The sequence below is a fragment of the Bacillus sp. PS196 genome (assembly GCF_037963555.1).
Classification (GTDB): Bacteria; Bacillota; Bacilli; order Bacillales; family Bacillaceae; genus Bacillus; species Bacillus subtilis.
In genome coordinates this window covers 1437704-1495374 of record NZ_CP150159.1, presented here as the reverse complement: position 1 = coordinate 1495374, position 57671 = coordinate 1437704, and the positions used below count along the sequence as shown (strand labels likewise).

General features: G+C 42.4%; 59 protein-coding genes (1 of these 59 cut by a window edge). 11 read left to right on the top strand and 48 right to left on the bottom strand.

The window, feature by feature from the left end; all coding sequences use genetic code 11:
• The 15 genes from NST79_RS07960 to NST79_RS07890 form a co-directional block, all read right to left on the bottom strand.
• Positions 1–217: the 5' portion of a fructose-specific PTS transporter subunit EIIC gene (locus NST79_RS07960; RefSeq protein ID WP_212059062.1), read on the bottom strand. It extends 1688 nt beyond the left edge of the window; the window shows 217 of its 1905 coding nt (coding positions 1–217); it begins with the start codon at positions 215–217; its stop codon lies off the left edge, out of view.
• Between the two features lie 14 nt (positions 218–231).
• On the bottom strand, positions 232–1143 hold the full coding sequence (pfkB, locus tag NST79_RS07955) for a 1-phosphofructokinase (protein ID WP_033883800.1): 912 nt from the start codon (positions 1141–1143) through the stop codon (positions 232–234).
• Positions 1140–1895, bottom strand: coding sequence for a DeoR/GlpR family DNA-binding transcription regulator (locus tag NST79_RS07950; RefSeq protein ID WP_014476685.1), 756 nt, complete (start codon positions 1893–1895; stop codon positions 1140–1142). The genes pfkB and NST79_RS07950 overlap by 4 nt, the downstream gene beginning before the upstream one ends.
• 279 nt (positions 1896–2174) lie before the next feature.
• Complete coding sequence (gene skiZ / locus NST79_RS07945) at positions 2175–3368, bottom strand: sporulation-delaying-protein transporter subunit SkiZ (RefSeq protein WP_015252177.1); 1194 nt, start codon at positions 3366–3368, stop codon at positions 2175–2177.
• A complete protein-coding gene (gene yknY, locus NST79_RS07940; RefSeq protein WP_212059064.1) occupies positions 3365–4057 on the bottom strand; it encodes an ABC transporter ATP-binding protein in 693 nt (230 codons plus the stop codon). The genes skiZ and yknY overlap by 4 nt, the downstream gene beginning before the upstream one ends.
• Positions 4058–5191 carry an efflux RND transporter periplasmic adaptor subunit gene (locus NST79_RS07935; protein WP_015715815.1) on the bottom strand — a complete coding sequence of 378 codons (1134 nt, stop codon included), beginning with the start codon at positions 5189–5191 and terminating at the stop codon, positions 4058–4060.
• Positions 5192–5195: 4 nt separating this feature from the next.
• Positions 5196–5891, bottom strand: a complete 696-nt coding sequence (yknW, locus tag NST79_RS07930) for a Yip1 family protein (protein ID WP_212059067.1) — start codon at positions 5889–5891, stop codon at positions 5196–5198.
• Positions 5892–6000: 109 nt separating this feature from the next.
• Positions 6001–7815: an ABC transporter ATP-binding protein gene (locus tag NST79_RS07925; protein WP_212059069.1), complete on the bottom strand. Its 1815-nt coding sequence runs from the start codon at positions 7813–7815 to the stop codon at positions 6001–6003.
• Between the two features lie 11 nt (positions 7816–7826).
• Complete coding sequence (locus tag NST79_RS07920) at positions 7827–9584, bottom strand: ABC transporter ATP-binding protein (RefSeq protein ID WP_212059071.1); 1758 nt, start codon at positions 9582–9584, stop codon at positions 7827–7829.
• Between the two features lie 222 nt (positions 9585–9806).
• Complete coding sequence (gene moaD, locus NST79_RS07915) at positions 9807–10040, bottom strand: molybdopterin converting factor subunit 1 (RefSeq protein WP_003232366.1); 234 nt, start codon at positions 10038–10040, stop codon at positions 9807–9809.
• Positions 10033–10506, bottom strand: coding sequence for a molybdenum cofactor biosynthesis protein MoaE (locus tag NST79_RS07910; RefSeq protein ID WP_015715811.1), 474 nt, complete (start codon positions 10504–10506; stop codon positions 10033–10035). Before NST79_RS07910 ends, moaD begins: the two co-directional genes overlap by 8 nt.
• On the bottom strand, positions 10506–11027 hold the full coding sequence (gene mobB / locus NST79_RS07905; RefSeq protein ID WP_212059073.1) for a molybdopterin-guanine dinucleotide biosynthesis protein B: 522 nt from the start codon (positions 11025–11027) through the stop codon (positions 10506–10508). Before mobB ends, NST79_RS07910 begins: the two co-directional genes overlap by 1 nt.
• Positions 10988–12280, bottom strand: a complete 1293-nt coding sequence (glp, locus tag NST79_RS07900; protein WP_212059075.1) for a gephyrin-like molybdotransferase Glp — start codon at positions 12278–12280, stop codon at positions 10988–10990. Before glp ends, mobB begins: the two co-directional genes overlap by 40 nt.
• Before the next feature lie 17 nt (positions 12281–12297).
• Positions 12298–13317 (bottom strand): molybdopterin-synthase adenylyltransferase MoeB, encoded by a 1020-nt coding sequence (locus tag NST79_RS07895; protein WP_046160343.1) that lies wholly within the window; start codon positions 13315–13317, stop codon positions 12298–12300.
• Positions 13318–13367: 50 nt separating this feature from the next.
• Positions 13368–13967 carry a molybdenum cofactor guanylyltransferase gene (locus tag NST79_RS07890; protein ID WP_003232376.1) on the bottom strand — a complete coding sequence of 200 codons (600 nt, stop codon included), beginning with the start codon at positions 13965–13967 and terminating at the stop codon, positions 13368–13370.
• 136 nt (positions 13968–14103) lie between these two features.
• Between NST79_RS07890 and cse15 the strand changes: the two genes are divergently transcribed.
• Positions 14104–15069 carry a spore protein Cse15 gene (gene cse15 / locus NST79_RS07885; protein ID WP_160221549.1) on the top strand — a complete coding sequence of 322 codons (966 nt, stop codon included), beginning with the start codon at positions 14104–14106 and terminating at the stop codon, positions 15067–15069.
• A gap of 40 nt (positions 15070–15109) precedes the next feature.
• On the opposite strand, the gene rok is transcribed toward cse15, so the two are convergent.
• The 3 genes from rok to ahpA all read right to left on the bottom strand — a co-directional run bounded on the left by rok (position 15110) and on the right by ahpA (position 17210).
• Positions 15110–15685, bottom strand: coding sequence for a transcriptional regulator Rok (gene rok / locus NST79_RS07880; protein ID WP_003232378.1), 576 nt, complete (start codon positions 15683–15685; stop codon positions 15110–15112).
• Between the two features lie 465 nt (positions 15686–16150).
• Positions 16151–16597: a thiol-disulfide oxidoreductase YkuV gene (ykuV, locus tag NST79_RS07875; RefSeq protein WP_015252187.1), complete on the bottom strand. Its 447-nt coding sequence runs from the start codon at positions 16595–16597 to the stop codon at positions 16151–16153.
• Positions 16598–16667: 70 nt separating this feature from the next.
• Positions 16668–17210 carry a biofilm-specific peroxidase AhpA gene (gene ahpA, locus NST79_RS07870; protein WP_003245371.1) on the bottom strand — a complete coding sequence of 181 codons (543 nt, stop codon included), beginning with the start codon at positions 17208–17210 and terminating at the stop codon, positions 16668–16670.
• 236 nt (positions 17211–17446) lie between these two features.
• Here ahpA and mscT point away from each other — a divergent pair, with 236 nt between their 5' ends.
• A complete protein-coding gene (gene mscT / locus NST79_RS07865; protein WP_003244994.1) occupies positions 17447–18250 on the top strand; it encodes a small-conductance mechanosensitive channel protein MscT in 804 nt (267 codons plus the stop codon).
• A gap of 36 nt (positions 18251–18286) precedes the next feature.
• Here mscT and NST79_RS07860 read toward each other — a convergent pair whose 3' ends face one another.
• From NST79_RS07860 to fadH, 13 genes are all read right to left on the bottom strand, one after another.
• Entirely contained in the window at positions 18287–18532 is a 246-nt protein-coding gene (locus NST79_RS07860; RefSeq protein WP_003232382.1) for a YkuS family protein, read from the bottom strand.
• A gap of 61 nt (positions 18533–18593) precedes the next feature.
• Entirely contained in the window at positions 18594–19718 is a 1125-nt protein-coding gene (locus NST79_RS07855; RefSeq protein WP_038428899.1) for an N-acetyldiaminopimelate deacetylase, read from the bottom strand.
• 69 nt (positions 19719–19787) lie between these two features.
• Positions 19788–20498, bottom strand: coding sequence for a 2,3,4,5-tetrahydropyridine-2,6-dicarboxylate N-acetyltransferase (gene dapD, locus NST79_RS07850; protein ID WP_003218680.1), 711 nt, complete (start codon positions 20496–20498; stop codon positions 19788–19790).
• A 104-nt stretch (positions 20499–20602) separates the two neighbouring features.
• Positions 20603–21058, bottom strand: a complete 456-nt coding sequence (locus NST79_RS07845; RefSeq protein ID WP_032721472.1) for a flavodoxin — start codon at positions 21056–21058, stop codon at positions 20603–20605.
• Between the two features lie 15 nt (positions 21059–21073).
• Positions 21074–21967, bottom strand: a complete 894-nt coding sequence (locus NST79_RS07840) for a hypothetical protein (protein WP_106073885.1) — start codon at positions 21965–21967, stop codon at positions 21074–21076.
• Positions 21957–22433 (bottom strand): flavodoxin, encoded by a 477-nt coding sequence (locus NST79_RS07835; RefSeq protein WP_014476664.1) that lies wholly within the window; start codon positions 22431–22433, stop codon positions 21957–21959. The genes NST79_RS07840 and NST79_RS07835 overlap by 11 nt, the downstream gene beginning before the upstream one ends.
• A 111-nt stretch (positions 22434–22544) precedes the next feature.
• On the bottom strand, positions 22545–23426 hold the full coding sequence (ccpC, locus tag NST79_RS07830) for a transcriptional regulator CcpC (protein ID WP_003232387.1): 882 nt from the start codon (positions 23424–23426) through the stop codon (positions 22545–22547).
• A 146-nt stretch (positions 23427–23572) separates the two neighbouring features.
• Positions 23573–24016 (bottom strand): cyclic-di-AMP-binding protein CbpB, encoded by a 444-nt coding sequence (gene cbpB / locus NST79_RS07825; protein WP_003218674.1) that lies wholly within the window; start codon positions 24014–24016, stop codon positions 23573–23575.
• A 137-nt stretch (positions 24017–24153) separates the two neighbouring features.
• A complete protein-coding gene (gene abbA / locus NST79_RS07820; RefSeq protein ID WP_010886502.1) occupies positions 24154–24351 on the bottom strand; it encodes an AbrB antirepressor AbbA in 198 nt (65 codons plus the stop codon).
• Between the two features lie 133 nt (positions 24352–24484).
• Positions 24485–25003, bottom strand: coding sequence for a ribonuclease H-like YkuK family protein (locus NST79_RS07815; RefSeq protein WP_106073884.1), 519 nt, complete (start codon positions 25001–25003; stop codon positions 24485–24487).
• A 110-nt stretch (positions 25004–25113) separates the two neighbouring features.
• Positions 25114–25353, bottom strand: coding sequence for a DUF1797 family protein (locus tag NST79_RS07810; protein WP_003218671.1), 240 nt, complete (start codon positions 25351–25353; stop codon positions 25114–25116).
• A 645-nt stretch (positions 25354–25998) separates the two neighbouring features.
• A complete protein-coding gene (locus NST79_RS07805) occupies positions 25999–27222 on the bottom strand; it encodes an EAL-associated domain-containing protein (protein ID WP_212060948.1) in 1224 nt (407 codons plus the stop codon).
• 63 nt (positions 27223–27285) lie between these two features.
• Positions 27286–28050 (bottom strand): 2,4-dienoyl-CoA reductase, encoded by a 765-nt coding sequence (gene fadH, locus NST79_RS07800; protein ID WP_015383534.1) that lies wholly within the window; start codon positions 28048–28050, stop codon positions 27286–27288.
• Between the two features lie 142 nt (positions 28051–28192).
• Here fadH and NST79_RS07795 point away from each other — a divergent pair, with 142 nt between their 5' ends.
• The 4 genes from NST79_RS07795 (at position 28193) to NST79_RS07780 (ending at position 31562) form a co-directional block, all read left to right on the top strand.
• The gene (locus NST79_RS07795) at positions 28193–29053 is read left to right on the top strand and encodes a metallophosphoesterase (protein WP_003232400.1); all 861 of its coding nucleotides are present in this window, start codon (positions 28193–28195) and stop codon (positions 29051–29053) included.
• A gap of 56 nt (positions 29054–29109) precedes the next feature.
• Complete coding sequence (locus NST79_RS07790; RefSeq protein WP_010886500.1) at positions 29110–29604, top strand: L,D-transpeptidase family protein; 495 nt, start codon at positions 29110–29112, stop codon at positions 29602–29604.
• A 75-nt stretch (positions 29605–29679) separates the two neighbouring features.
• Entirely contained in the window at positions 29680–30972 is a 1293-nt protein-coding gene (locus NST79_RS07785; RefSeq protein ID WP_014479656.1) for an MFS transporter, read from the top strand.
• A 125-nt stretch (positions 30973–31097) separates the two neighbouring features.
• A complete protein-coding gene (locus NST79_RS07780) occupies positions 31098–31562 on the top strand; it encodes a YkyB family protein (RefSeq protein WP_003232406.1) in 465 nt (154 codons plus the stop codon).
• Positions 31563–31605: 43 nt separating this feature from the next.
• Here NST79_RS07780 and cheV read toward each other — a convergent pair whose 3' ends face one another.
• Complete coding sequence (cheV, locus tag NST79_RS07775) at positions 31606–32517, bottom strand: chemotaxis protein CheV (protein ID WP_014476655.1); 912 nt, start codon at positions 32515–32517, stop codon at positions 31606–31608.
• A gap of 203 nt (positions 32518–32720) precedes the next feature.
• On the opposite strand from cheV, the gene NST79_RS07770 reads away from it, so the two are divergent.
• On the top strand, positions 32721–32882 hold the full coding sequence (locus tag NST79_RS07770) for a hypothetical protein (protein WP_003245246.1): 162 nt from the start codon (positions 32721–32723) through the stop codon (positions 32880–32882).
• Positions 32883–33083: 201 nt separating this feature from the next.
• The gene (locus NST79_RS07765; RefSeq protein WP_101172463.1) at positions 33084–34265 is read left to right on the top strand and encodes an aminotransferase A; all 1182 of its coding nucleotides are present in this window, start codon (positions 33084–33086) and stop codon (positions 34263–34265) included.
• A 9-nt stretch (positions 34266–34274) separates the two neighbouring features.
• Here the strand turns inward: NST79_RS07765 and kinA are convergent, their stop codons facing one another.
• The gene (gene kinA, locus NST79_RS07760; RefSeq protein WP_015252197.1) at positions 34275–36095 is read right to left on the bottom strand and encodes a sporulation histidine kinase KinA; all 1821 of its coding nucleotides are present in this window, start codon (positions 36093–36095) and stop codon (positions 34275–34277) included.
• A gap of 163 nt (positions 36096–36258) precedes the next feature.
• Positions 36259–38379 carry a penicillin-binding transpeptidase domain-containing protein gene (locus NST79_RS07755; RefSeq protein WP_212060944.1) on the bottom strand — a complete coding sequence of 707 codons (2121 nt, stop codon included), beginning with the start codon at positions 38377–38379 and terminating at the stop codon, positions 36259–36261.
• 336 nt (positions 38380–38715) lie between these two features.
• On the opposite strand from NST79_RS07755, the gene NST79_RS07750 reads away from it, so the two are divergent.
• A complete protein-coding gene (locus tag NST79_RS07750; protein WP_003244693.1) occupies positions 38716–39489 on the top strand; it encodes a CAP domain-containing protein in 774 nt (257 codons plus the stop codon).
• Positions 39490–39527: 38 nt separating this feature from the next.
• On the opposite strand, the gene NST79_RS07745 is transcribed toward NST79_RS07750, so the two are convergent.
• Both NST79_RS07745 and mcpC read right to left on the bottom strand, forming a co-directional pair.
• On the bottom strand, positions 39528–40394 hold the full coding sequence (locus tag NST79_RS07745; protein WP_212060940.1) for an NAD(P)-dependent oxidoreductase: 867 nt from the start codon (positions 40392–40394) through the stop codon (positions 39528–39530).
• 137 nt (positions 40395–40531) lie between these two features.
• Positions 40532–42499 carry a methyl-accepting chemotaxis protein McpC gene (gene mcpC / locus NST79_RS07740; protein ID WP_114523666.1) on the bottom strand — a complete coding sequence of 656 codons (1968 nt, stop codon included), beginning with the start codon at positions 42497–42499 and terminating at the stop codon, positions 40532–40534.
• Positions 42500–42633: 134 nt separating this feature from the next.
• On the opposite strand from mcpC, the gene NST79_RS07735 reads away from it, so the two are divergent.
• Positions 42634–43335, top strand: coding sequence for a GNAT family N-acetyltransferase (locus NST79_RS07735; protein ID WP_212060937.1), 702 nt, complete (start codon positions 42634–42636; stop codon positions 43333–43335).
• Here NST79_RS07735 and splB read toward each other — a convergent pair.
• From splB to papB, 8 genes are all read right to left on the bottom strand, one after another.
• Positions 43328–44356 (bottom strand): spore photoproduct lyase, encoded by a 1029-nt coding sequence (gene splB, locus NST79_RS07730; RefSeq protein WP_003245173.1) that lies wholly within the window; start codon positions 44354–44356, stop codon positions 43328–43330. The genes NST79_RS07735 and splB overlap by 8 nt on opposite strands.
• Before the next feature lie 77 nt (positions 44357–44433).
• Positions 44434–44673, bottom strand: a complete 240-nt coding sequence (gene splA / locus NST79_RS07725; RefSeq protein ID WP_003218644.1) for a splAB operon transcriptional regulator SplA — start codon at positions 44671–44673, stop codon at positions 44434–44436.
• A 90-nt stretch (positions 44674–44763) separates the two neighbouring features.
• Positions 44764–46476, bottom strand: coding sequence for a phosphoenolpyruvate--protein phosphotransferase (gene ptsP, locus NST79_RS07720; RefSeq protein WP_003218638.1), 1713 nt, complete (start codon positions 46474–46476; stop codon positions 44764–44766).
• Positions 46476–46742, bottom strand: coding sequence for a phosphocarrier protein HPr (locus tag NST79_RS07715; protein ID WP_003154654.1), 267 nt, complete (start codon positions 46740–46742; stop codon positions 46476–46478). Before NST79_RS07715 ends, ptsP begins: the two co-directional genes overlap by 1 nt.
• Positions 46743–46839: 97 nt before the next feature.
• Positions 46840–48939, bottom strand: a complete 2100-nt coding sequence (gene ptsG, locus NST79_RS07710; protein WP_003244661.1) for a PTS glucose transporter subunit IIABC — start codon at positions 48937–48939, stop codon at positions 46840–46842.
• A gap of 228 nt (positions 48940–49167) precedes the next feature.
• Positions 49168–50034, bottom strand: coding sequence for a ptsGHI operon transcription antiterminator GlcT (gene glcT, locus NST79_RS07705; protein ID WP_003218635.1), 867 nt, complete (start codon positions 50032–50034; stop codon positions 49168–49170).
• A 62-nt stretch (positions 50035–50096) separates the two neighbouring features.
• Entirely contained in the window at positions 50097–51062 is a 966-nt protein-coding gene (locus NST79_RS07700; RefSeq protein ID WP_212060934.1) for a LacI family DNA-binding transcriptional regulator, read from the bottom strand.
• Between the two features lie 281 nt (positions 51063–51343).
• Positions 51344–52438 (bottom strand): di/tri-peptidase, encoded by a 1095-nt coding sequence (gene papB, locus NST79_RS07695; RefSeq protein ID WP_015715797.1) that lies wholly within the window; start codon positions 52436–52438, stop codon positions 51344–51346.
• 165 nt (positions 52439–52603) lie between these two features.
• Here papB and NST79_RS07690 point away from each other — a divergent pair, with 165 nt between their 5' ends.
• Positions 52604–52807, top strand: coding sequence for a hypothetical protein (locus NST79_RS07690; RefSeq protein ID WP_014476643.1), 204 nt, complete (start codon positions 52604–52606; stop codon positions 52805–52807).
• A gap of 37 nt (positions 52808–52844) precedes the next feature.
• Here the strand turns inward: NST79_RS07690 and pfeT are convergent, their stop codons facing one another.
• The 4 genes from pfeT to NST79_RS07670 form a co-directional block, all read right to left on the bottom strand.
• Positions 52845–54758 carry a heavy metal translocating P-type ATPase gene (pfeT, locus tag NST79_RS07685; protein ID WP_212060931.1) on the bottom strand — a complete coding sequence of 638 codons (1914 nt, stop codon included), beginning with the start codon at positions 54756–54758 and terminating at the stop codon, positions 52845–52847.
• 235 nt (positions 54759–54993) lie between these two features.
• The gene (gene stoA / locus NST79_RS07680; RefSeq protein WP_003245444.1) at positions 54994–55491 is read right to left on the bottom strand and encodes a sporulation thiol-disulfide oxidoreductase StoA; all 498 of its coding nucleotides are present in this window, start codon (positions 55489–55491) and stop codon (positions 54994–54996) included.
• Positions 55492–55541: 50 nt separating this feature from the next.
• Positions 55542–56879 carry a sporulation protein YkvU gene (gene ykvU / locus NST79_RS07675; RefSeq protein WP_041337667.1) on the bottom strand — a complete coding sequence of 446 codons (1338 nt, stop codon included), beginning with the start codon at positions 56877–56879 and terminating at the stop codon, positions 55542–55544.
• Between the two features lie 117 nt (positions 56880–56996).
• Positions 56997–57623 (bottom strand): cell wall hydrolase, encoded by a 627-nt coding sequence (locus NST79_RS07670; protein ID WP_003232442.1) that lies wholly within the window; start codon positions 57621–57623, stop codon positions 56997–56999.
• Positions 57624–57671: the final 48 nt, after the last annotated feature.

The following is a 57671-nucleotide window of genomic DNA, read 5'->3' as shown; positions in this document are numbered from 1 at the left end:
CGCTTGCCGTTTTCGCATGGGGGATAGCGATTCCTTCACCGATACCCGTGGAGCTTTGGCTTTCGCGATTTAAAATGGCTTCTTTATAGGCTTGTCGGTCATTTAACTTTCCAGCCTTATCAAGAACAGTGACCATTTCGTCAATAACATTTTCTTTTTCTTTGCTCTCAATATTAAGCTTTATCGTATGCTTCGTTAAAAGCTCAGTTATTTTCACTTGTGTTTCCTCCTCTATAGACGTGTGACCTTAACTTCAGGAAGAAGCTGCTGGACAAATTCTTCTGTTCCAAGTTCTTCAGAGAACGCGGTAGCACTGCCTGAAGTAACTCCTAAGCGGAATGCTTCTTCAAGCGGCAGCTGTTTGGAAATTCCGGCAAGGAAACCTGCAACAACGGAATCCCCTGCTCCGACTGAGTTTACCAATTTCCCCTTTGGCACGTTAGCAAAATAAACAGCTTCGTTCGTAAACAGAAGCGCTCCGTCTCCGGCCATTGATACGATTACATGTTCAGCGCCTTGTTCTACAAGCTTTTTCCCATAAGGAACGGCTTCCTCAACAGATGTAATGGCCGTGCCGAACATTTCTCCAAGCTCATGATGATTTGGCTTCATCAAAAATGGTTTCATTTCTGTTGCTTTCAAAAGAGCCTCGCCTGAGATATCCAGAACAACTCGTGCGTTCTGCTGTTTGCAGGCCTCTGCGATTTTTTCATAAGTATCGTGAGGGAGTGAAGATGGAATGCTTCCTGCAAGAACAACGATATCTCCCTCTTGCAAAGATTGGAACTGTTCTAAAAAGGCTTTGAAATCTTCATCCGAAATTGTCGGTCCCTGCCCGTTAATTTCAGTTTCATCACCAGTTTTCAGCTTTACATTGATACGGGTATCCCCTTTTACTTCAGAAAAAGCTGTTTCCAGGTTTTCTTCCCGTAAAAATGTTTTGATATATTCTCCGGTAAATCCGCCGACGAATCCGAGCGCTTTAGACGCCACATGGTGTCTTTTCAGCAGTCTCGATACGTTGATGCCTTTGCCCCCTGGATACTTGGTATCATACGAAGAACGGTTCAGGCCTCCTACAGAAAAATCTTCAACGTGAACTATATAATCGACAGATGGATTAAGTGTTACAGTGTAAATCATGGTTTCACTACCTTTACGACAGTTTTTTCTTGGTAATTATCGAATGTAAGCTCTTCAGCGTCAGTCGTAATGATTGTTGCGTCGCCTATTCCGGCGAATGCCGAAAATGAAATTTCTCCGAACTTCGAAGGGTCTGCTAAGACGTAAGCGTGTTTTGCCTGTTTGATCGCTTTCTGTTTTAAAAGGGCCTCATCAGGGTCCGGCGTTGTAAATCCAGCCTCTGTATGGACACCGTTTGTCCCCAGAAAACTCTTGTCAAATCTGTACTGGTCCATGGCAATCAATGAAGCGCCTCCAATAATCGCGCCCGTTCTGTGCTTTACGTATCCTCCAAGCAGATAAAAAGAAATTTCTTTCCTTATTAATGCATCGATATGCATTACCCCGTTTGTGACAACGACAATATCTTTGGTTTTATCCATAAAATCAATCATGTGCAATGTCGTCGTGCCTGCATCAAGGTAAATGCAATCCCCTTCTTCTAAAAGAGAAGCTGCTTTTTCAGCAATCTTCAGTTTATCGTGAAGGTTTTTGGATGATTTTTCAAGCATATCGGGTTCAAGTCTGATATCAGAAAGCTTGGCCGCTCCACCATGAACGCGCTTTAAAAAACCGCGTTCTTCAAGTGTCGATAAATCTCTTCTGATTGTTGATTCAGAAGCATTAGTCAGATTTATAAGCTCTTGAATCTTTACCACATCATGCTTTTCTATTTGATCAATAATCAATTGATGCCGTTCAGGAGTTAGCATGCTTCACCTCCTAATGAAAACGTATTCATTTTGAATACAATTTCATTGTAAACGCTATTTTCGGTTTAGGCAACTAAAATCATTCAAATTCATTCAATAACTATCAAAATCTTTCACGTTTCTCCATATTAACGTATGTCTATAGGGTTTGTAAACTGTAAATTCGACAAAAATAAGGACAATTGTACGACATTTTCTTCTTATTTTAATGAAAAAAGTCTTTTATATTCATAGTAGAAATCACTAAACATAAAAAAACCTCATGCATGTTGCATGAGGCTACTCATAACGCAGCGCTTCAATGGGATCAAGCTTTGCGGCTTTATTTGCAGGAAGCATGCCGAAAATAACACCAATGAGCATACTGAACAGCACGCCCCCGCATACAACCTGCCACGATATGAGTGACGGCCAGCCCGCAATGGCTGAAACAAGCGCGGCCCCTCCGTATCCAATACCAATCCCGACCAGACCGCCAATCAGCGTCAATACGACTGATTCAATTAAAAACTGAGTCAGAATCTGTCCCCTCGTCGCACCAAGTGATTTTCTGATTCCGATTTCCCGCGTCCGTTCTGTGACTGATACGAGCATAATATTCATGACACCGATTCCGCCGACCAAAAGGGAAATACCTGCAATTGAGCCGATAATCGTCGTCATAATTGCAGTTACTTTGCCAATTCCGGCCGCAATCTCTTCCATGTTCATCACTTGATACGAATCCTCTGTGCCATGATTGTCATTTACCAGCTGTGCCGCTTCTTTTCCAGCCGATTTTATGTCGTCTGCTGATTCGACCTGCAATGATACGTTACTGAAATCACTTGTGCCAAAAGAGGATTTCATCATATTAAATGGCACATACATTTCACTTAAACCGAAAGAAAGCAAGCCTGTTTCTTTTTTCAGCACGCCGATAATTTCAACGGGCTGTCCGTTTATCCAGACAACTTCACCTAAAGGAGAGGTTTTATCGAACAGTTCTTCAGCCATCTTTTGAGAGATGATTCCAGCTCTATTCCCCGCAAGAAAGTCATTGTCGGTAAATGTTCTGCCGCTTTCGATTTCTAAAGAATTGACATTCATGTATCCATCATTTATTCCGTTAACCGTAGCATCGGTTTCTTCTTCGTGATAACGCGCTTTCATACTTTCAGAAGTCGAAGCAACGACTTGTTTAATGCCTTCTATTCCTTTTAAACCTTTAATATCGTTTTCTGTAAACGTAGATTCAGCTGCGGCGTTCGGGTTGCTTGCAAGCTCCTCGTCGCTAGGCATATAGTACAGCTCCACAGTATTTCCCGGGCCGCTGATCGACTGCTTCAGCATTTGCTCGCCGCCCTGTCCTACCGCAACGACAACAATGACAGAGCCTACACCAATGATAATGCCGAGCATCGTTAAGATCGAACGCATTTTATGGGCAAGGACAGAGCTTAGAGCCATTCTGATGTTTTCCAACAGGCTCATTCTCCCACACTCCTTTGTCCGGAGCTGGCAGGAACAATGTTTCCGTCACGCACCATGACGATCCGATTCGTGCAATCTGCTACTTCAGACTCGTGAGTAACCAGAACGATTGTCGTTCCCTCGGCATTTAATGCTGTAAACTGATCCATAATCGCCTCGCTTGTTTTCGTATCCAGCGCGCCGGTCGGTTCATCAGCTAAAATCAATTTCGGCTCATTCACGATCGCCCTCGCAATCGCCACCCGCTGCTTCTGCCCGCCCGACAGCTCGTTGGGCATGTGGAGCATTCGATCGGCTAACCCGACCTTTTCCAATGCTCTCTCAGCCCGCTCTTGACGTTCCTTTTTGCCTATCCCGGAAGAAATCATCGGCAGCTCGACATTTTTTTTTGCGTTCAGCCGCGGAAGAAGCTGAAATTGCTGAAATACAAAACCGATGGACCGGTTACGGACTGCCGCCAGTTCTTTATCTTTATATGAAGAAATGTCTTCGCCGTCCAATTGATATGTACCTGAAGTCGGCCGATCAAGACAGCCGATAATATTCATGATCGTCGATTTTCCTGATCCTGACGGCCCCATAATCGAGACATATTCACCTTGATGAATGTCCAAATCAATAGAATGGAGAACATCAAACGTTTCCTTTCCGATCTGGTAGCTTTTTCGCACATTAGAAAGCTGAATCATTTAGGATTTCACTTCCATTCCGTCAGTCACCTGATCAGATGGATTCAAAATGACTTGATCATCTTGGGAAAGCCCCTCTTTAATTTCTGTCAGGTCATCTGTCACTTCGCCGATTTTGACATCAACTCGCTTTGCTTTTCCGTCTTTTACTGTATACACATAATATTGGTCATCTTCTTTTTTGACTGCCTTTGAAGGAAGCGTATTTGCTTTCCGTTTATCTGTTTCAATATTCATGATAAATTTAAAGCCTGGCTTTCCTTCTGGAAGATTTCCTTTTATTTTCACTTGAAGCGGGTATTGGACCGCCTGTTCTGTTCCTTGTGCCGCAGCGCTCTCCTGCTGATCCGGAACAAGCCCGACTGCGGAAACCGTGCCTTTCCATGTTTTACCCTGTATTACATCTGAAGTGAGTGTGACCTTCTGGCCTTTTTTGACTTTCAATGTATCGTATTCAGACAATTTCCCTGAGACGACAAGGTCTTTTGGGTTGCCGATATGTATGACAGGCTCTTGAATATCTGACTTTTTGGATGCCGCCTCTTGGTTGACAGAAATAACGGTGCCTTCAATTTCGCTTTTCACTTCAAGATCTGATACCCGGTTGGCAAGTGACTGCCGCTGAAGCTCGGTTTGTTTTAATTCGATCTCCGCTGTTTTTTTCTGCATTTGAAGCTCTGTCCGTTCAGATTCGATTTGTTTTTCTGCTTCTTTCTTTCCTACCTGTTTTTCCAGTTCTCTTTCTTTGCTGTCTAAGGCTTTTAACTTTTCTTGAATTTGGTCAATTTGAAGCCGGTTGGATTCAGACGTTAACTGGTTCTGTTCTTTTTCCAGGCTCAGCTGCTCATTTGTATAGGTGACTAAAGGCGTGCCCTTTTTAACTTTATCGCCTTCCTTAACTTTAATGTCTTCTAATGTCCCTTTATCTGCTTCATAAAAGACATACTGTTCATTTGAAAATTTTAGCGTGCCAGGAACCATAACCGTTGATGAGATTTCATTTTCTTCAACGCTCCCCGTCTGTATCTCCTTGCCGGCGCTGCCGCTTGTCGGAGCGGCAGACCGGTATATATTGATTCCAACAAAAAGAGCGACTATAACTGCGATTCCAATTCCGATCCAGACTTTTTTCATGAGCTTATGCACCCGCCACAGAATTGATTAAACCTGAAAAAAGCGAAAATACAACTAAAATTCCGAATAGAATGATTGCTGAAATCCACCCGGCTCTTTTGGAGATGCCTCCCGTTTTGTGAAGTCCGATTGCTAATAATACAAAGCTCCAGATGCTGAAAATTTCAAAGGTATTTAACACGCTGGCAAGAGCCCCGTCAGATGGGATAATTCCTGCCAGTGACGTCGTGCTGTAAAGAGGATTCACGTCAGTCGTAAAAGCAACGATTCCATTAACCAATAATCCGAGACTGCTAATCAAAGAGACAAACAGACCGAGAGAAAGCATTTTTTTATATGTCGTAACTCCGCCTGATATTTTTACACAGAGCCAATAAATAAGAGGGGCAATAAATAATGCTGCGATACCGCCGATAATAGCGCCTGCCATTCCGCCAAATTTGGTTATTGTTGCGACAGTTTCCATTTGTTCAGCAGATAGCCCTTGCGTATCCTGGCTTTTCAAAAGCTCACTATAATCCGTACCGAGTGATTGCAGCACGGCACCGACGATGATAATTGCTGCAACAATCAAAAGCGGTCCCCATACAGCCGGCCTTTCTCTTATTCTTTCAAATTGAACGGACGGACTTGTGATTACTCCGAAAAGTGAAGGCTTTTCAGTCGCCGTTCCGCTGTTTTTTTCTACATTCGTTTCCATTTCAAAACCTCCTTGAGAATATCTAACAAATAGTACGGGAAGGATATCAAAAAGTTTCATGTTTTTCTAATAAGTTTCCAAAAACCTTCAATATTGAAGGCTTTTCATATTATTCTATCGCTGTGCTGTATTGCGCTTTCACAAGCCCGGCATAAATGCCTCCTTTAGCGAGCAGCTGATCATGGTTCCCTTCTTCTATTTTCCTGCCGTGATCAAGAACAATGATGCGGTCGGCGTCGCGGATCGTAGACAATCTGTGAGCGATCATCACTGCTGTACGCCCTTTCAGAAGCGTTTTTAACGCTTGCTGAATTTTTACTTCTGTCTCTGTATCAATGCTTGCCGTTGCTTCGTCAAGGATGATAATAGCCGGATCGGCGAGCAATGCTCTTGCAAAGGAAATGAGCTGACGCTGACCGGCAGACAGTACGCTGCCCCTTTCCTCTACCTCTGTTGCGTATCCTTCCGCTAAATCGGAAATAAACTCATCCGCTCCGACCGCTTGGGACGCTTTCATCACCTCTTCATCCGAAGCATTTGGCCTTCCAAAACGAATATTTTCCATGATGGTCCCAGAGAAAATAAATGTATCTTGCAGGACAATGCTGATTTGAGAGCGCAGACTGGCAAGGGAAAGATCCTTAATCGGTATACCGTCTATTTTAATGGTGCCTCCGGTCGCATCATAAAAACGGCTGATTAAATTGGCAATCGTCGTCTTCCCGCTCCCTGTATGCCCGACAAGCGCAAGCGTCGAGCCCGCCGGAATAGAGAAAGAAACGGCGTAAAGGGCTTTTCGTTTTTCATCATACGAAAATTCAACCTCTTCAAAACTGATCTCCCCATTTATCTTTTCATTATGAATGGCATTGGGCTTCTCCTTGACATTTGGCTGTTCGTCCAGAAACTCAAAAATCCGTTCTGATGATGCCATCCCCATTAACAGCTGATTATAGACCTGACCCAGTCTCGAAATAGGTTCCCAAAACATTCCCAGATAGAAAGCAAAAGAAACGAAGACGCCAATCGTAATGGTTTCATTCATGATGAGTGTGGCTCCATACCAAATCAAGACAGCCGTCCCAATCGCATTCGTCATTTCTACAAGCGGACGGAACATGGCATTTTTTCTAGTTGCTTCCCGCCATGATTCGTAGTTCTCCTGATTGACACCGTCAAAATACGCCATGTTTTCTTCTTCCTGCGTAAATGCCTGTGTGACCCGGATGCCCTGAATGCTTTCGTTTAGATGAGAGTTGAGCTTCGATTGCTTTAGCCGTACCGTTTGCCAGGATCGGCGTATTTTTTTTCTGAGACTTGTTGAAATAAAAAACATAATCGGCAATGTCACCATGATGGCTATAGTCAGCTCAGGGCTCAGCGTAAACAAAATGATAATCACGCCGGCCAGAAGCAGCAAGTCGGTCAACAAATTGATGACTCCGCTTGTAAAGAGCTCCTGAAGAGAGTTAATATCATTCATGATCCTGACTAAGATCGATCCCGCCGACCGCTGATCAAAAAATCGATGGGATAAGCGCTGCACATGGGTAAATAAATACTGTCGCAAATCGTAAATGACATGCTGGCCAAGCTGATTCATCCACCTGATTCTTAACACATTGGCGGCGTAATTGAGGACATATAAACCGCTAATAATAAAAATGAGCTGAATCAGCAGCTCCGAGTTTCTCCCTGTAATCGCTTGATCAAGAACATAAACGCCGATCAAAATGGGGATCACAAGCTTCACAGCAGTGCCAATTAATACGGTGAGAAAAGAAAGCGGCAAAATTGTTTTTCGATATGGTTTGACATAGCTCAGCAGCCGCCACATTTGAGCCCAGTTAAACGGCTTTTCAATGATTTCATCTGAAGAGTAATAGAAACGCTCTAAAACCCCCTGTTTTTTCGCTTGTTTCATTTGGCCCCTCCCTATCCGACCTCATGCGGCTCATTAATCATTTTGACATCACGGTATTGCAAATCGTAAATCTTTTTATAGTAGCCGCCTTTTTCAAGAAGCTCATGATGTGTTCCCCTTTCACGAATGCGTCCTTTATTAAAAACGAGAATTTCATCAGCGTGTTTCAGTGAAGAAATGCGGTGAGCGACGATAAAGGTTGTGCGGTTTTTCATGACTTCTTTTAAGGCAAGCTGTATGCTGTGCTCCGTTTGCATATCTACTGCGCTTGTGGCATCATCCAATATTAAAATGCTCGGGTTAAAGCAGATGGCTCTCGCAATGGCAATACGCTGTTTCTGCCCGCCGGAAAGCCCCATTCCCCTCTCTCCCAGCATGGTGTCATACCCATCAGGAAGCTCCATAATAAAGTTATGAGCCTGCGCCCTTTTTGCCGCTTCGATGACGTCTTCCATTGAGGCATCCGGCCGCCCATACGAAATATTTGATCTAATCGTAGATGAAAACAGGAAGGATTCTTGAAGTACGACCCCGATATTGGAGCGAAGGGTTTTTAACGAATAATCTGTGATGGGTTTGTGATCAATGGTAATCATTCCGCCAACAGGACTGTAAAATCTGGTGAGAAGCTGTGTCACTGAGCTTTTGCCTGAACCTGTCGGGCCCAACAGTCCGATTACCTTCCCGCTGTTTGCCTCAAAGCTTACATTGCACAGCGCGTTTGTTTGTTCTTTTCCGTATGCAAGAGAAACATTTTTGAAATGGACATCTCCGGTTAATTTTTGTTTATGCAAAGCATGAGGATGATTTGTAATGTCTTCTTCTTTTTCCAGAATGTCGAGCAGGCGTTCCCCTGACGCTTTTGCTTGAGAGAACATATTGATGACAAAACCTAAGTTCATAATGGGCCACATCATATAATTGACAAGGCTGAAGAAAGCAACAAGCTCGCCGGGATTGAGCTGATTTTGCATAACCAAGTAACCGCCGTATGAGAGAAGAGCTACAATACAAATGTTACCAATGAACTCCATTAAAGGGAAATACGCAGACCAAATGGATGATGTTTGTAAATACTGCGCCCTGTATTCTGCATTGGCTTTATTGAAAGTGCTGATCTGAAAATCTTCCCTGGAAAGAGATTTAACCGTATTAATGCCGCTGATATTTTCCTGAACTTTTGTATTGAGTTTCGCAAACGATTTGCGGATGCCTCTGAAGGCGGGATGGACTCTTTTGTCAAACCGGTATACCGCAACCGCGAGAAATGGCAGAACAGCTATTGTCACAAGCGTGAGAGGAACAGAATAGTAAAACATAACCGAAAGGCTGATGGCTACCAGCAGGCCGAATCGAATGAGCTCAGCGAGACCGTATGATAAGAAAAAACGAAGCCCTTCAACATCAGCAGTCAGCCTGGACATCAAATCTCCTGTTTTCGCGTTATCATAGTAAGAAAAAGAAAGCCGCTGCAGTTTTTCATACAGACCATTTCTCAGCCGATAAACGGATTTGATCCCGAACATATCACCTAAATACTGATGAAAAAAGGTAGCCGTTCCTTTCAAAACCATTACCGCAATAAATCCTAAGCTGACCCACGCCGCAAGCTGATACTGCCGTCCCAACACGATCTCATCAATCGTTATTTGCAGGATAATCGGATAAATGACAGTAATTGCAGTCATCAAAAGCATGGCTAGAAGCGACCACATAAACACTTTTCTGTACGGCCAATAATACATTTTTAATCTTTTAAATGTCTCCATATCCAGCACCTTTCCAACATTTATCATCTTTACTATATCGATACCCGAAATAAATTTCTATTATTTTTCGAAATTTCAGTCTAATTATGGAGTGAGTCTCTTACTTTATAGGGAGTAACATATGTAGAATAAACGCTTACAGAAAATCATTGTATGCTGGGGATACTTGGGGATATGCCAATGAAATACAGAAAACCGGACGGCTGAAATGCCGTCCGGTTTTCATCCCCCGCTGACCGGCGGTATGATGGCTACCGTGTCACCTGAAGATACAGAGGTATTTTCTTTCACATAGCTTTCGTTAACGGCAATCATAGCCGTATCAATAGATTCAAGACCGTATTGTTCTTTTAGACTCGCTTTTATTTCATCTGTGGTTGCTTGTTCCATATCTATTTCTATTGCTTGTGTACCGGCCTGTTCAGCCAGTCCTGCAAATAAAAGAATTTTAATCATGCTGCTCTCCCTCGCTTAGGTCTGGTTTTCCGTTCGGATAAGCTGTTGTTTCTAGCTGGTCACCGATCCATTGCTCACCGTCTTCCCAAATTTCTTTTTTCCAAATCGGCACAATCTGTTTAATGCGTTCAATCGCATACTCATTGGCTTCATATGCGGCTTTTCGATGGGGAGAAGATACAGCAATCACTACCGCTGCTTCACCGATATCGAGCACACCTATACGGTGCGTGATCGCAGCTGAGGCACCTTCCCATTTTTCTTCGATTTCAGCGCCGATTTGAGCAAGCATTTGCACGGCCATCGGTTCATATGCCTCATATTCAAGCCGAACCGTTCTTTTTCCGTTTGTCCATTCCCGAACCGTACCAATAAATGTCGTAATGGCTCCTGCTTCCCGTTTCTCCACTTTTTTAATGATGTCTTCAGTATTAATGGGTGTTTTCGTAATCTCAAACCGTTCCATTATGCAGATTCCCCCTTCAGCTGTGAAAGCACAAAATCCACGGCAACCGGATCATCCGCATGAAAAACGGGTAATCCCTGATGCTCTGTCATATGCTCTTTTTTTCTATAGATGATGGCGATTATATTTACTGCTTGCAGCGCTTCCAGATCTTCCTTTTCACTTAGGATAACCACTTTAGGATAAGGGGCTTTTTTAAAGCCTTCAATCAGAAGACAGTCTGTTTCGAGAAATTGGTATAACTCGATCAGCCGTGCCAAATCCCAATTGCGACGGGCAGTCAGCTGTAACACACCAGCACCTTCTACCGCTGTCACATCAGCACCTGCCGCCTTGTAACGGTCCGTGTCTTTTCCTTCCGTGAGCGTTTGCGGTTCACCGCCGTGACCATGGTGCTTCAGGCAGCCCAAATGGACTCCCTGTTCAGAGGCTTTTTCAAGAATGCGCTCAATAAACGTTGTTTTCCCGCTGTTTTGAAATCCTACAACTTGGACGATCGGGAAAGGACCGACCAAGGCCATTCACTTCCATTCTCTTCTCTGATGAGCAGCACTTGAACCGTTCTGCCAGATTCGTAGCCTCGCGTGCCGCCCGGCAGGATAATAAATGCATTGGCATCTGCAAGTGATGTGACAGAGCTCGACTTATCTAAGCCAACGGGTGTCGCCAACAGCTTCCCTTCCTGATGGTGCACGAGCGCACGAACAAATCGGGTAAATGGGTTCGGCTTCGGAAAATCCTTGGTCAAAACAGCTTCCGCACAAATTGAATGCGGTGTTTCATTGAGCAGCCATGTCTGGATTATCGGTTTGACAAACAGTTCAAAACCGACATAGCATGCCGACGGATTACCAGAAAGGCCAAACAGCAGCATATCATTTGCATGCGCCACCGTTGTCACGCTGCCCGGGCGCATGGCAACTTTATTAAACAGCACGTCCGCTCCGAGTTTTTCATAGATCGCAGGCAAAAAGTCAAAGTCACCGACTGACACACCGCCAGTTGTGATCAGGAAATCCACTTTTTTCATCGCTTCTTTAACTGCAGCAAAGCTTTTATCCAGTTCATCAGAGATTTTCCCTAAATAAAGCGGTGTTGCGCCTGCTTCTATCGCTTGCGCATATACCATACTCGCATTGCTGTTGCGGATTTTTCCCGGTTCCAGCGGATCACTGACATTCAGCAATTCGGTACCGGTTGCGATAATCCCGACTACAGGCTTTCTCACGACAGGCACAGATGCGTATCCGAATGTTGCCAAAAGAGCCGTCACTCCTGGTGTCACCCGGGTGCCCTTTGTCAGTAAAACACTCCCTTTTTGAGCGTCCTCACCTGTTTTTGAAATATTATCCCCCGTCTGAAAGCGGCGTTTTAAAGACATAAATGACTTCCCATTCTCCTCAAAGGTTTGAGTCAGTTCAATCATGACGACTGCATCTGCCCCTTTAGGGATTTGCGCGCCAGTCATAATCCGCACGGCCTGAAACGGGCCAAGTTTTTTTTCAGATACTGCTCCCGCTCCAATATGGTCAATAACTTCAAACCGAACTGGGTTTTCACGTGAAGCTTCTGCCGTATCGCACGCTCTGACAGCAAAACCATCGTATGGCGAACGGTCAAACGCAGGTACGTGGTGATCCGCAGTTATATCTTCGGCTAAAAACCGATGAAGGCTGTCTTCAAGCGCCACCCATTCTGTTTCACCTTGTTTTTGAAAATGGCAGACACGCCGAACTGCCTCGTCTACCGGTATCGGTGTTCTTTTCTCCAGCATTCTGACCCCTCCTGTTGTTACAGTCCAATCACTCTTGCCAACACGGAGTTGGCTTCTTTCACATCATTTGTTCCATGCACCAGTGCCCGTCCGTCATTGAAAATGACAATTCTGAAATCCTCGTAAAAAATATGCAGCAAAAACGCATTAGCCTCGACCTTGCCGATTGTTTTCAGCCGCTTAATGAGTTCCTGTTTCGGGATTCTTTTTAATGATTCTGACCTTACCTGCACTGTATCACGGCCGCATAGTACAGCAGCTTTTGGTGTGTTCCAATCCTGAAGATAAGGATATACCGCATTTGCTCCGCAAGATGGGCATTCCTCACGGCGTACATGATTAACGTTAATCTTCATATGCGAATTGTTCCAGACATCAAATGTCACAAAACCCCGCTGTATTGCTTCTATTTGGCCGGTTAACAGCTTTAATGCCTCAGCCTGCTGATATGCTGAAACGATATGCACAGCAGGCGGAATAATACCGGCAGTATCACACGTCGCCCCGCCGACAGGAATTTGCTCAAACAAACAAGACAGACAAGGGGTTTCTCCGGGAATGACCGTCATGAACATTCCCTGGCTGCTTACACAGGCGCCATAGACCCAAGGTGTCTTTGTTTTCTGGGCAAGATCGTTTATCAGCATGCGGGTTTCAAAATTATCTGTCGCGTCGATCACGACATCTGCTTTTTCAATCAGCGGCTCAAGCGTTTCGGCTGTTCCTTCGGTAACATACGCCTCAATATGTATCTCGCTGTTAATCGCTGATAGATGCTCTTTGGCAGCCATGGCTTTCGGCATGCGGAGTTTGGCATCGCTTTCTGTATAAAGCTGCTGCCTTTGAAGATTGCTCCACTCCACATAGTCACGGTCAATAATGGTAATCGTACCGACTCCCGCTCTCGAAAGCCCTTCGGCTCCTGCAGTGCCGAGCGCTCCCGCTCCGACAATCAGCACATGGCTGTCTGCCAGTCTTTTCTGGCCCTCTTCCCCAATTTGCTTAAATCTGATTTGCCGTGAATAACGTTCCTCCATCAAACCTGTTCTCCTTATCTTTTATGTCATCTTATCATGTTATTGCCCCGTCAGTCCCGCTTGAGGGAGTTCGATTTTTCTTCCAAACAGCTAAAATCATCACGTGTATTAATGTTGATAAACTCTGCCGGGTTTGCTCCGATATTTTCAGCCTGTACGTAACAAACCGAAATTCTGCCTAATAAATCTGATATTCTCAACCTCTTCTCAGAAAGCTGATCGTATAGAACTGGCATGATACGTTTGTGGTAAATCGCAATCAATGGCTGCACTTGTCCGTCTGAAATTGGGACTACCGCGTCCGCACCGGCAATCATCAGACGTTTGAGCTCCAGCATCGTCCTTCTTTGTATCAGCGGTGTGTCACAGGAAAGAACAGTATAAAGATCACCGTCTGTCTTTTTAAAAGCGGTATATATACCAGCCAATGGCCCCATGCCTTGAAATGGCTCAGCATCTTGATACACTTCATTTTCACCGTTTTCTTGAAATCTATCAATAAATTCGGGACGGCTGATGATAACCGTTTGTTCTCCAAGTGCCTCTTTAGCGCATTCGTAAAGCATCCTGCCCTTCCATTTGACAAACGCCTTCGGTTCTCCAAAGCGACGTGAGGCTCCCCCTGCCAGCAGTACGTTTACATGCTTCATATCATCTCACCTCTAGTTTCGTTAAAAGCATAGCAAAAGCAAAGGCTCAACGCTACTGCTTGTCTGTTTATTAAAGAGGAATAGCTGTTCAGTATTTGCATATTGTAGTGTTAACATCATGAGGGAGATGGTTCGAATGAAAAGATCAGGTCCTTTTTTCCACGACGTGTCTCAGGAGAACCTTTATTTAAAATCCGAGCTTTCAAGGTGCCATAAGCTGATTGCTGAACTTGAAGCAAGCTACTTTCATCAGAAAAATAACAAACTGCTCAAAGAAAATACCGATATGAAAGAAAAACTCCAGCAGCTGTCTGCCGAATTAACACATATGTCAACAAAAGAAAAACATGCCTCCCACACCAGCCAAACCCTGCACCAAATAAGAGCTGAACTGCTTGATAAAATCGTTGTTTTGCAGGAGCTTCTATCTGCTGAAACCTATAAACGCAGAGCCGAAATCGAAGAAAAACATAAACTTCATATTGCGAAAGTCAAAATCGAAGAAGAAAATAAAAATCTTCATAAACGGATCAGCGAACTTCAAGCCTCGATTGAGCAGGAACAAAATGCACTGCTTCAGGCAAAACAGCAAGCCGAATTGATAAAAGCCGAAAACGGGCGTCTAAAAAAGCAAATGGTAGAAAAAGAATATCAGCTAAAACATATTAAAATAGAAGTTGATCATATGAAAGATCGAATCATAGAAACGAAAGAAAGACTGCTAGACATTGAAAAAACGAAAGAAAAATTATTTCACGAAACTATTATATCGTATAAACGGCAGCTTGATGAAAGCGATGCCTGGATTGCTTCTCATTTTGCCGATATTGATGGCGGCACGAAACAAAAAGAAAAAACGGAAGAAGAAGCTCCAGCGGTCTACGCGCAGCCAAATCATGTAGAGACTATCCTTGAAGACGTCACCAAACAGATACATGTGCTTCAAAAACAGCTTGCCCACGCCCAATCATCAGACCAGGCCAAGAGCCATACAATCGAAGAGCTGAAAAACAGAGCCGCTGAAGAAAAGCCTTATCAAAAGTGGGTGTATAAGCTTAATCTTGAAAAAGAAAACAAACCTTCACAGAAAAAACCTCAATAAAAAAACTGCTTGAGCGATGCCAAGCAGTTTTTCTTTATATTTATTCATTAGCTGATTCTGCAGATTCGATTTCACCCTCTAAAATGTACTGCCCGCGATATGGCTTTTTCACTTCCGGGTACATTTTAATTAAGCTTTGCATAAATGTTGTCATATTAGGGATTTCAAGACCGCTTTCTTTTTCAATCTCTTTTTGAAGCTCCGAGCTCTTAATCGCCGCGTTGTGGCGTTTTAATGTTTTAATAGCAGCTTCACGCAGCTTAGCTGCTTTTGATCCCGGTCTTGCCGTTCCTCTTCTTCTTCGTGTTGTTCCGTCTGGTATACCGGCAGGAAGAGAGGAAATAGATTGAAGCTGAGGCTGAACAGACTGCTGCTGTGATTGCGGCTGATAGCTTCTGATTTCCTGAGCCGCAAGCTCAGCGAGAACCGGCAGAGAGTCAGGTTTTTTTTCAGAACGGAAATCCTTTTTGATTTCGGAAGGGCTTCCATTTCTGTCCAGCTCTCTTAATTTTGCGTATATTTTATCACGTTCAATTTGATATTCACGAATGACTTTCACTTCAGCTTCATTTAATTGTTCTAACCGCAAGCGCAAAGCTTCTCTTTCATTAAACATTCCTCAATGTACCCCCTATCAAAATTAACATCTTTAATTAAGATATTAGATTACAAAAGTAATTTTATCAACTATTATTTTAGCATTTTACTATTATATTTACTCTATGAAAAATTCCTTATTTTCTGAAAATGTTTTATTTTTCAAAAGAGTCCTTTATTCTCAAGGGATTAAGGGGCTTTCTAGTTTATTTGGTATAATGTTGAAAATATATATTTTACTTACTTCTTTAAAGAAATTTAGTGTAATATCTACAATTTTCGAGTTATGAGATATGAGATTTATCTAAAATTGAGGAAAAACATCAAAAATTAGCTGTGTTTTTTAGCGTATCAATCAAACAAATCATCAATTCCTATACCCAAATTTGGAAAAATAAGCTTCTTACTCTTCTTCCATTGCTTTTTGCACAAATAAAAAACCTGATGAGGTCAGGTTTTTAGGAAATACTATTTAGTCAGATACCTATTCCGTTTCAGCCAGAACGCGGTTCACACGTTTTTCAAGCATTTTCATACCGCTCCCGCCGGCTTGGAAGTGACGGAGCTGTCCTGTTTTATCAAACACATAATATGCAGGTACATATTCATTTTCAAATGCATCGGTTAAAGCATGGTCACTGTCAACAAAAATCGGCTGAGTGATATCGTGTTCAGCAGCTGTTTCTTTAATTTTACCAAGGTCAAGATCATCTTCGGAACGGGGCATGTGTACAGCTACAACATTCAGCTGATCTTGATATTTATCACGAAATTCATTCACTTGCGGCATCGCTTCTTTGCACAAGTGGCAGCTGATGGACCAGAAATGAATAAGCGTCGGCTTTTCCCCAATCAATTGCTCTCTCGTCACTTCACCATTTAACCAAGCTTTTTCTCCCGTCAATTCCGGCATGGGCTGACGTAATTTCATTGCTTTTCCCTCCTATTTTAAAAGAGAGGCCTAACGAATATGCTAGACCGCTTTTCGTTCTTGGAAAGAATTAAAGTGTTTTTTGGCCTGGTTTCCAGTTAGCCGGACAGAGTCCGCCAGTTTGCAGCGCCTGGAGAACACGAAGCGTTTCATCAACATCACGCCCAATGTTGTTATGGAAAACAGTTTGATATTGAAGCTCCCCTTCAGGATTAATAATAAACAATCCGCGCAAAGCCACACCTTCTTCTTCGATTAAAACGCCATATTCCCGGGATACCTCATGGTTTGTATCAGCAGCAAGCGGGTATTTCAGCTGGCCAAGACCGTTTTCTTTGCGGTCTGTATTGATCCAAGCTAAATGAGTATGGATGGTATCAGTTGAAACCCCGATGACTTCTGCATCAAGATCTTCGAACTCGTCATAGCGGTCAGACATTGCTGTAATTTCTGTCGGACAAACAAAAGTGAAGTCCATTGGATAGAAGAATAGCACTGTCCATTTGTCATTTTTCATGTTTTCCTCAAGACTTACTTTGCCGAATTCTTTGCTTGCAAGGACTGCTTCCATTTCAAAACGAGGAGCTTGTTTACCTACCATACGTTCTGCCATATGTATCCCTCCAATTTATTGTTTGGCTTAAAGGTCAAAATCGCATGAAAATAAAGGGTGATTAACCATTTTTAGTTATATTGCAATGCCATTATATAAAAGCAGATTTCCTGAGTCAATTTTTAACAAATCATGTATGTCTTTGGCTTCGACATTTTTGAATAAAACGTTTAACATGGTCATGTACAGGGTAACTAGTCTCAATGTGCAGCAATCAATTAGAAAAGGAGCTCAACATGGACTTTATTAAACAATATGATTGGGCGGGACTGATTACAAATGCCGGTGTTCTGCTCATTAAACTCGCCATTATGATATTGCTCTATTTTATCGTTCGATCATTAGGCATGAAAATCATTAAACATCTGTTTGCAAAATTCGAGGAGCAGAATAGCTTGTCTATCGGACGTGCACATACGCTCCGAAGCCTGACTCTTAACATATTTGCTTATACATTGATTTTCATATTTTTCGTCATGGTTCTAGATTTGTTTCATTATGATCCAAGCGCTCTTTTAGCGGGGGCAGGAATCGTCGGCCTGGCTGTCGGATTTGGCGCCCAAGGGCTTGTCAGTGATATCGTGACAGGTTTTTTTATTTTGCTTGAGAAACAATTGGATGTCGGAGATTATATTACCGTTTCCACCTTTGACGGAATTGTCGAGCAGGTTGGCTTAAGGACAACTCAAATCCGCAGCTTTGACGGAACACTGCATTACATCCCCAACAGAAACATCACAAACGTAAGCAATCATTCTCGTGGTACCATGCAGGCTCTTGTTGACATTAAAGTGCCGGCTGAAAGAAATATTGATGAAATGATTCATATTTTACAGCAGGTTTGTGATGAAACGGCAGCGGCTCTTCCACAAATAAAAGAAGGACCAAATGTCATCGGGATTCAAGAACTGGGGACTTCTGAAATTGTAATCAGGGTCATTGCCAAAACAGAAAATATGGAACAGTGGCGAGTCGAACGAGTGTTGAGAAAAGAAATAAAGAACGCGTTCGACCGCGCTTTCCCTAAAGAAACAGAATAAATAAAAGAACCGAAGCTTTTTGCTTCGGTTTTTATATTACTGAATTCTGCTTTCAACTTCGCTGCAAATTTCTTCAGCCGTCATCCCGGAAGCTGTAATGACAGGTGCTTGTGTTACCGTATCGGCTATCCCTTGCACATTATTATCAAGACCTGTTACGACACAGCAGTCACAGCCTTGAGCATCAGCAGGGCTTTTCATCATTACAACGTCATACCCTTTTTCTTTTAAAGCAGCTTCTACATCTGATAATGATTGTTCAATTCCAATTTTTTTAGCCATTTTTGAACACCTCCGTTTACTAGAGTGCTCATTTTATGGAATTTTATTCTTTCATTTGTACTTAATTGGCATAAACAGAAAAATAACCTGTCATGACATGAACCGCTGTTTCTATCGCATTTTCATCGGGATTCAGCTTAGCATGATGAAGCCCATGTTCAGAATCAGCGCCGAGCCAGAACATGAATCCGGGATATTTTTTCAGCATATAGCCAAAATCCTCTCCAGTCATTGCTTCTTTTGCTTCAATTACTGTCGCCAGTTGATGTTCAGCAACAAAAGACATAAATTCTTCTGTTAATCCGCTCGTATTGTAAACTTGGTGATATACAGACGGATATGTCACTTTTCCTTTGCAGCGGAATCCGATTTCGATTCCTTTCACTACATCTTCAATCCGTTCCTTTACTTGTTTCATCGATTCTTCAGAAAGCGTGCGGATCGTGCCTTCCAGGTGGGCCGTTTCTGCAATGATATTTTGTGCCGAGCCTCCGGTAATGGTACCAACTGTAATAACAGCACTGTCTAGCGGATCTGTGTTTCTAGAGATAATCGTTTGCAGCTGGGTGACAAGTGTACTTGCTGCTACAACCATATCCTCAGCCAAATGCGGATATGCCGCATGTCCCCCTTTGCCTTCCAGATCGATGACTAGCTCTGATGTATTCGCAAATAGAAGGCCGCTTTTTGTCGCAATGGTGCCTACCGGAAGCTCTGGAGCAATATGAAGCGCAGTGATGAAATCAGGCTGCCACTTTTTTAATACATCGCTCTCAAGCATTGGTTCCGCACCGCCAGGCCCTTCCTCTGCCGGCTGAAACAGAAAAAGCAAATCATGTTTGACTGGGTGGTGAACAAAATGATCAATAATGCCGAGTGCAATCGTCATATGCAAATCGTGACCGCAGGCGTGCATGTTGCCGTGATGCTCTGATGCGAATGGAAGACCAGTTTGCTCTTCTATAGAAAGCGCATCGATATCCGCTCTGTACGCCAGCATTTTTTCCGGCGCCGTCCCGTTCACTTTTACAAAAAGCCCTGTTCGCCATTTCTCAATTTCAATTCTGTCTTGCGGATATTGTTCCAAGACATTTAATAAATACTGCTGGGTTTTGAACTCCTGAAATCCAAGCTCCGGTATACGATGCAGATCTCTGCGAATTGCGATGAGCTCCTCTTTCTTCATTTCTATTCCTCCTGCCTATACGAATAAGGCGTGGATATATTATCCACGCCTTTTTTATCAAACTTTTCCTTACAGCTGGCGTAATTCCTGCTTGATTTCAGTTTTGCCTTTTGTTTTTTCATCAATGTCTTTGATTTTTTTAGCTGGTGTGCCTGCAACGACAGTGTATGGCTCAACGTCGTTTACCACGATCGCTCCCGCAGCAACAACAGCTCCTTTACCTACTGTTACACCTTCAAGCACAACAGCATTTGCGCCGATTACGACGTCGTCTTCAATCACAACCGGTTTAGCGGATGGCGGCTCAATAACGCCCGCAAGTACAGAACCCGCGCCGATATGGCAGTTTTTTCCGACAGTAGCTCGTCCGCCAAGCACAACGTTCATATCAATCATTGTGCCTTCGCCGATGACTGAACCGATATTAATAGAAGCACCCATCATGATGACTGCGTTATCACCGATTTCAACTTGGTCGCGGATGATCGCGCCCGGCTCGATACGCGCTTTGATGTTTTTAAGATCAAGCATTGGGATCGCAGAATTGCGGCGGTCATTTTCAACGACATAGTCTTCGATTTTGCTTTGGTTTTCTTCGATTGCTGTTTGGATTTCGCTCCACTCACCGAAAACGACACCAGTGTTTCCGTTGATAAAAGCTTTCGCAGATTCGCCGAAATTGATTCCTTCCAGCTCACCTTTCACGTAAACCTTTACAGGTGTTGATTTTGTACTATTTTGAATAAATGAAATAATTTCATTTGCGTCCATCATTTTCATATGTATAGTCCTCCTCCTGATTTTCTACCTCATTACTGTATCAAAGGAAAGATACAAAGACAAGAAAAAAAGGAACAGCCGTTTTAGCAGTTCCCAGTTAGTGATCAGACAGCGCACCCGCTTTTCTTTGCGAATTGTCTCCCGAAGTTTATTAATTCTTCCTCTTCTTCACCTTCTGGATTATTTTCGATTTTTACCGAAGGCAGCACAATGTCTCCACCGCGTTCTTTTATTTTTGCCTCTAGCGTATCAACCGCTCCGCAGAAAAATTCATATGCTGTATCACCGGAACCGAATACAGCGCATGTTTTGCCGGAAAAATCAATCTCATCCATGTCTTCAGCCAAATCTAAAAATTCATCAGGCAGATCTCCGTCTCCCCATGTGTAGGTTCCCATTATGATATGGTCATAATCGGTAAACAGCTGGGCATCATCAATATCCATTGCTTCGAAACGGTCTACTTCTGCTTCCGCCTCCTGAAGCCCCTTTTCAATCAAATCTGCCATAGCTTCAGTGTTGCCTGACATTGTTGCATAAACGAGCAAAATCTTCGCCAATTCCTTGTTCCTCCTCTAATGAATCATTGCTGAAACTTCGTACGGCTGGACAAATTTACATTCATACAAGCCTGCGCAAAAGAAATTCTCTTTCTGATTGGCCACTCTCCATCCATGCCCCTTAATGGTATCGAACCATTTTAACGATCGGGCTTCGAGATCAGCCTGGTAAATTCTCGAAAAACCATTTTCATCTTGTGTTGTAGTGACATATATAATGCTATCATCCTCTGAAAGATCAAGAAATGATTCTTCTATTCTGATCATGCTGGATTGAATGATGAATTCTTCACCATTCAAAAGATTCCGTACAGTGACAGCACCGTGCTTTCCTTTCACAGAACCCATCGCCGCCACCAGCCAATTTTCATTGAACACGAGCATGGATGCCGTCATCCGGTTTTTTTCTTTTTTGACAATTTGGACATTGTCACGCTTAATGTCGTAAGCCCAAATGCCGCCAAAATATTCGTGTATTTGCGTGCCGATAAAAAGATTGCCCCCGTGAAGGCATAGCGACCGGATAACAGGGGGATTATGAAATTCGGCAAAAGGTTTGGCTACGCGCCATGAGACACCAAAATCATCCGATACATAAATACAATGCTTACCGTGGGCGCAGACAAACCCGTTGTTTCTGCCGGTAATCGCCCACACTGTTGCATTTGTCGGAAAGCTCGACATCGTCCAGGTTTTCCCTTCATCAGCCGAACGAATGACTGTTCCCTTTTCACCGACGCCAAATAAGTAAGGCCCTATGTAGCTGATACAGTGTATCTTACTTTTCAAACGAAAAAGCTTTCTCCAGCCCTGCTCCAAAGAATAATGAAAAATGCCTTCTCTTTGTACCGCCACAAAATATCCAGAAAACGCCGATGCCGTAACAGCAGTTGCTCCTTTATGAAACATGGCTTTTTTCCTTGTTCATATAATCTGCCCATGCAAGAAAACCTCTCGCAAACGCTCGGCAGCTTTCCACATCTTCATCTGTTTCAGGCGCTAATTCAATTTTTAGTGTTTCCTGGTAAACAGCAGCTCCCGCCTCTTGCAGCATGGCATTGAACAAATTCACCGCTTCGCAAAACTTTGGATAAGAATAATCGCCAGACCCGAAGCAGGCTGTTTTTAAACCATTAAGCTGAAGCTGTTTGACCTCTTCGAAAAAATCCTCCGCTTCGTAGGGCAAATCGCCGTCCCCCCATGTATAGGTGCCAATCAGTACGTAATCATAGGAGGTTAAACAAGACACATCCACATCATCTATCTCGACACAATCGATATCCAACTCATATTCCTGAAGCGTATCTTTTATTATGAAGGCAATGTCTTCTGTATTTCCTGACATGCTGGCATATGTAATCAAGGCTTTAGCCATGTTATCACCCCATTAATTGATAATGATTTTCAATATCATATGTATCACTTTAAATGATAATGATTTTCATTGTCAACAGATAAATAAAAAAAAGACAGCACCTCGCTGTCTTTAAAATGGATTTTCCTGATCCAGCATATCTTTTATCACTTGTACAAAAGCTTGAACTTGTTTCAGTTCAAAGGCAGGCTCATAGCCTAATAACCATGTATCCCGACCGATCGGATGCCCTTTCATGTCTAAAAGAGGCATTTTATTCACTTTATCTTCATTTTGAAGGGTAACAGACGGCAAAATAGCATAACCGATTCCGTGCAGCGCCATCTGTTTGCACGTTTCAATCTGATCAACCAATATCGTCTGTTTCGGCGACGTTTTAAATTTTTGGTGCCACCAGTGCTGAATTTCCTGAAAATAAGTGCTGTCACTTTTAAACTGGATAAACGGCCGTTCTGTATGGGCAATATCTTCGATGCAGGAAATTTCAGTATCCACTAAATACAGATGATCTGTCATTAAGTAATCTTTGCGCCCCTTCCACTCAGGGTTGCCTCTTATAATGCCGATATGAACCTGATCCTCATACAAGCTTTTCAGCATTTCGCTGCTCCACCCGGTTATGAGCGAGATCTTTGCATTCGGATACTTTTCCACATACGTCTTCAGGACTTTAGGGAGCCAATGCTGACCGATTATGGAGGCGACGGCAAGCTTCAATGTGCCGTGAATTTCACCTTCAAGCTCGTCAATATTTTCTCTTATTCTTTCCTGCTCTAATGTCACATCATTCGCAAACTGAATGATTTTCTCACCGGCGGGCGTTACCGTTAATCCTTTTTGTGATCTTAAAAAGATTTTTGTTCCCCACGCCTTTTCAATGGTTTGTAAGCGCTGAGATAAAGCCGGCTGAGATACAAAAAGCCGTTCTGCCGCCTTTCTCATATTTAATTCCTCAGCTAAAACTACGAGCATATGAAGCTCTTGAAGCTGCATGTCGTCCTCCTTTTTGTTATCAATAAGTTTTTCTTATCTCCCATTCTAATAAAATCTTAGTTTCTTATTCAAGCCCTATTCTCGTTTAAATTATGTATGCGCTTTCTTTTTTGCTCTGGCTATATAATAAAAATAGGCCGTACAGCCTACTTATTCAACGAGCGTATATGCTTATTCAATTCCTTTAAAACGACTCTTCTCGTAAAAATCCCTTCAAATACCTGCTCGTCATTTTCAACACAGACAAATCCGTTATTAATGACCATGCCGAATCCCTTCATAATCGGATCATTGATATGAAGGCGCGGAATGTCGGTCAGCATGACTTCCTCAACAGTGATTTGGTCAAGCTTTTCAAACTCAATTCGCTCAAGTCCAAAAATACTGTTCATGATCATATTTGTCCCGATTAAGCCATGTAAACGATAGGAAGGATCCAGAACCGGGATGGCTGTGTATCCGGTTTTTGTCAATACTAATAATGCGTGTTCAAGGTTATTTCCGACTTGCACGTGCGCTACTTTGTCCGCCTCAATCATAAATTGTCCGACTGTTGCCTCAAGAAGTTGATCTGATTGTAAGCTTATCATGTTTTCGACCCCTTTTCATTTTCATCATCAATACATTCCCTATATTGCAATAATATAAACTTTATCAGTATTTGTCGAAAAGTTTCCTTTCAATAAAAAAGATACTCTTTGTGGAGTATCAATTATAGGGTGTCCCATTAATTTTCAAATCGAAATCGGTCGTATAGCGTTACAAGTTTTTTGTAGGTGGTTCCGTCAACGTTTTTGGTCCCTGTCTCTATATCGTTGATCTCACTGCTTAATAGCTCGATGGCATACTCATGGTTGATCAGGATATTCAGCAGAAGTTTTTGTTCTTCTTCTGTAAATCGTTCACCGATAAGACTCATTCGCAATCAGGCCCCCTGTTTTATACTGAATACCTCTGAAAGCAAGACAACTTACTTTCAGCTCTACCGCTAGAATAAGTAATCAGATAACAAACGTCAACCGCATAATTCGACATTTACCTTGGCTTTTTCAGCCAAATTATTTTGTGAAACGATTTGCATAGCTGAAGGCAGTGTATGAATCCGGCTTTATTTTGGCCTCAATCCCCATGGAGGTAATACGTCCAGTCATTTCTTGGATCAGATCTTTTGTAAGCCCTTTTTTCCCAATATCCAAGTGAACTTCGAAGGTAAGATCCGCCCCCTCACCGGTAAAGGGCAGGAGCAGATCGGTAATATCCATTAAGTGTCCATCAAGAATATAAGCGGCCGTTTCTTGGCTGTACGCCGTTTCTAACGAAATCTTCTCCCGAAGGCTATGTATGGGTCTGTCGACTGTATGATTTTTCAAGCAGCCCCAAGCTCCCTTGCCTGTACGATGCAAATGCAATGCGGTAATAAACTTTGTGTAATCGCGGTAAACCTGTGAATCGGTTCCGATCGATAACACATAAGAAGAACGGGGGTCCTTTTGAACAAAGGCTTTAAGCCGTTCCATCACATCTTGAAAGGTCATCTGTGCTTCTGAAAGATTATAAAACAGAAAAGAATCAGCCATCACGACACTCCTTTTCAAGGATTTACAACCATGAAACAAGTATGTTCCTTACCGTTTATTTCGATTACTTTTGCAAAGGCGGAAGCTTGTTCCCCCCTATTTCAGGAATCTTACTGAAGAAGTTCAAAGATTTCGATGGAAACCATGTCGATATTATCAAACGGATATGTGTTAGGTTTTTCACCTTTTTGGAAAACCGTCAGTTCAAACGTTTGATTTTTTTCGAAATATTTAACACTGCATATTTTCTCACCATTCACTTCGAAATAGCGCTGCATTGGCTCGTTAGCCGCTTCCGCTGTTTCTTGCAGACTTTGCAGCCGTGTGATGATACCCATTAATTGTGACATTCTAAAAAAAGACTCCTTTCAAAAAGCAACTTCAAATCAACAAGTATTTATTATAATACAAGTTCTATTGAGCATCATACCATAAAGTCGGACAGGATGGCATTTTCACTGCTGAATTTAAGTAAAGAAAAAAAGTGAAAAAAACGATTTTTCTTTAGTTTGAGGCTTTTTTTGAATGTCATGCACACAATTATAATTTTTTTCGAATCTTTGGCAACATTAAGAATGCCTTTTTGCAACGTTGTCAAAACCTTCTTTTGAATTTTCTGGTGAAGTCCCGCGTGGCCATAATCAATGGGAGTCATGCTGGATAGAGGTAAACAACAGAACTGAAATAAACATTTCAGAACGAATTTTCCTCCTCACCCGTGCAGCAGTGTCAGGGGTGTTCGGCACTGAATGTTTCTCCCCGTGTTAAACGTTTACCACTAGTTAGGTTTATTGTTTCATTGGATTGTCCTATGCTTTGACAAATAAAAAACTTGGCGGGGGTAGCGCCAAGTTTTTTCGGATCTTGATCTGATAGAGGGGTTGGGGAACAGAGAGTAGCTTCTCTCTATAATTAAATGATAATGATTCTCAGTATCAATGTCAATCGTTTTTTGATATTTTTTCAATTCATAAAAAAAAACGGCCTTTTAGCCGTTAAATCAGTCCGTCCTGCTCATATAAATAAGAATAAGGCAAGTCTATAAATAAATACATCTGATCATCCATCGGATATGAAAACGTTCTGATCATTTCACCTGTTTCCAAATCACTGTACAGATCACTGAAAAAACCTTTTCTGAGATTTCTCATTCTCATAATGTTCTCCAGAAAATAAGGGCGCCAGCTCCAGTTCTTTTCCGCATATTCCGGCTGATAAATCCATTCTCCATCTTGCTTAAACACATTTCCCGTCAGCTGATCGCCTTCTTCATCACACATGTAAATCCTGAAGCTGCAATCTGTCAGCTCTTCCGCCAGCTTTTTAATAAAGTCATCATCAGAAGACAGATTGTTTTTTCTCAAAGAGGTCACAGCCTGATGCACTCGTTTGTAAAACTGTTCAGAGTGCTCATAGACGGTCTCCAGTTTCTTTTTCTCATGTGTGATAAATTGGTGAAATTCAGTTTTAAGTCTTTGTTTCAATACATCTCTCTCTAGAAACGTTTCAGATGGAGACACCAAGTAATAGCCCTGAAAATAACGGCCTCCGTTTCTCCAGGCGTACTGTAGCTGGAAGTTCGCCTCAATGTCTTCATACAATAGCGCCGCACCGATTTTTCTTGCTAATAAAGATATGCTGTACAGCACATGCTCATATGACGGTGACGGCTGTGACACTTTCAGCGCCTGCAAATCGATTTTTAACAGATCTGGTGAGAGCAGCGCGATTCTGTCCAAGTTGCTGCTTTCTTTTCCGATGTTGTCAACTGCGATTTTAATTCCGTACGTACGATAGTATGCAAGCATATGGTAGAGCTGCTCAATATCCCCTTCAAAATTGTGCTCTGTAATTTCAAGAACAAAACGGTGGAGTTCGATTCCCTTCTCTTCATATTCTTTCAGAAGCTCCAGAAAGCTTTCACCATGATCCAGCATCAGCAGATTGGCATCCTGATTCATAAAAATCAGCAGATCAGAATCCGACTCTAAAAAGCGGTCAAGAGCCTGGCGGATAATTCTGTTATCAACCTCTAATTTATATTCTTCGGGTATCCCCGCATCTAAAAAGAAGGGCCCGAGACTTTGGATTTCTGAATCTGCCAAAATTCGTCCAAGCACCTCATATCCGACAACCTTCTGCTCCTCGGCACTAAAAATCGCCTGGTAATATGGAAGGACATCATCAATGTTCGTTAAAATATCAAGTGGATCCAACATGTTATCACCTGCTTCTCTATCTTTGTCTGATTATACCACATTGAATCCAAAGATTAATATTCTTTAAAACGGATAAGGATTCAGCCATTGCCCCCCGTCCATTGTGATACAATCCCCGTTTATATAGGATGCTTCATCAGAAAGCAAAAACGCTGCCAAAGCGGCGATTTCCTCCGGTGTGCCCAATCGGCCGAGCGGCACACTGTTCATCGTGCGGGCCATCGCTTTTTCCGATTCAAATAGCTTCTCCGCACCGCCTGTTCGTTCAATCGGTCCGGGGGCTATCGCGTTTGTACGAATGCCGTATTTGCTCCCCCATTCAACGGCCAGCGTTCTTGTCAATGACAATACCCCCGCTTTGGCTGCAGCGGAATGAACGACCCCCGCTCCCGCTCCCCAAGCGTACGTGGCTGCCATATTTAAAATGACACCCTGCTGCTTCTGGTCAATCCAATGCCTTGCCGCTGCTTGGCTGCAAAAAAATGTGCCGTTTAAAACAATCTCAATAACGGCTTTCCATCCATTGGGCGTCAGCTTTTCTGCCGGACAAATAAAGTTTCCGGCCGCGTTGTTAATCAGCGCGTCAAGCCGGCCAAAGGCTTTTATCGCTTCTTTAATCATGTCTGAAGCGGCGGAATCGGAACGGACATCCATTTGAAAACAAGCGACCTGTCCCTCAAAGGTCTGAATTTCTTTTTTTGTTTCCTCAAGTGCCTCATGGTTCCTCCCTGTCACCATAACGTGCCACCCTAATTCAGCCTGTTTTTTTGCCATCGCTTTTCCCATGCCGCTTGACCCGCCGGTAATAATTACCGCCTTTTTTTCCATGTTTATCCCTCCAATTGTGAATGAGTATTCATTCAATAATATTCTATCATTATATCCCTGCCTCTGTCAGCACATGCTCATATGAGATTTTTATCAGATACAGATGATATAATAGAAAAACTCTATTAAAGGTTGGTTTGAAATGAAAAAGATGTCCAGAAGACAATTTCTAAAAGGAATGTTCGGCGCTCTTGCTGCCGGGGCTTTAACGGCCGGCGGGGGATATGGCTATGCCAGGTATCTCGAGCCGCATATGATCGAGACAACCGAACACACAATAAAAAGCTCTCTCATCCCGCACGGATTTGACGGTTTTAAAATCGTGCAGTTCAGCGATGCACACTTGAGTGATTACTTTACTCTCGAAGATTTAAAAACTGTCATTCTTACAATTAATGAATCTAAACCTGATCTCATTGTTTTTACAGGTGATATTATCGATAATCCTGATACGTACCAGCACCACCAGGCAGTCATTCCATTATTGAGAAAGCTTAATGCTCCATTCGGCAAGCTTTGTATTTACGGTAATCATGATCACGGAGGCTATGGAACTGCCGTTTACAAAAGCCTGATGACGGCCGGAGGTTTCACGGTATATCGCAATGGCTATCAAACATTGTCACTCGCAGATGGCAGCAAAATCGAGATTGCTTCGCTTGATGACTTAATGCTGGGAAACCCAGATTATGAAGGCACCCTTTCAAGGCTGAGCGACAGACTTTTTTCCATTCTTCTCGTCCATGAACCTGATGCGGCCTTGAAAACAACAGATTATCCCGTGAACCTTCAGCTTTCCGGCCATACACACGGCGGCCAGATTCAGCTGCCTTTTTACGGACCGATTATTACGCCTCCATATGGAAAAGTCTACACAGAGGGAATGTATCAAACGGGCAGCACTCATATTTACGTAAACCGAGGCCTCGGGATGACCAGGCTGCCTTTGCGGTTTCTGGCCAAACCTGAAATCACTGTCTTCACCTTAAAAAGCACAAATTAATGTAGCAGGATGGGCTCCTCATCAATACTTATAAGTAAAAAAGGAGGATGAGGAAACTGCTTACGTACCAGGTGAAGCAAGGTGATACACTGAACAGCATCGCGGCTGATTTCAGAATCAGCACGGCTGCATTACTCCAGGCTAATCCGTCACTGCAGGCAGGGCTCACCGCGGGACAGTCCATAGTCATCCCCGGACTGCCGGACCCTTATACAATTCCGTATCATATCGCAGTCTCAATCGGAGCGAAGACCCTTACGCTGTCCCTAAATAATCGGGTAATGAAAACCTATCCCATCGCCGTTGGTAAAATACTAACGCAAACGCCTACTGGCGAGTTTTACATTATTAACCGCCAGCGCAATCCCGGCGGCCCATTTGGCGCTTATTGGCTGAGCCTTTCAAAGCAGCACTACGGAATACATGGGACGAATAATCCCGCTTCGATTGGTAAGGCTGTTTCTAAAGGCTGCATTCGCATGCATAACAAAGACGTGATTGAACTTGCTTCAATTGTGCCAAACGGAACAAGAGTCACGATTAACCGGTAATGTTTTCTTATTTGTTTCAAAAACAGGCGGTTTATAATATGATAAAGTGGGACCTTTAGGGTAAGGAGCGTTTTTATGGATATATTTAAAAATCGTAATTTTGTTCGTCTATTTTTCGCAGCACTCGCTTCTCAAATGGGCACGACAGTAGGCAACATGGCCTTTGCATTTTTTTTGCTGGACCGATTCAGTAGCCAGCCTTCATATACGACCTTGGCGGAGCTGATGTATTCTCTTCCGACCATATTTGTATTTCTGATCGTGGGAGTCGTCGCGGACCGGTTTGACAGAAAAAAGGTGGCAGAAAATTGTGATTGGATCAGAGCAGGCCTGACTGTCGTGCTTTTTTTCACTTTATTTACCGGCAATATTCCTCTTGTTTTTTGTATCTTATTTATCAGAAGCGCTGTAACAAAGTTTTTCTTTCCGGCAGAAAACAGTTTGGTACAAGCCATTCTGCCGAAGGAGCATTATGCGAAAGCGGCAGGGCTTAATCAGATGCTTTTTAGCATTTTTATGGTGTTTGGAGTCGGTATAGGCGCGTTTATGTACAACACCATCGGTATTGAAGGCGCCATTATTCTTGATTTTGTCAGCTTTATCATTTCCGGGCTGCTGATCCGCAGCTGCCGGATTCCAAAAGAAGCCCGACAGCCAAACGGTGCATTCAGCTGGAGAAAGACTTCTGTTAAGGATTCAATAAATGACTTTAGAGAAGGCATCCTCTATATTTTAAAAAACAAATTGCTGGCATCTCTTATTTTTGGCTTTTTCATTTTTGGATTTGTCAACGGAGGATTCGCTGTATTGCCGATGTTTACAATGAAATATGGATTGGCGCCTGACCGTTATGAGTGGCATACGTCTGTATTTACGATCGCACTCGGGTTTGGGCTGCTGGCAGGCAGCGTAATCGGCACGATCATCTCTAAAAAAGTGAAGCCGCACTTTTTAATGTCGATACCGATTTTCATTGCAGGTTTGCTGATCTTCGTCCTCGGCTACACCAATATTTTATGGGTGTATTACGCGGCAGCTTTTGCACTGGGAATGTGCATCGGACCGATCAACATTGCAATCGGAGGGTGGATGCCCAAAATTGTTCATCCAAAACTGATGGGACGTGTAAGCGGCATGCAGGACCCTTTTATGATGTTTGCACAGTCTTTGACACTTGGCTTAGTCGCGCTGTTATTCCCTAAGTTTGTTTCAAACATTGATTATCTTTATTACGGTATGGGTGTTATTATCCTGCTCGTTTTTATTTTTTATTTTATTGCACTGCCAAAATACAGTGCTCAGGCTGTGGAAGTGAATGTTCAGGAAGCATTTCAAGAACAGCCGAAAAAGAAGGCAAGATCTGTATAATGCAGGTTAAAAATGCGCTTTTTTTCTTAGAAAAAAGCGCATTTTTACATTCAATATTTGCATTTCAACTTTAAAAAAGTATAATCTAAACATATAGAAATTGATAAGAGCAAAGGAGAGAAATAATGGACGACCATGCATATACGAAAGATCTGCAGCCAACCGTAGAAAATCTTTCAAAAGCAGTTTACACTGTGAACCGCCATGCAAAAACCGCCCCCAACCCTAAATACCTATATCTGCTGAAAAAACGGGCTTTGCAAAAGCTTGTCAAAGAAGGTAAAGGAAAGAAAATAGGGCTTCATTTTTCAAAAAATCCAAGGTTCAGCCAACAGCAATCGGACGTGCTTATCTCAATCGGAGACTACTATTTTCACATGCCTCCAACTAAAGAAGACTTCGAACATCTTCCGCATTTAGGTACACTTAATCAATCGTACCGAAATCCTAAAGCTCAAATGTCTTTAACAAAAGCGAAACACCTATTGCAAGAATATGTCGGCATGAAAGAAAAGCCGCTAGTGCCAAATCGCCAGCAGCCAGCTTACCATAAACCGGTCTTTAAAAAACTTGGCGAGAGTTACTTTTAAAATAAAAACAGCCGTGCCTCTTTCTGGCAACGGCTGTTTTTATTTATTCAATAACATACGTATCCACTTTTTTAATCAAATCACTGATCTCAGGCTTGCTGATTTGCTCATCTGCGCCTACAACTTCGCCGCGGTGACGCAGATCATCCGTAATTAACGATGAGAAAATCATAACCGGCACATCTGAGCTTTTTGGATTTTCCTTCAGCAGCTTTGTGAGCCTGTGTCCGTCCATTTTTGGCATTTCAATATCAGTGATGATCATATCAATCTGTTCTGATAAATCAGTTTCGTTTTCAGCAAGGTTCATTATGTATTCATATGCCTCTTTTCCATTTTCAAACGAAGCGATATTGTTGTACCCTGCTTCTTTTAATTCATCCTGCAAGAGGCGCATCAAAAGCGGTGAGTCCTCTACAATGATAAGCTTTTTATCAGTTCTTCTTTCATCGAAGCCCTCGGTATGCATATTATACGTGTCAACACCTGAATCTGATTCAATGTCATAAATAATTTTTTCATAGTCAGGCAAAAAGATCATCAGGTCTTCGAGCTTAATAATCCCGGTAAGGTGCCGCTCCATTCCTTGATTTAACGATGTCGGCTTTTCAATCGCTTCCCAGGATACTCTGTGAATTTGAGAAACAGAGCCGACATGAAAAACAATTTTCCGTTTATTAAATTCAGTCACGATATATTTCTCATCTTTTGATCCTTCAGGCTCTACTCCAAAAAATGAGAAGAGACTGATCACAGGGAGGATTTCTCCTCTGAGTTTAATCATTCCTTCTACATGCTGATGGGAGTGAGGCACTGATGTCACCTCGACAGGCTGAATAATTTCTCTTACCTTCATGACGTTAATTCCGAAAGCATTTTCACCCACGCCAAACTTCACAATTTCTAATTCATTTGTACCAGAATCCAATAAAATTTCGTATTGTTGTAACGACAATTCAATCCCTCGCTATTCGCATTCAGTATTGTACTGTATATATCGGCGTAATTTGTAAAAAGTGAATGGCAGCTCTTCAAAATCGAATTCCGAAGGCAACAAGCCGCGTTCCTCAAAAAAGAAACTTTTTTCCTAATAACCATTGACTTTCCAACTAACAGTGATAAAATAGTCAAGGATTTTTCCAAAGAAGGGTGTAAATAATGGGTACCTTAGTAATATTTAAAGAAAACGAAATGACTGTTTTAGAGGATATCAGTGAAGAAACTTACCTGAATATGAAGAAAGAATCAGCTGACCTTCAAGAAGAGCATCCTCCGTATCTGATTTGGCACGAAGACCTTCATTTTGATTATGGCTATTAATGAAATTGGCACATATAAACAATAATAGAACATGATACAATAAAGACAATCAAATCGCTGGTTGTCTTCTTTTTTTCTGAAAAGAAAGGTATGTTTAGAAAAAAGGCGCATACAATCGAAATATATCAGTTAAAAAGGTGACAAATGATCAGCTAGTGGTAAAATAGGATAAACTCATTATATTTGTTAAGGTGATGAATTATGGAACATTTGCTGAATCCGAAAGCAAGAGAGATCGAAATTTCAGGAATACGCAAATTCTCGAATCTTGTAGCCCAACACGAAGACGTCATTTCACTTACAATCGGCCAGCCTGATTTTTTCACACCGCATCATGTGAAAGCTGCCGCAAAAAAAGCCATTGATGAAAACGTGACGTCATATACTCCGAATGCCGGCTACCTGGAGCTGAGACAAGCTGTGCAGCTTTATATGAAGAAAAAAGCGGATTTCAACTATGATGCTGAATCTGAAATTATCATCACAACAGGCGCAAGCCAAGCCATTGATGCTGCATTCCGGACGATTTTATCTCCCGGTGATGAAGTCATTATGCCAGGGCCTATTTATCCGGGCTATGAACCTATTATCAATTTGTGCGGGGCCAAGCCTGTCATTGTTGATACTACGTCACACGGCTTTAAGCTTACCGCCCGGCTGATTGAAGATGCTCTGACACCCAACACCAAGTGTGTCGTGCTTCCTTATCCGTCAAACCCTACCGGCGTGACTTTATCTGAAGAAGAACTGAAAAGCATCGCAGCCCTTTTAAAAGGCAGAAATGTCTTCGTATTGTCCGATGAAATATACAGTGAATTAACATATGACAGACCGCATTACTCCATCGCAAACCATTTGCGGGATCAAACAATTGTCATTAACGGCTTGTCAAAATCACACAGCATGACCGGTTGGAGAATTGGATTTTTATTTGCACCGAAAGACATTGCAAAGCACATTTTAAAGGTTCATCAATACAATGTGTCGTGCGCCTCATCCATTTCTCAAAAAGCCGCGCTTGAAGCTGTCACAAACGGCTTTGACGATGCATTGATTATGAGAGAACAATACAAAAAACGTCTGGACTATGTTTATGACCGTCTTGTTTCCATGGGACTTGACGTAGTTAAACCGTCCGGTGCGTTTTATATCTTCCCTTCTATTAAATCATTTGGAATGACTTCATTTGATTTTAGTATGGTTCTTTTGGAAGACGCTGGTGTGGCACTCGTGCCGGGCAGCTCGTTCTCAACATATGGTGAAGGATATGTAAGGCTGTCTTTTGCGTACTCGCTGGACACACTGAGAGAAGGCTTGGACCGTTTAGAATTATTTGTATTAAAAAAACGTGAAGCAATGCAGACGATAAACAACGGCGTTTAAGCCGTTGTTTTATTTTTTTGGAAATGAAATTTTAAACGCTGTGCCTTTTTCAGGATGGCTGTCCACATGTATAACTCCCTGATGGTTTTCAATGATATTAAATGTCACCATTAATCCAAGCCCCGTACCTTTTTCTTTTGTTGTTAAAAATGGCTCTCCAATCCGGTTTAGTACCTTTTCAGGTATACCTTCCCCTTCGTCTTTGACAGTAACATGAACAGAATGCTCATCTTCGGTTATGATAATGTCTACTGTTCCCCCATCAGGCATTGATTCAACTGCATTTTTGATTAAATTAATGAATACCTGCTTTAATTGGTTTTGATCCCCGTTTATATAAATGCTGTCTTTTTCATAACTTGTTCTGATAAAAATGCCATTTAAATTCGCCTGCGTTTCTAACAGGGCTGAAACCTCACCAATTAATTTTTTCAAGTTCAAATATTCTTTGACAGCATTTTGCTGAGGTTTCGCCAGCATGAGCAGTTCACTGAGTATTAATTCAATACGGCTGAGTTCAGAAAACACAATATCAAAGTAATGTTCGTTGCCTTCCATTGTCGGTTTCATCAGCTGTAAAAATCCTTTGATCGCTGTAAGAGGGTTGCGGATCTCATGGGCGATTCCCGCCGCGAGCTGCCCTGCGATTGATAATTTTTCCGATTTCAGCATCAATTCTTCTGTTTGTTTTCTCTCTGAAATGTCCCGAAGAATGACCTGGACGGCCGCTTCACCAAAAAAGGTCGTCGGAATGCAGACCATCTCCGTATAAATGACCCTGTTCTGAAAGGTGAACCAGGATTGCTTGACAATTTCAGATTCTGTTTTTTGCTCGGCGATGTTTTGGATTCTCTCTTTTACATCCTCGTGATCACAAGGATGCAGCTGATCGTATATGTTTTTGCCAATTAAGTCCTCATAGGTAGCCGCTTCAAACAGGGAAATTCCCGATTCATTCATAAACACCCATTTTCCATTGTGAATCACCGCAATGGTATCAATGGAATTTTGAATCAGCAGCTGATATCGTTCACGGCTTTTTTGCAGGATGGTTTGGAATTTCTTCCTTGAAGAGATATCGATCAGCAGCAGCAGCTCAGCCTGCTGGTTTTTGTAGACGGTCGGGGATGCTTTCACTTCTAAATGAACAGGTGTGCCATCAAGCCTTTTCCACGTCTGTTCAATCATTCCGACTTCCATTCCTTTTTGCATTCGTATAATCCTGTTTTTCACGATATCATGATATTCTTCTTCAATAAATTCATAGGACCATTTACCAATAATAGCATCCTTGCTTTTGGCTCCCAGCATTGAGAGCATCGCGCTGTTTACATAGACGATCTTGCCTTTGACACTGATGCATAGCGGACTCGGGAGATTTTCAACCAACCGTTCATAATCATCCGTTATATATGTAGTCGATTCCGGGCTTGCAGGTTCGATTTCATGTTTTTCGCAGTTTAGGGATTGATGGCCTGTTTCTTCTTCAAGAACCTTCATTTTCAAAATGATTTCCCGTTCTGTCCGCTCAGCTCTTGTCGTAACAATTTCTACCGCAGCCTCCACCCACACAATCGTATGATCTTTTTTAATAAAACGAAAGGTGCACGGCATCAGATGATGTTCATTATAAAAATAGCTTTCAACCAAAAATTGGTCTTCCTCATGCAGAAACGTTTTGAGGAATGATCCGATCATCTCTCCTTGGAGATAGCCCAAATGCAGTTTGGAGTTGGCAGATATATAAATGATGCGTCCATTAGAGGCCAAGACTGCATGAATATCGGTTTTTGTTTGAAGTGGTTTAACATGCTGCGTATCCTGTTCCACAGAATCCCTCCTTTGCATGATCATCGTGTTTCGACATATACAGATTGACTTTTACCTAGTATGATTCGCTAGAAAATGAGTATTCTCCTTCTATTCTTATGGTGAACGTCAATTTTTGAATAAAAGAAAGGGCACACAATCTTTTCGTTGTGCACCCTGTTTTTTATTTTTTACTGTGTTTTTTTTCGAGCTCTGCGTAGGCGTGGATAGCTCTTTTGGCAATAATTTTATTGATCTTATCATCATCATTTACTGATGGAACAACAACACTAAAAGCCACTTTTGGATTTTTCGATGGGTAATAGCCGACAAAAGTCAGATTGTATGTTTTTTTCCCCCACCAGTTGCGATTCGTGCCGTAGTAAAATGTTTCCGCTGTTCCCGTTTTCCCTGATACATCTTCTGTAAACGTATTTTTTGCTGTCCCTGAAGTGGTAACTAGCTTCATTCCGGTCTTCACCTGCTGAATGTCACTTTCTGAGTTGTTAATTTTGTTGAGAATGTTTGGCTTTCTTTGTTCAATGGTCTTCCCAAGGCCTTCTTTTTTGCTGGGCTCATGGATACTTGTAACAATTCTTGGCTGAACACGGTAGCCCCCATTGGCAATTGATGAGATGTACTGTGCCATTTGAAGCGGTGTATATGTATCGTATTGTCCAATGGCCAAGTCTAAAATTAACCCCCCTACCGCATCAGGTGTAGTTTGCATTCCGGCTGATTCCTGCGGAAGATCAATACCTGTCTTTACTCCCAGGCCAAATTGGCTGTAGTAATTTCTCATTTTGTTTAAATCCTTCTGGTCAGCAGGAAGAGGTCCATACGGCTTGTATGTGACACCGGCAATGTGCATGGCAACATTAAACATATATACGTTTGAACTTTTTTGCAGAGCGGTTAATTCATTGATGGTTCCCATGTTCATGTAGGATTTCTTCGGTTTGTTACCGTATCCTGCTAAATAAAGAGGTGTATCAACAAAATATTTATAATGCGGGATCCCGTCCTGATAGCCGGCTAGCACGGTGGCCCCCTTTACTGCTGATCCCATTTCATATTGGGTGGTAAATGCCCCTATCGCATAATCTTCAATTTTGTTGGTTTTTAAATCTATCTTTTTCCCTGCCATCGATAAAATATCGCCGTTATTCGGGTCCATCATCACGGCAAAGGCTCTGTCAAGCATGTAATTTCCGCGTGCACGGCTGTTTCTTACTTCTTCTTCAATGATCTTTTCTACCTTTGCCTGAAGCTCCATGTCAAAAGCAAGCTGAAGATCGTATCCCCTGCTGCCTTTATCAATGGTTTTTTGGCTGACGACATTTCCTTTATTATCTTCTACGTATTCCACTTTTTCTTTATGCGAATTTAAATATTCTTCATATTGATACTCTAAATAACTTTTTCCCACCCTGTCATTATTCGCATAGCCTCTTGTTAAGTAGAAATCTTTCCGGTCGCTCAGCAGGCCCTGATCAGGTGTCGTGACGCCCCCGAAAACAGAATAAAGGGTTTTGTCATAAGGATATTTTCGTGTCCAATCGTTTACGATATCGATTCCCGGAAGTTCTTCTAAATGCTCAGAAACAATGGAAATTTCATCATATGTTAAGTCATTTTTTGGTCTTTGCGAGGAGTTTTTCTTCTCATCAAGCAGCGCTCCGTTTTTTCCATTGCTATTGCTCTTATTTGGATTCATTGCCTTTACGATTTGAGGTTCGTAAGCATTTCCGCTTGAAAACCTTGTATATATCGCAGCAGTTTCCATTTCTTCGTCATCTTGCTGAATAGCCTTTAATTCTTGATCCGGAACACGCTCTATTTGAAGCTTGTAAGCCTGGTCTCCTTTCAGATTGCTTTCTGATTCCTTAAGCAGAGCGGCGGTTTTTTTCGGATGAGCTGCGATCCAGTAATCACGAAGATCCCTTTCCTTCAAAAATTCAGTATCAATATGAATGAAAGAAGCAAGCCGCTTCGCTGTTTTGATTTTATCTTCTGTTTTTGTGCTAGATGTTGATACATACACAATTTCTGGAACGCTCTGGTTGTCGACAGCAACTTTCTGGTTTCTGTCGTACATCTTCCCGCGAGGCGCAGGATAGTAAGCTGTTTTTGCATTTGATTTCTCAGCGTCTTCTTCATGCTGTTCGCCTTCAACAATTTGAACAACCCCGAGCTTAAAAATTAATGCAGTGAATAGAACAAAGACAGCTAGGAAAAAAAGGTTCATTCTGATTGCTCTGTTTCCTTTGCTCTTTTTCTTTGGTTCACGTCCTATTTCAGTCACTTCTGGTTACCCCTCTCAAATCATTCAATATATTTACATATACTGAGATTAATTGTAACACCTTTGTAATAGTTGTTACAGCGAAAAGGAGTAAAAAAAGCTGTCAATATAAAAACACATTAAAATATAACTAACGGTTCAAAAAAAAGGAAGCTATGTAACGGTACGATAAAATCATATATACCGCTGATTCCCTTATTCTTAGTGATTCAACGGATTTACTTTACGAAAATGACAATCTCTATTTGTCAAAGGAAATTGCTGGAATCTTTATGACAAAAAAGCTATGTTATGATTTTTCTGTAGAAACAAACAACTCTAGGAGGTTACGAACTAATGAAGAAAGCATTTATTTTATCTGCTGCCGCTGCGGTTGGATTATTCACATTCGGGGGCGTACAGCAAGCATCAGCGAAAGAACTCTCCTGCCAGCCTGTGGTTACAGTAAAAACGGGGAACACAGTACAAAACATGTCACTTAACGATGCAGTGAAAAAACTGCATATTAACACAAATATCAAAACGTTAAACGCTGCAAACGAAAAAGAGATGAAGCAGCTTCTTCAAAAACATGCGAAGCAATCTAACGTGAAAGTTCAGGATGTTCAAAAGACAGAAACGGCCAAACCTGCACAAAAGACTACTGAAAAAGCAGCTGCTGATCAAAACACTGCTTCTAAAGCACCCGCAACTGCTGAAAAAACAAACACAACAACATCTGCACCTTCATCTGTAAGTGCATATGAGAAAAAAGTTGTTGAACTTACAAATGCAGAAAGACAAAAACAAGGATTAAAGCCGCTTCAAATTGATGAAACGTTAAGCAAATCCGCACGCGCAAAATCTCAGGATATGAAAGACAAAAACTACTTTGATCACCAAAGCCCAACATACGGCTCACCGTTTGATATGATGAAATCTTTCGGAATCAGCTACAAAACAGCAGGTGAAAACATTGCGAAGGGCCAAAAGACACCAGAAGAAGTAGTAAAAGCTTGGATGAACAGTGAAGGACACAGAAAAAACATTCTAAACCCTAACTTTACTCACATCGGTGTTGGTTACGTTGAGTCTGGAAGCATCTGGACACAACAATTCATCGGAAAATAATAAAAAAAGATTGCCTGTTTCGTACAGGCAATCTTTTTTTATTTCACCCAAAGCTTATAGATACTCTGTGTTCCGCTGTTTTCTTCACCTTGAGCAGCTAGCTTGTCATATAAGGATTTTGCGAGCGACAAGCCTGGCATTTCTTCCCCCATTAATTCTGCTTCCTCTAGTGCAATTCCCATATCCTTAATAAAATGCTTCACATAAAATCCCGGTTCAAAGTTGCCTTGCAGCATACGGGGAGCAAGATTTGACAATGACCAGCTTCCGGCTGCGCCCGTTGTGATGCTTTTCAGAACATTTTCTGGCTCTAGGCCTGATTTTTGGGCATAAGCCATCGCTTCAGCAACACCGATCATACCGACTGCAATTGCAATCTGATTGCACATCTTGGTATGCTGTCCGCTTCCAGCCGATCCTTGATACTGAATATTCTCTCCCATTAAAGAGAAAATCGGCATGCAGGCTTCAAAAGCTTCTTTTTCTCCACCGACCATAATCGCGAGTGTTCCGTTTTGTGCACCGACGTCTCCACCGGAAACAGGAGCGTCTAAAGCGAACAATGCTTTTTCTTTGGCCGCTTCAGCAATCTTCTTCGCAAGCGAAGGCTTAGATGTCGTCATATCAATAAGATATGCGCCTTCTTTTGCGTTTTCAATAATTCCATTGCTTCCGAAATACACTTCTTCAACATCACTGGGATAGCCGACCATTGTAATGATGACATCCGCTTCTTTCGAAAGATCTTTGACCGTATCTTTCCAGATCGCGCCTTTTTGAAGTATGCTTTCTGCTTTTTCTTTTGTCCGGGTGTACACCAAAACAGGGTGGCCGTCATTCAGAATATGTGATGCCATGCTCTTTCCCATCACTCCAAGACCGATAAAACCAATTGTTTTTTTCAAGGTCATTCCTCCCAGATGTTTCGTTTTGATTTTAGTTAAAATTTATCATTTTTCCTTCATTTTTTAGACTACCATATCTATTCATCTTATAAAATAAAAAATCCCCAAAACAAATGATGTTTGGGGATGTAATTGGATTACAATGTGAATTTTGCAATTGTGTTCATAAGCTCTTGGCTTGCATGCTTTAGTGTTTCCGTTGAGTGTTTGACTTTATCAAGGGTGACAAGCTGTTCATCGGTTGATGCGTTCACTTCCTCTGCTGCGGCAGCTGATTCCTGTGATATGGCTGAAATGCTTTGAATAGCTTCAGAAATCGCAAGCTGTTCTTCACTCATTCTTTGAATTTCCGCGTAAATGTGATCAATACCTTGTACCAGTGACTGCATTTCTGCAGTTATCGTATTTAATACCTCTCCAGTTTCGTGAATGGCACTGTTTTGTTCATCATTCATTCTGCTTGCCTCAACCATCGCGTGAGAGGCCTCTTTTGTCTCAAGCTGGATAAGCTTCACAGTCTCGCTGATATGCTTTGTAGAAAGGGCTGATTGCTCAGCTAACTTCCGCACTTCATCGGCTACGACGGCAAAACCGCGCCCGCTTTCTCCGGCTCTGGCTGCCTCAATACTGGCATTTAAGGCAAGCAAGTTGGTTTGATCAGATATGTTTGAAATCGCTGTAACGACTTCTTCAATATTCTTAGTTTGATTTTCCAAATCCAGCAGCATCGTTTCAACCTTTTTCGTTTCCATATTGGCTTCGTTTGATTTCATCAGCAGCTGGCCGAGCGCGTCAAGTCCTTTATAGCTTGCATCCTCGGACGATTTTGAGCGTTCTTTAATTCCGCCTGCCTCCTCAGCGATTTGCCTGATTTTCGTTGACAGGCTTTCCGATTTTTCATTAATGGTTTCAACTTCAGAAGCCTGTTCCGATGCTCCTGCGGCTACTTCTTCAATCGCTTTTGCAATTTGTCCGCTTGTTTCATTTGTTTCGGCAGAGACAGCCGTTAGTTGTTCAGAGGTGTCAGATACTTTCCCTGAAGAGAGTCTCACTTGCTCAACCATTTCCTTCATATTTTCAACCATCAGATTGAAATCTCTTGTTAAAATACCGACTTCATCCTTAGATTTTGATTCCGCGCGCACTGTTAAATCGCCTGCGGAAACAGCTTTCGTTTTTACGATCAGCTGCTGTATCGGACCGGTTATCGTTTTGGCCAGGAAGTAGCTGAGAATAATTGTTATGATAAGCGCAATCAATGATATCCAAAGATTTGCCCGATTCATTTTATCTGAAATCCACATTAATTGATCGGTATCAAATTGCGTTCCGACCTTCCAGCCTGTCTCGCCAATCGTTTGGTACACAACCATTTTCCCATTCACATCTTGTATCCCTTTTTTCTCGGATGTGATGGTTTGCAGTGTTTGATCCTTTGATATATTTTTTCCTTGATTTGACGGATGGGCTAAAAGATTGCCGCTCGCATCAGCTAAAAAGGCAAATCCTTTGTAAGGCACCTTTTGTTTATTGACCATACTCTGGATAGCAGAGAGTTTCAAGTCATAGCTGGCAACCCCTATCACTTTTTGCCCGTCTAAGATCGCTTTCGATGCAGTAACAATCATGTCTCCTGTCACGACATCTTTATAAGGTTCCGTCCAAACAACTTGATCCGGGGTTTCAGCTGCAAGCTTATACCATGGTCTTGATGTTGGATCGTAATCCTCAGCGAAATCCGCTTTTGGATATGTAAACATTTCTTTTTTTGCGGTGCCTATGTAAGCCATCGCAACATAATCATCGTTGTCTTTGATTTGCTTAATGTCATCGTGAAACAGCCGAGCAGCTTCTTTACTTGGTTTCGTTACAAATGTATGCGTTAATTCCCCATTAGCCAATCTTGATAACGAAATGGCATAACTCTTTAATTGCAATTCAATATTTTGTTCAAGTGACTGCGTCACGTTTTGAGTTGTATTTTTCCCATCCTCTGTAATCATCGGTTTTAGCGTCAAATAAGAAGACAGCATTAAAAGAACAACTGTGACGATTAACATAATCGAAACAAAAACAGCAATCTTCATGTGAAGTTTTTTAAACAAACCAATCCCCTCCTAATTTCTATATCGGCCCTTTCGTTTGAAAAATGAATAATCAAAAAATAAATTATAAGAAAACCGGAATATATTTACTGAAAATTCAATCTTCGTTATAATGAAACAACATAAGGAGAGTGATGATCATACTAAAACAAATGTATGTGCATGACGGCAGAAAATTTGAGGCTCTGACCATTAGAAACTACACTGAGACTGACATCGAGAGGCTGATTTCTCTTCAAGAAGAATGTTTCCCTCCTCCGTTTCCCCAGGAATTGCTGTGGTCAGAGGACCAGCTTGCCAGCCATATCAAAACCTTTCCAGAAGGCGCTTTATGCGCGCTCATCAATGGCAGAATTTTCGGTTCCATGACTGCTCTTATTGTACAATTTGAGCCTGATTCTCCTGATCATACATGGGCACAAGCAACTGACAACGGATCGATTAAAAATCATGAACCTCATGGAAATACTTTATATGTAGTGGATATTTCTGTTTCTCCTCATTATCGAAAGCTTGGAATCGGAAAATGGCTGATGAATACGATGTATGAGCTGACTGTTGATAAGAGACTGGAGCGCCTTCTCGGCGGCTGCCGCATTCCTTTATATCATAAATACGCACACGAGATCAGCGCTGTTCAGTACGTTGAAGATGTGATGGAAGGCAGGAAAAACGACCCTGTGCTGTCCTTTCTCCTCCGTTGCGGGCGTTCACCTATTCGTGTAGTCAGCAATTATTTGGAGGATAAAGAATCATTGAATTACGGCGTTTTGATGGAATGGAAAAATCCTTTTTATAAAAAGAGAGCTGTTGATCACAACAGCCCGTTTAAGTGAAATATTCAATTTTCGCGTTAGGGAAAAAGGTATCAATATAGGATTCAAGTGCTTCTCGAAGTGCATGCTCTTCATCTTTCTGATAAATATATTTTCCGATCCCGTAACGGCCCCATTTATAACGGCGCTTTTCTTCATCTAATTCGAGCTTCGTCTTCGGATAATTTTTCTCTATCACTCGTTTGGCTGGTTTTGTAAAACGGTGTTGAATTAATTCAAACGTAATGTCATGTCTAACGTCCTGCGGCAAAGCGGCATCTAGCTTTTCAAACAGATGTCTGTATCCTTCTTCCCAGCCTTCATGAATATAAATCGGAGCAACAATAAAGCCTAGCGGGTAGCCTGCTTTTGCAACTTTTACTGCCGCTTCTATCCGCTTATCAAGAGGTGAAGTTCCCGGCTCAAAGTTTTTAATCACATAGTCGGCATTAATACTGAATCTGAATCTCGTTTTCCCGTTATGCTTTGCGTCTAATAGGTGATCGACATGATGAAATTTCGTTACAAATCGGAGCTTTCCGAGATCACTTTGGCCAAAATGTTCAATGGCGCGCTTCAGCGTGTGTGTCAGATGATCAATTCCTACAATGTCTGACGTACATGATGCTTCGAACCTTGTGAACTCTGGTGCGCGCTCCTTCATATACTTATCTGCCTGATCTAAAATCTCTTCGACGTTTACATAAGTTCTGATATACGGCTTTGATCCCATGGTTGTTTGCAGGTAGCAGTAATGACAATGCCCCATACAGCCTGTTGCAAACGGAATGGCATATTCGGCCGAGGGTTTGGATGAATCAAACTTTAATGTTTTTCGGACACCTATAACTAAAGTTGATTTCGCATTGCGATATTGCTGAAGATGATTTTTCCCAGGAATATTACGCACCTGATTGTGGGATGTTGTTTCTCTGATTTCAATGCCCATATTCTCAAATTTATCTTGTAATTCTTGGCCTAGCGGATATTCCAGCGCCCTCGGTTCTATATATACAAGCTGCGGAACAAATGGGTTCTGCATGATGCCACATCCTTTTCCTTTACTAACGTTACTTTTCTCACTAGGCGGAAAGGATATGAGTTGTAATGATTTCCTTGTTACTCATACGGATCAATATCAAACAGTTCTTTGTAAAGCGATTTAGCTTCTTCATAGCTTGCAAACACAGCATCGTCCTCTGCGAACGGATGATAGGTTTCATAAATAAACAGGGAAAGCTCGCCTTCATGGTATGGATGGTGCACAATTTCGGCTTCCTTTATGTGGGCTACATTGGCGGCGTGCGGATTTCTGTAGATCACATAAACAGTATCTCCTGCGTTAAATTGGTTTGACATACTATCCCTCCTAGCCATGTTATTGTGTCCTTCTATACCCTTACTTATGAAAAAAACCAGACAGGCCGGAGGCCGTCTGGTTTTTGTACATTACTTGAATGTTTCTTTTACGAACGCGACAACTTCTTCTGTCGTGCTCATAGATAAGATTTTCTCTTTGAATGACTCAGCTTCTTGTTTAGACAATTTGCTGATCTGTGTTCTTGCCGGAAGAATAGACGTTGCGCTCATTGAGAACTCATCTAAGCCTAAGCCGAGAAGGATTGGAATCGCAATCTCGTCTCCTGCCATTTCTCCGCACATGCCAACCCATTTTCCTTCTTTGTGTGCTGCTTCAATTACCAGTGTAATTAAGCGAAGGATTGCCGGGTTGTATGGCTGATACAGGTAAGATACACGTTCATTCATACGGTCAGCTGCCATTGTGTATTGGATCAAATCGTTTGTTCCGATACTGAAGAAATCAACCTCTTTAGCAAACTGATCAGCGATGACTGCAGTTGACGGAATCTCAACCATCATTCCGACTTCAATATCGTCAGATACAGCCTGTCCCGCTTTTACGAGCTTTTCTTTCTCTTCAAGAAGGATCGCTTTTGCTTCTTTGAATTCGTTAACTGTCGCAATCATAGGGAACATGATTTTCAAGTTTCCGTATGTACTTGCACGAAGCAGCGCGCGAAGCTGTGTTCTGAAGATTTCTTGCTCTTCAAGGCAAAGACGAATCGCTCTATATCCCAGGAACGGGTTCATTTCTTTAGGAAGCTGCAGGTAAGGAAGCTCTTTGTCTCCGCCGATATCAAGTGTCCGCACGACGACTGATTTTCCTTCCATACGCTCAAGAACCGTTTTGTAAGCATCAAACTGCTCATCTTCTGTAGGCAGCTGATCTCTTCCCATGTAAAGGAATTCTGTACGGTAAAGGCCAACTGCTTCTCCGCCGTTTTCAAGAACACCTTTTACATCATCAGGAGTACCGATGTTCGCTGCAAGCTCTACATGATGTCCGTCTTTTGAGACAGTCGGTTCATTGACAAGCTTCGCCCACTCAGCTTTTTGAGCCAAATAAGCATTATGTTTTTCTTCATACTCTTTTACAGTTTCCGCAGATGGGTCAATAATGACATCGCCATTGATACCGTCAACGATAACAGTCACGCCGTTTTGGATCGTGCCTGTAGCCGCTTTCGTTCCAACAACTGCTGGAATCTCAAGAGAACGTGCCATGATGGCAGAGTGAGATGTGCGTCCGCCGATATCAGTAGTGAATCCTTTTACGAACTCACGGTTTAATTGGGCTGTGTCAGACGGTGTTAAGTCTTCAGCTACAATAATAACCTCTTCTGAGATCATGCTTGGGTTTGGAATTTCGACGCCAAGCAGGTGGCCGGTTACGCGTTTTGTTACATCGCGGATATCTGCCGCACGCTCTTTCATATATTCGTTGTCCATAGATTCAAACATGGTAACGAACATAGAAGACGTTTCTTTTAAAGCGAATTCAGCGTTCACTGAATCAGTGCTGATTTTTTCTTTCACAGGGTTCAGAAGCTCAGGGTCACTGAGAACTAAAAGGTGAGCAGAAAAAATATCAGCTTTATCCTGACCCAGTTCTTTCAAAGCGTGCTCTTTGATTTTTTCGAGCTCTTCTTTTGAACGTGCAATCGCTTCATCAAAACGGCTTACTTCCGCTTCAGAATCAGAGATGTTTTTCTTTTCAACCGTTAAATCTGGCTCTTCAAGCCGGTATGCTTTTGCAATCGCGATGCCGGCTGAAGCACCAATCCCTTTTAATTCTTGCATTACTCGCCGAGTCCTTCGCTTTTCATTGTTTCTTCTAAAGCGTTAAGAGCATCGTTTTCGTCAGCTCCGGAAGCAGAGATTGTGATCTCAGCGCCTTTAGCGATACCTAAAGACATAACACCCATAATAGATTTAAGGTTAACTGTTTTGCCGTTATATTCTAAATTAACGTCAGCGTCGTATTTGCTAGCAGTTTGTACAAGAACTGTCGCAGGACGAGCATGGATTCCAGAATCTGCAGTTACTTTAAATGTTTTTTGTGCCATTTTTATCATTCTCCTTTTAACTTAAAGCTTAATTACTTCACAATATTATATCATACAACCGTACTTGTCATCTGACAAGCACGGCGTACTAACACCCTTATTTTTCAATCTTCACAATATCTTCTTGTTCTCTGTTGACTGAACCGCTTGCTTTAATGCTGACTGTTTCTCCTTCAGCAAGGTTTGTAAATACAATCGGTGTCATGAGAGATGGTACATTCGGTTTGACTGCATCCAGATCAACTTCAAGAAGTTTTTGTCCAGGCTCAACACGGTCTCCTTCTGATACGAAAGACGTAAATCCTTCGCCCTTCAGGCTGACGGTATCAATACCAAAGTGGATTAAAATTTCTCTTCCGCCGTCGGATTGCAGGCCGATCGCATGTTTCGTCGGGAACACATTTAGAATTTTTCCGCGAACCGGTGATACGACAATTCCTTCAGAAGGGAGAATCGCAAAACCGTCACCCATCATTTTCCCTGAGAAGACTTGGTCAGGAACATCCGTAATCGGGTGAATTTCCCCGGTAATCGGAGAAACGAAAACTTCCTCGCCGATTTCATTTTGCAGCGGTTCTGCAATCACTTCCTCAACCTGCTGGCCTACTTCCTCTTGAGCAGATGTTTTCGGTTCAGGTCTAGGCTTGCGTCCCGCAATAATGTCTTGCATTTGTGTTTTTAACCCGTCAGAACGCGGTCCGAAAATAGCCTGAATGTTGTTGCCGACTTCCAGCACTCCGGAAGCGCCAAGCTGTTTCAGACGGTCTTTATCAACCTTTTTCTGATCGTTTACAGTCACACGCAGACGAGTGATACAAGCATCAAGGTGTTTGATGTTTTCCTGGTCACCCATTGCCTGCAGAATCTCATAAGGAAGATCCCCTGCTTCACCTGTTTTCCCAGGTGCTGCTGTTTCTTCCGCAGCATCCTCGCGTCCAGGTGTTTTCAGATTAAATTTGCGGATGGCAAATCGGAATCCGAAGTAGTAAATGACCGCTAACCCTAAGCCGACAGGGATGACAAGCCACCATGCCGTCCGGTTCGGTAAAATACCGAATAGGAAGTAGTCAATTAAACCACCGGAGAATGTCATACCAATCTTAACATTCAACAGCTGCATGACCATGAATGAAAGTCCCGCAAACAAACAGTGAATCGCAAACAGGACTGGAGCAACGAATAAGAAAGAAAATTCCAATGGCTCTGTGATCCCCGTTAAGAAGGATGTCAAGGCCGCTGAACCCATAATACCTGCAACGAGTTTTTTGTTTTGCGGTTTTGCTTCATGATAAATGGCAAGCGCCGCAGCAGGCAGACCGAACATCATAAATGGATATTTACCTGTCATGAACGTACCTGCCGTTAACTGTACGCCGTCTTTAATCTGCGCCATAAAGATACGCTGATCCCCGCGGATGATTTCTCCTGCTGCACTCTTATAGCTGAAGAATTCATACCAGAACGGCGAATAGAAAATGTGGTGCAATCCGAATGGGATAAGCGAACGTTCAATCACCCCGAAGATAAATGCAGCAAGGGTTGGATTCGCTTCCACTAATCCTGTTGAAAAGGCATTCAATCCATGCTGGATCGGAGGCCAGATCACTAACATAATAAGACCCAGAATCAGTGCAGAAATTGACGTAACAATTGGAACGAAACGTTTACCCGCAAAGAAACCAAGGTATTGCGGCAGTTCAATTGTGTAAAATCTGTTAAACAATAATGCAGCTAACACACCGACGATAATACCGCCGAACACCCCTGTCGCCAGGGTAGGTATACCAAGCATGTTTACATATGCAGGATGGTTTTCCGTAAAGAACTTGGCTCTTTCAACTGAATCCGAAGGAATGGTTCCGTTTGCAAGAAGAACCGCACTCATGGATACATTCATTACAAGATAACCGATAATTGCTGCAATCCCTGCAACTCCATCACCGTTGGCAAGCCCGATGGCTACACCTACTGCGAAAAGAAGCGGAAGGTTATCGAAAACAATCTGCCCAGCGCTTTCCATCACACCTGCTACAAGCTGAACATTGTCATTGCTCAAGAAATGCAGGACCTGAATCATGTCCTTATTTTGCATCGCATTCCCGATCGCAAGCAAAATCCCCGCAGCCGGAAGGATCGCAACTGGAAGCATAAGCGCACGCCCAATTTTTTGAAGAACGCCGAATAATGCTTTAAACATAAGAATTGACCTCCTCTTTTTACTAGTCTGACCTTACAGCTAAAAATCATGACAACGAATTCACAGGCGTAAGTCTTCCAGTTTAACCGTTTACATTTGCCCTTTTACACAACAAAAAGGCATGAGCAAAATTGGGTGCGCAAAAGAACGAGAATGAACTTCCCGTTTTTTTCCCTCAATCACTCATGCCTGATCGAATCAGTAACACGTTATAAGGATAAACTGAATTTATGAAATTTTATTGGTTAATCGGTACAGATGAAGCGTCAGATAAACCGCTTCCGCCTCATGAACTGGTTTCTTCAATGTTTGCTGCAAGATTTTAATCAATTTCCAAGCTGTATTGTAGCATAGCGGATATTCATTTTTCAATAACAACATTAATTTTTCTGGTTCTTTAGTCGGTTCTTCTTTTTTAATTCTTTCTATTGTAAATCTGATATGTCGGATCAGCCGCAAATAGTTGACACTTTCCTTATTTACTTTCATTTGAAATGAGTCTTCAATCACCTCGACAAGCTGCGCCATGAGCTGAGAGTGCTGATTGACCTCGGACAGCGGACGGTTTGTCAACGCTGAATGGATATGCAGAGCGATAAAACCAATCTCCCCTTCCGGAAGGCAGATTCCCGCTTTTTCATTGATCATATCTATGACTTCTTTGGCAATTTGGTACTCCTCAGGATATAGTGACTGAGTCTCCATTAGAAATGGATTTTTCATATCAAATCCCTGCTGCTGCCTTTTGATCGCAAATGCGATATGGTCTGTCAACGCAATGTGAATATGTTCATTTAATGAGTGATTAGTCCTATTGCTTATGTGATAGATGACATCGTTTGAAATATCAACGAGCTTTTCATCAACATAGTCAAGGAGCTTTTTAAACTGCTTTTGTTCCTTCTCGTCTTTTAAAATGAACATTTTATCGTAGCCTTTATCTTCAATGACATCATCTTGTTTTTTTCCGAAACCAATACCTTTTCCGATTAAAACGACTTCGCTGTATTTATGATGAGAAGCAATTAATACGTTATTATTCAGTACCTTTTTCACTGTGAAGGACCCATTCACGATCCTCAGCTCCTTTGTCATTCAATACCTCATATCGTACATAACGAACAGAATGCACGTCAAACCTTTTTTCAATGCATTCACTAAACAGTCGATCTTTCGATGAGACGGTAATCCAGAACTTTCCTTTCAATCGGCTGTCCTTGAATTCTTTTTTCCAGTATGGCAAATGCCTGCTTTCCCATTTCCCTTGTCTGAATATCGATCGTTGTGATTTCAAGCGCTTGGCTGATTTCGTGGTTATCAACGCTTAAGATTGCAAGCTCATCCGGTACTGACACCCGCTGGTTCTTTGCTTCAAGAAAAAGCCCTGCTGAGACTTGGTCATTGGCAACAAAAATAGCCGTCGGCTTTTCCTTCCACGTATTCCATTTATGAAAAAGCGCCTTCCCATCATTGATTGTAATCGCTTTCTCAATTACCCAGTCTTCACGAAATGCCTCGCCGATCTCTTCCAATGCCTCTTTGTAGGCTTTGATTCGAAAATGGCTGTTCATGCCTTTTTTTCTTGCCAAACAGATGGCTATTTTTTTGTGCCCTTTGGCAATTAAATAGTCCAAGCCGTTCCGAAATGCTTCTTGGTGAGGAATGCTGATGGTTGGGAAGCGGGCATTATCTGAATTCTGGCAAAGCAAAATCGGGCCCTCCCATTCCATGAGTTTCTCATCAGCAAGCGCCTTTGAGCAAAAAATCAGGCCGTCAACCTGGCGCTGCTTTAATTGGGACAGCGCAAAGATTTCTTTTTGTACCTCATAGTTTGTTTGGAATAAAGAGAGGTGAACCCCGGATTCCGCGGCTGCGTCGGCTATTCCTGCAATCAGCTCTGCAAAATATGGCAGATTAACCGTCGGCAAGACAACACCAATCATGTTTGAAAATCCTTTCGACAAATGTACAGCGTGAATATTTCTCGTGTACTCCAATGATTCCATTGCCTCAAACACTCTTTTTCGTTTGTCTTCACTGACGTATGGATGATTGTTTATGACTCGGGAAACCGTTGTAACAGAGACACCGGCTTTTTCTGCAATGTCTTTAATATTAGCCATAGATTCCCTTCTTTCTAAATCCCCTTGATCTGGAATGCGTTTCATACAATATGATATGGACGTACCAGATATCTTTTTGTGTTTTAAGCTGAAAGGAGAAGATCACATGGGTTTCTTCATTTTAATTGGGTTATGTCTCACTGTTCTCGGTGGCAGCTGTCTTGCTGTAAAACCTCTCAACCAAAAACATGAAATTAAACCCTTTCGAACATTTGATGATTTTTTTATTTAATGCAGATAAAAAAGGACGATGTCGAGAACAAAGTCCTTTTTTATTTCTATTACGGCAGTATGATTAACTCCTTTGGATATTGGGTCAGAGCAACTGCTCCGTCCTTTGTTACGTGAACGTCATCCTCAATGCGCACGCCGCCGATCTCAGGCACATAAATCCCCGGTTCGATCGTGTAGACCATGCCTTCCTGCAGCAGTGTATCGTTGGCCTGGCTCATTGATGGATACTCATGGACTGAAATTCCGAGTCCATGCCCAAGCCGGTGAGGAAAATAATCACCATATCCCGCTTTTTCAATGATTCCGCGGGCAGTTAAATCCAGATCTCCGATTCTCACACCGGGTTTGCTTGCCTCAATCGCGGCTTTTTCCGCTTGAAGCACAGTCTCGTAAATGGCCTCCTGCTTCGGATTGATGGTTTTGTATGCAAACGTTCTTGTAATATCAGAGCAATAGCCATCAAGAATAACACCGAGATCAAATAAAACAAAATCACCTTTCTTCAACGTGGCTGTACCAGGATTTCCATGAGGCTGGCCAGATTTTTCTCCGAATAAAACCATTGTAGAGAAAGACATGCCCTGAATTCCTTTTTTCTTCAGTTCGTACTCAATTTGAGCGAGCACTTCCACTTCACTGATGCCTTCACGCAAAGCGGCTGTACCGACTTCAACACCGTAATCCGCAAGCTTTGCCGCCTCTTTCAGCAAACGAATCTCATTGTCATCTTTAATCAGGCGAAATTGATTGAGTGTTTCTTCTGCTGAAACAAATTGAGCCCCGCCCGTCGCATGCTTCAGCTGTTCTGCACGTGATAGCGAGATTGAATCCTTTTCTACCGCAAGCGTATGTATGCTGATATTTCGCTTTTTCAAGGCCTTCTCTATCAGCTCCCATGGATTTTCGTGATCCGCATAGCCAATGATTTCATGATTCCAGCCTGCGTTGCGGGCCTGTCCTGCTTCCATTCCTGGACAAACAAAGAAAGGCTCCTCTTCTTGAAAAATAAATAACCCCATTAATCTTTCATGCGGCTCTGTGTAAAAACCGGTTAAGTAAAAAACATTTTCTTTTGTATGAATAAATGCGGCAGTATGCCCCGCTTCCTTCAGCCATGAAGAGACGCGTTGTATTCTATTCACTTCTTGTTCCTCCCTGCCATTTGCAATGCATTGTTCTGTCTTCCATTGTAACAGGTTTTACCGGTGTTTGCCTTTCACGACGCCTTCATTTTCTAATGCATTTTATTTCCTGCTCCTCTTCCTGTATACTGACAGTAACGTTCAATCGCAGGGGGGTTGTTCCGTTTGCTGATGAATTTTTTCAGACGAAAAGCAGTTATGCTCTTAACGGTTTTGGGAATTTCCGCTCCTTTTATCGGGATGAAGATGGTGGGCTTTTATTATTACAGCTCTATCATAGGCTGTGCAGCGGGTTTCCTTTGCTGCATCCTCGCTCTCATCCTGGTTATGAAAAGATCTGATAAAGACAAAAATGAAGGGAAAGCTTGATACATAAAAAGCCAGCAGCCTGATTAGGCTGCTGGCTTTATTTTAGGAGTCTTAAACCGTTTAGTATGACTAAAATCGTGCTGCCCTCATGACCAATCACGCCAAATGGCAATTCCATCGCCTGCAAAAAGTTTGCACAAATCAGCAGGCAGATTACAGCTAGAGAAAACACGATATTTTGTTTGATGATCCTGTTCATTTTCCGAGACAAGCGGCACATGTTTACGAGCTTTTTCAAATCGTTTTTCATGAGGACCATATCAGCGGTCTCAAGTGCTACATCTGTTCCGCCGCCCATCGCAATGCCGACATCCGCCGCTTTGAGTGCCGGCGCATCATTGATTCCGTCACCCACCATTGCAATCGTTCCGAATTCTTCTTTTAACCGTTTGATTTCATTCACTTTTTGGTCAGGCAGGCATTCTGCTACGACAGTTGTCATGCCGGCTTCCTTGGCAATCGCTTGAGCCGTGTCTTCGTGATCTCCTGTCAGCATGGCCGTTTTAATCCCAAGTCGGTTCAGTTCTTCCATGACCTCTTTTGCTTCAGGCCTGATTTGGTCCTTCAGTGCGATACAGCCTGCTATTTGATCATCCTTTTTCACAAATACAATTGTATGACCGCTTTGAATGACATCGGATGCTGTTTGTTTCAAAAATTGTGCTGCCATTTCCTCGCCGATAAAACCTGCTTTACCGACCTTCCATTTCGCACCCGACACTTCTGCCATAACGCCAAACCCTGAGGTTTCTTCTATAGATATGTAGCCGAACTGATTCACGCCACGGCTGTCAGCGTACGCCGTTATGGCTTGGGCGAGCGGATGGCTTGATTGCGTTTCGATGGCATAGACAGCCTCAAGAACTTCCGCTTCACTGAATCCTTCTGCTATTCTGATCGTCTCTACGGCAGGCTGGCCTTTTGTTACAGTGCCGGTTTTATCAAAGGCGATCATTTGCACTGAGCCCAGCTGTTCAAGAAAGACGCTTCCTTTCACAAGCATACCGTTGCGGGCGCCATTTGAAATCAGGGACAGCGCCGCCGGCATAATAGAGGCGACAAGCGCACAAGGTGACGCGACAACCATAAACACCATTGCGCGGTAGAAGGTTTCACTCCAGCTCCAGCCCAGCGCAAAGTGCGGGACGAATAAAAGGAGCGCCACCGCAATTAGCACACCTTTCACATAAGCATTTTCAAATCGTTCGATGAAAGCCTGCGCGGGTGAAACACTATTTTGCGCTGATTCAACCAATTTGATAATTTTTCTGAATAACGAATCTTCATTTGCTTTCGTGACACGGACAGTCAAGGAGCCATTGCGATTCACCGTTCCTGTGAATACAGTGTCGCCTGTGTTTTTTTCTACAGGCATTGATTCACCTGTTAAAGCCGACTCGTCAAGACTTGTCGAGCCCGATTCAATGATACCGTCTGCCGCTACGCGTTCTCCAGGTTTGATCACAATCATATCACCGGCCTGCAAGTCTGAAACCGGAACTCTTTTGGTTTCACCATTGACCATCAATGTCGCTTCTTCAGGCTCAAGCTGCATTAAAGACGTTAAATCTCTGCTGCTTTTATTCATCGTGTATGTTTCTAAAGCTCCGCTTAAGGAAAAAATAAATATTAAAATAGCACCCTCTGCCCAGTATCCGATCAAGGCGGAACCAACGGCAGCGAAAATCATTAAAAGTTCTACATTCAGCGTTTTGGATTCGAGTGTTTCTTCGATTCCTTCCTTCGCTTTAGCAAATCCGCCGATCACAAAAGCCAGCAAGAAAAGTATTATGGATAATACCTGATATCCGGATAAGAGCCAGCCTGCCAAAATAAGAGCGCCTGATACAAGTGCTGCAATAAGCTCCGCGTGCTGTGCCCAGTTTTTTTCCCTCTTGTCTGTTTTCAATGGCTCATGCGGGTCGCGTTGAACGATAACTTGTTCATTCATATCGAATTCTCCTCTCTAATTGAGAACGTAAATCATCTTCATTTCTCTTATAAAAACAAAATCGCTGCCCAAAAGACAGCTTTATCGTCAGTTATTTCTTGATGTCTTCCTTTATTATAGCACGCACGAAGAGAATTTCAATTATAATTATTTTAATTTCTTTTTGATAATAATTATCATTAATGTTTATTCGCTTCTTCTCTATATGAAAAAAGCTGAGAGTCTATGCTCTCAGCTATTCTTCCGTCCATTCCTTCAGTTGTTCCGCTGTCATCGGGCCAATTTTTGTTTTTTCAATTTCTCCCTTTTCATTCAGCAAAAATGATGTTGGGATCGTAATGATATGATACTCCTTCATCAATTCCCCTTTTGAGTCAAGAACAATCGGGAACGTCAGCTTGTTTGCTTTAATAAAATCTTCAACGACTTGCTGATTTTGTTCCGAATTCACTAAATTCACCGTTACCAGCTTTACACTGTCGGATGGATGGGCATCATAAAACGATTGAAACTGTGGAAGCTCCTTTTTGCAGGGCGGACACCATGACGTCCAAAAATGGAGAATTGTTTTTTGCCCTTTATTCGGAATCGAGATGTCCTCCCCTTCTATCGTTTTCATAAGAAAAACAGCGGGAACAGCAGGCTGTTTTTCCTCAGCTTGTGCCGCACCTGGAAACCATGCAATCAACCCTAATAACATAATGTATATAGTAAGCAAGCGCTTCGTCAACATGGAATCTTCCTTTCATGCTTTTCAATTAGCTTGCCCCAGCAGTTCCTTTATCATCCTTCAATTCGCGGCGTTCTGGTCCCTCCCGTAAGAAATACGGATACCTTCAATGCTTTGCAGATCGTGGCATAGTGCAGGCTCGTCAAAAGAATCATGCCAGTGTTCATTCCAAGGATAATCCCGAGCATTTGCAGATTCTCCATTGATCCCAGTACATACATCATACTTAGCGCAATGATATGGCTCCATACATTGTGATAAAAAGCCTCTTTCACAAAACCCATCCCGATTAAGCACGCCTGCAGCGGCATGACAAACAGATGAAAGAGAAAGTAAGGCCACAACAGCTGCAAATAATACTGCGCTTCAGGAGAGTGAAAAAACAAATGCGTGAGAGGTCCCGCAAACTGGAACATGACCCAGACGGCAGGTATACCGTAACCTAATGTAATGAAAATCGACTGCTTCAGCCTTTTTAACACGATGTCATACTGAGAAAGTGCATAAGCTTCCGAAATACTCGGTATCATGACGACCATTAACGAATGGGCAATAAAAGCAGGGAACGACCCTATCGTCACAGCCACTCCTGCCAGCATTCCGTATTGATCGATCGCCGCTGTCCCGGCAACGCCCGCAGCCAAAAGAGCTCCTTTTACTAAAAAGGGTTCAATTGCATTGACAACCGCATGAAAAATACGCAGTCCTGTTGTAGGAATTGAAACAGCAAGCAGTCTTTTCCTTACATCCTTTCCGCGCAAATGAATGTGCTGCTGGCCGGATAACGCCCGCCTTGCCATGATAAATTGTGAATATAAATAAACAAGCACGACCACATCACTCACGACCAGAACAAACAAGGAAATCAGCACAGCCATGTCCAATTCAAATGAGTACCATTGAAAAAAGAGGAATAAGCACAAGAGCTGGATGATTTTTTTCAGCACATTGGCAATTGCGATCTTCCCCATTTTCTGCACACCCATAAAGTAGCCCCTGGCGATTGAAGTAAAGGCGACAACAGGAATTAAGCCGATGACAATCCCTTTAATAAACGGGTGGTATGTATCAAATACCGGAATAAACGGAAGCGCAATACTAGCGGCGGCAGTAGAAAAAGCAGTAAAAATGGCTGTCATTCTGAAAGCGTGCCTCAGCATGCTTTCATGAAGCTTAGGATTTGACTCGGCAATGAATTTAGAAATGGATATCGGCAGTTCCAGGCTCGCGATGACAATAATTAAAAAGATCGTGGGCAAAATACTCATGTAAAGCCCCATCCCATGCTCGCCAAGCTCCCGCGCCAAAATCATATTGACGACAAATTCAAGGCATTCAGCGAAAAAGGCGGCAATGGATAAAAGAATGATCCCTTTCACAAATCGATTCATGATGTCTCTCCTTGTCTCTTGTACTACCAACATCATATGAGACAAGTTCAAAAATTATTTTATTTTTACTCTTTATATGAAAAAAAGCACAGCTGAGACAAATTGTCTCTTCTATGCTTAGACGGCAAAAACGTGTCTGCCGATTTTTTCTACGATTTTTCTTGAACGAATCCAATTATCTGACGCTGTTTTCGGATTATAAAAGAATATGGCATCTGTTTCTCTATTTTTTGAGGACAGCGCTTCTTCGGCAGCTTCAATCGATTCTTTATCAGGCTTTTGGTTAATGCTCCCGTTTGCGACCGGTTCAAAGGCGTTTTTCTGATAAATAACTCCTCTTATCGTATCAGGAAAACCTTTTTTCTCCGTCCTGTTCAGTACAACGCTTGCTACAGCGACCTTGCCTTTATATGATTCTCCTTTGGCCTCTGCGTGAACGAGACGGGACAGCAACTCTTTTTCAGACTGTGTATATGTTTCTTTCTCATCATTTGTTTTGTCCGGTTTATCTTTCTCTTTCTTTTCAGTGTGTGCTGATAGCTTAATCGGTTTTATTTTCTTGTCTTTATCAGCAGACAGTGAAGGGAAAGATTCATTCGTATTTCGATCTATATGTGTAAGCCATTTCGCTTCTTCATGTTTTGTCTTCTTTGCGCTCAGTAGTGAAGCTTGTGTATGCTCAATTTTGGCTGCAGGCATGAAACAAAGAAGAAAAACAGCCAGAGCAGTGAATTTCGTTGTCATACAGTTTCCTCCTTAAAGTGCTCCAAAAAACACTTCATAACCTTAACA

Coding starts and splice junctions, on each gene's coding strand:
- pfkB (WP_033883800.1), bottom strand. CDS start 1,143: ATGATTTACACTGTAACACTTAATCCATCTGTCGATTATATAGTTCAC.
- NST79_RS07950 (WP_014476685.1), bottom strand. CDS start 1,895: ATGCTAACTCCTGAACGGCATCAATTGATTATTGATCAAATAGAAAAG.
- skiZ (WP_015252177.1), bottom strand. CDS start 3,368: ATGAGCCTGTTGGAAAACATCAGAATGGCTCTAAGCTCTGTCCTTGCC.
- yknY (WP_212059064.1), bottom strand. CDS start 4,057: ATGATTCAGCTTTCTAATGTGCGAAAAAGCTACCAGATCGGAAAGGAA.
- NST79_RS07935 (WP_015715815.1), bottom strand. CDS start 5,191: ATGAAAAAAGTCTGGATCGGAATTGGAATCGCAGTTATAGTCGCTCTT.
- yknW (WP_212059067.1), bottom strand. CDS start 5,891: ATGGAAACGAATGTAGAAAAAAACAGCGGAACGGCGACTGAAAAGCCT.
- NST79_RS07925 (WP_212059069.1), bottom strand. CDS start 7,815: ATGAAACAAGCGAAAAAACAGGGGGTTTTAGAGCGTTTCTATTACTCT.
- NST79_RS07920 (WP_212059071.1), bottom strand. CDS start 9,584: ATGGAGACATTTAAAAGATTAAAAATGTATTATTGGCCGTACAGAAAA.
- moaD (WP_003232366.1), bottom strand. CDS start 10,040: ATGATTAAAATTCTTTTATTTGCAGGACTGGCTGAACAGGCCGGTACA.
- NST79_RS07910 (WP_015715811.1), bottom strand. CDS start 10,506: ATGGAACGGTTTGAGATTACGAAAACACCCATTAATACTGAAGACATC.
- mobB (WP_212059073.1), bottom strand. CDS start 11,027: ATGGCCTTGGTCGGTCCTTTCCCGATCGTCCAAGTTGTAGGATTTCAA.
- glp (WP_212059075.1), bottom strand. CDS start 12,280: ATGCTGGAGAAAAGAACACCGATACCGGTAGACGAGGCAGTTCGGCGT.
- NST79_RS07895 (WP_046160343.1), bottom strand. CDS start 13,317: ATGGAGGAACGTTATTCACGGCAAATCAGATTTAAGCAAATTGGGGAA.
- NST79_RS07890 (WP_003232376.1), bottom strand. CDS start 13,967: ATGAAGCATGTAAACGTACTGCTGGCAGGGGGAGCCTCACGTCGCTTT.
- cse15 (WP_160221549.1), top strand. CDS start 14,104: ATGAAAAGATCAGGTCCTTTTTTCCACGACGTGTCTCAGGAGAACCTT.
- rok (WP_003232378.1), bottom strand. CDS start 15,685: ATGTTTAATGAAAGAGAAGCTTTGCGCTTGCGGTTAGAACAATTAAAT.
- ykuV (WP_015252187.1), bottom strand. CDS start 16,597: ATGAAATTACGTCAGCCCATGCCGGAATTGACGGGAGAAAAAGCTTGG.
- ahpA (WP_003245371.1), bottom strand. CDS start 17,210: ATGGCAGAACGTATGGTAGGTAAACAAGCTCCTCGTTTTGAAATGGAA.
- mscT (WP_003244994.1), top strand. CDS start 17,447: ATGGACTTTATTAAACAATATGATTGGGCGGGACTGATTACAAATGCC.
- NST79_RS07860 (WP_003232382.1), bottom strand. CDS start 18,532: ATGGCTAAAAAAATTGGAATTGAACAATCATTATCAGATGTAGAAGCT.
- NST79_RS07855 (WP_038428899.1), bottom strand. CDS start 19,718: ATGAAGAAAGAGGAGCTCATCGCAATTCGCAGAGATCTGCATCGTATA.
- dapD (WP_003218680.1), bottom strand. CDS start 20,498: ATGAAAATGATGGACGCAAATGAAATTATTTCATTTATTCAAAATAGT.
- NST79_RS07840 (WP_106073885.1), bottom strand. CDS start 21,967: ATGTTTCATAAAGGAGCAACTGCTGTTACGGCATCGGCGTTTTCTGGA.
- NST79_RS07835 (WP_014476664.1), bottom strand. CDS start 22,433: ATGGCTAAAGCCTTGATTACATATGCCAGCATGTCAGGAAATACAGAA.
- ccpC (WP_003232387.1), bottom strand. CDS start 23,426: ATGCAGCTTCAAGAGCTTCATATGCTCGTAGTTTTAGCTGAGGAATTA.
- cbpB (WP_003218674.1), bottom strand. CDS start 24,016: ATGATAAGCTTACAATCAGATCAACTTCTTGAGGCAACAGTCGGACAA.
- NST79_RS07815 (WP_106073884.1), bottom strand. CDS start 25,003: ATGGCTGATTCTTTTCTGTTTTATAATCTTTCAGAAGCACAGATGACC.
- NST79_RS07810 (WP_003218671.1), bottom strand. CDS start 25,353: ATGTCACAATTAATGGGTATCATCACACGGCTGCAAAGTCTGCAAGAA.
- NST79_RS07805 (WP_212060948.1), bottom strand. CDS start 27,222: ATGTTGGATCCACTTGATATTTTAACGAACATTGATGATGTCCTTCCA.
- fadH (WP_015383534.1), bottom strand. CDS start 28,050: ATGGAAAAAAAGGCGGTAATTATTACCGGCGGGTCAAGCGGCATGGGA.
- NST79_RS07795 (WP_003232400.1), top strand. CDS start 28,193: ATGAAAAAGATGTCCAGAAGACAATTTCTAAAAGGAATGTTCGGCGCT.
- NST79_RS07785 (WP_014479656.1), top strand. CDS start 29,680: ATGGATATATTTAAAAATCGTAATTTTGTTCGTCTATTTTTCGCAGCA.
- NST79_RS07780 (WP_003232406.1), top strand. CDS start 31,098: ATGGACGACCATGCATATACGAAAGATCTGCAGCCAACCGTAGAAAAT.
- NST79_RS07770 (WP_003245246.1), top strand. CDS start 32,721: ATGGGTACCTTAGTAATATTTAAAGAAAACGAAATGACTGTTTTAGAG.
- NST79_RS07765 (WP_101172463.1), top strand. CDS start 33,084: ATGGAACATTTGCTGAATCCGAAAGCAAGAGAGATCGAAATTTCAGGA.
- NST79_RS07750 (WP_003244693.1), top strand. CDS start 38,716: ATGAAGAAAGCATTTATTTTATCTGCTGCCGCTGCGGTTGGATTATTC.
- NST79_RS07735 (WP_212060937.1), top strand. CDS start 42,634: ATGATCATACTAAAACAAATGTATGTGCATGACGGCAGAAAATTTGAG.
- splB (WP_003245173.1), bottom strand. CDS start 44,356: ATGCAGAACCCATTTGTTCCGCAGCTTGTATATATAGAACCGAGGGCG.
- splA (WP_003218644.1), bottom strand. CDS start 44,673: ATGTCAAACCAATTTAACGCAGGAGATACTGTTTATGTGATCTACAGA.
- ptsP (WP_003218638.1), bottom strand. CDS start 46,476: ATGCAAGAATTAAAAGGGATTGGTGCTTCAGCCGGCATCGCGATTGCA.
- NST79_RS07715 (WP_003154654.1), bottom strand. CDS start 46,742: ATGGCACAAAAAACATTTAAAGTAACTGCAGATTCTGGAATCCATGCT.
- ptsG (WP_003244661.1), bottom strand. CDS start 48,939: ATGTTTAAAGCATTATTCGGCGTTCTTCAAAAAATTGGGCGTGCGCTT.
- glcT (WP_003218635.1), bottom strand. CDS start 50,034: ATGACAAAGGAGCTGAGGATCGTGAATGGGTCCTTCACAGTGAAAAAG.
- NST79_RS07700 (WP_212060934.1), bottom strand. CDS start 51,062: ATGGCTAATATTAAAGACATTGCAGAAAAAGCCGGTGTCTCTGTTACA.
- pfeT (WP_212060931.1), bottom strand. CDS start 54,758: ATGAATGAACAAGTTATCGTTCAACGCGACCCGCATGAGCCATTGAAA.
- stoA (WP_003245444.1), bottom strand. CDS start 55,491: ATGTTGACGAAGCGCTTGCTTACTATATACATTATGTTATTAGGGTTG.
- ykvU (WP_041337667.1), bottom strand. CDS start 56,879: ATGAATCGATTTGTGAAAGGGATCATTCTTTTATCCATTGCCGCCTTT.
- NST79_RS07670 (WP_003232442.1), bottom strand. CDS start 57,623: ATGACAACGAAATTCACTGCTCTGGCTGTTTTTCTTCTTTGTTTCATG.